Genomic DNA, 57671 nt, shown 5'->3' on the forward strand with positions numbered 1-57671 from the left:
TCTTTTACCAATTTAGTTAATTCAATCCCTGTAATTTCAGGCATAGAAATATCCGAGATAATTAGATCTATATCTTTCTCTGAATTAATTTCTAAATATTTAAGAATCTCATTTCCGTTTTTAACTCCAAATACAACATTAAATTCTTCCTCAGTTTCAAGCATACCTTGTAAGCCTTCTCTGAACATAGAATGATCATCTACAATTATTAAGTTAAATTTTCTCATGAGACGTATAGGGGTTATTTAACAAAAATCGACTTTAAAAGTATTACATTTTTTTCAAGAACAGGTTTTTAATCTTTTTTTAAATAAAAAAACCAGCAATAAATTGCTGGTTTTTACTAACTACTTAATTAGGGTAATTTATTCAAATTAAATTAGGGATTATTAAAATGGTGGAAAACCACCCCCGCGTAGTTTTTGAAAACTCTTCACGTTGCAAATGTATAATGTGATATGAAAAAAGGCGAAAAAACAAGGTGACAAAAAGTGACAACCACCTATAAACTTTGGATAAAGTGCTCTAATTCTTGATTTTTTGGAACTTTCATCTTTTTTCTAATTCTATAACGTAACGATTTAATAGAATCGATACTTGAGTTTCGTATTGATGCAATTTCTTTAATTGATAGATTTAATCTTAAAAAAGTACATACTTCCCTTTCCGTTTTTGTTAACTCAGGAAACTTATTAATTATAATTTGATCGAAACCTTGGTTTACTTGATCAATTTTATCTTGTAATGATGAAAATTTATTCTCTGTACTAATTTGATTTTGCAATTTTAAAATTAGACTATTTGCATAATTCTTAACTTCATCTGAATCTGACTGATCTTTATCTTCTTTAATTTGTTTAGATAAATATTTTATAAACTCTAATCGCATAGTATTATCTGCAATTAATCCTTTTAATTCAGATTCAGAAACTTTTATTTTTTGCGATAAAATCTCTTTCTTTAACTTCTCTTTTTCTAATTTATCCTTTATTCGTTTTGTTCTTAACTTGTAATCTCTCCACAATAAAAAACCAATAATCATTACAAAGAATAAAATTAGAATTGTTGTTACAACATAAGATCGTAACTCTAACTGTTTTTTATTAGTAACAATTTCTAAATCCTTTTTCTTTACTTCGAACTCTCTCTTTAACTCCAGCTCTTTAATTTCTCTTTGCTTTCGTATATTAAATATTGAATCTGAATACTTTTTAAAAGCTACATGATATTCATAAGCTTCTTCGTATCGTTTTAATCGATACAAGTTTTTACTTTTTATATCTGAAATCTTCGATAACCTGTATTTAAATCTTTCCTCTTTAGCAATAGCCTCAGAAGAATCTAAATAGGTTAACGATTCATTATACTTTTTCAGCCTGTAATAAGAGTAGCCTATATTAAAAAACGTGATTCCCAAGTTTCTTTTGCTGTGGTTCTTTTTAATATAATCGATGTTCTTTAAATGCACATCTAAAGATTTATCGTATCTATTTTGGTATGCGTAAAGAATAGCCATATCGTTATTGATATTACTTATTCTTCGTTCATTTTTAGTCTTTTTGAAAATTGTTAATGCTTTATCGTAGTAATAAAAAGAAGAATCTAATTCTTTTATTCTTCTGAAAGAACCAGCCAAACTGATATAACATCTACCCACTAAAGTAGAATCATTCATTTTTAATGCTAAAACAACAGATTTCCTGTAATTTTCAATTGCTCTTTTATTTTCTACTAAATACTTGTAAACTCTTCCTTCTCTTAGATATATGTCTGCTACGCTTAATGTATCTTTTAATTCATAAAACAACTTTTTAGAATCCATGAAAAACAAAAGACTCTCTGTATAATCACCTTCTCTGTATGCTACATTTCCAAGACACCTTAGTAATATTGCCTTATTGGTTATGTCGTTTTCTTCTATTAAAGTATTTGCTTCTTGGAAATATTTCTTAGATTTTTTTAAGTCTTTTTCTAAAAAGTGTTCTCCTTTTTTAAGTAGAAACTTAACTTTTGCTTCATTACTAGTTATAGTATCTAATTCTTTTTGAATAGTTATATAAATAGAATCGTTTTTCTGTGCTGTAGCAACTGCACAAAAGGAAAGAATGGATAATATTAAAAGACGTATAATCATCTAACTAATTTTCATAAAAAAACCAGCAATAGAATTGCTGGTGCATACTACTAATTTGGGCAATTTAAATCAAATTAAATTAGGGATTATTAAAATAGGGAAATTACCCTGTAGTTTTTAAAAACTATTTATGCTACAAATGTATAATTCGAAGTGAAAAAACAAAAAAAACGATGGTAACAAAAAGTGACAAAGTTGTTAAAGGCTTTGTATAAAATGCTCTAACTCTTGATTTTTAGGTACTTCCATTTTCTTCCTAATTCTATATCGTAATGCTTTTATTGAGTCTATACTAGCATTTCTTATAGAAGCAATCTCTTTTATTGAAAGATTTAGGCGTAAAAACGAACATACTTCACGCTCTGTTTTGGTAAGATTAGGAAATCTTTCTATGATGACTTGATCAAAACCTTGATTAACTTCATTAATCTTGTCTTGTAGAGAAGTCAATTTATTTTCTGTGCTAATTTGATTTTGTAGTTTTAACAACAAGCTATTCGCATAAGATTTTACAATATCAGAACTCGTTTGATCTTTATCGTCTTTAATTTGTTTTGATAACTGTTTTATGAATTCTAATCGCATCGTGTTATCTGCAATTAGTCCTTTTAATTCAGATTCTGAAACTTTAATCTTTTGGGCTAAAACCTCCTTTTTTAACTTCTCTTTTTCGAATTTATCTTTAATTCTTTTAGCCCTGGCTTTGTAATCCCTCCATAATAAGAATCCAATAATGAATGTAAAAAAAAGTATTAATACCGTTAATAAAACATAAAGTCGAAGTTTTAGTTCTTTTCTTTTTGCAGCTGTTTCTAATTCTTTCTTTTGAATTTCAAATTCGTTTTTAAGCTCTAGTTCTTTAATTTCTCTTCTTTTCTTTACCGTATAAACTGAATCTGAATACTTTTTATATAAAACGTGGTTTTCGTAAGCCTTTTTAAAATCTTTTTTCTTCTTATAGATATAACTTTTCCTTCTGTAAGCTCCAACAAGCTTCTGCTTGAATTTTTCTTGTTTTGCTAGAGCAATAGAAGAGTCAGTATATTTTAAAGCTTTATTATAATCTTTAAGCATTACATGTTCTGTAGCTATTATAGAATATGCAATAACCATATTAGATTTTTCGTTTCTCTTTTTTAAAAACTCTAATGTTTTAAGATGAATTTTTAAAGCTTTCTCGTACTGCTTTTGTCTTCCATAAAGAATAGCAATATTACTATTAACTTCATTAAGCTTTTCTTCATCATTTTTCTTAGTAAAAATAGCAAGCGCCTGGTTATAGGAATAGAAAGCGGAATCGATCTTTTTAAGTGCTCTGTAAGATCCTCCAAGCATATTAAATGATCTTCCGATAATCATACTATCACTATAAATTGAAGCTAAACGTATAGATTCGTTAAGTGTATTTACTGAAGCTCTATAATCTCCAACAGCTTTGTATACAATACCTATATAAATAAGTGCATCTGCTACTTTTAGTGTATCTGAAAGATCTAAATACAAAGTTTTAGCATCCATAGCATACTTCATACTTTTATCATAATCACCTCTGTTTCTATAAATGATTCCAACTTTCTTAAAAATATGTGCTTTATTTTGGATATCATTTTTATTTAAAATCTCTTCAGCATATTTATAATATTGTAATGCCCTATCATTGTCAGATTCAAGTAAATTATCTGCTTTTTGAATAATAGATTGAACTTTAGAATTATAATCTACTATTGTATCGATCTGTTTTTTGATTATAAACAGCGTACTATCTGAAGCTTGAGCATTAGATATAAAAGAAGTGAAAAGAAGTAAAAGTAGAATTCCCCTAAAAATCATCTATTAAATATATAAAAAAAACCAGCAAAATTGCTGGCTTTTATTTTTATCGTTGAATTTTTGTTATCCTCCGAAGTCATCAAAACGGATGTTCTCGTCATCAAGACCAAAATCTTCACCCATTTTTTGTACTGCTTTGTTCATTAATGGTGGTCCACAGAAATATAATTCTAAATCTTCAGGACTATCATGTTTAGATAAATATTGGTCTATTACAACTTGGTGAATAAAACCAACAAATCCGTCTCCTGATTCATCATTAATATCTGTTTTAACCTTCCAGTTATCTTGTTCTAATGGCTCTGATAACGCTAAATAGAACTTAAAGTTTGGAAAATCTTTTTCTAATGCTCTAAAGTAGTGAATGTAGAATAATTCAGCTTTAGAACGACCTCCGTACCAATACGTTACTTTTCTACCAGTTTTTAATGTTCTAAATAAGTGATAAATATGTGAACGCATAGGCGCCATTCCAGCTCCACCACCTACATATAACATTTCAGCGTCTGATTCGTTAATGAAGAATTCTCCATAAGGTCCTGAAATTGTTACTTTATCACCTGGCTTTTGGTTAAAGATATAAGAAGATGCTACTCCTGGATTTACATCCATCCATGCATTTTTAGCTCTATCCCATGGCGGAGTTGCAATACGTACATTTAACATGATTTCTCTTCCTTCTGCTGGGTAAGAAGCCATAGAATAAGCTCTTTCTACAATTTCATCATTCTTCATTACTAATGGCCATAATCCAAACTTATCCCAATCTGCTTTAAACTTATCTGGTTCACCTGGATGATCATCTGGGTGAGCAGTAATATCCATACCTTCATACTTCACTTCACATTGAGGTATTTCTATCTGAATATATCCACCAGCTTTGTAGTCCATTTCTTCAGGAATTTCAACTACAAATTCTTTAATAAAAGTTGCTACGTTATAATTTCTTACAACAACTGCTTCCCATTTCTTAATTCCAAAAATTTCTTCTGGAATAGAGATATCCATATCTTGTTTTACTTTAACCTGACAAGCTAAACGGATACCGTGTTGTAATTCTTTTCTTGTAAAGTGAGGTGTTTCTGTTGGTAAAGCTTCACCTCCACCAGAGTTTACGTGACACTCACACTGAACACAAGAACCACCTCCACCACATGCTGATGGTAAGAAAATCTTTTGATTACCTAATGTAGATAATAACGTTCCACCTGATGGTACTTCGATAGTTTTTTCACCATTGATCGTAATTTTAACTGGACCAGACGGTGCTAACTTTTGCTTTACAAATAATAACAGTGCTACCAATAACAAAGTAACTGCTAAAAAAGCGACTACGGTTATTGCAACTGTTCCTCCTGTACTTACTTCTAAAAACATCATTACTTTGTAATTTCTTTAGTGTTATTTGCTAATTTTTCAGCTTTCTTATCTACATCCTCTTTAACCTCTACCTTCACTTCTGCTTTAGTAGTAGCTCCTTCTTTCTTAGGTGCATCGTCTCCACCAGTTAACATCCCACCAAAACTCATGAATCCGATAGCCATTAAACCAGTGATTATAAATGTAATTCCTAATCCTCTTAATGGACCTGGAACTTGAGAATATCTAATTTTCTCACGGATAGCAGCGATTGCTAAAATAGCTAAGAACCAACCGATTCCTGAACCAATTCCGTAAACAAATGATAATCCTAAAGTTGGAATCTCACGAGACTGCATAAATAAAGAACCTCCTAAAATCGCACAGTTTACCGCTATTAATGGTAAGAAAATACCTAAAGAGTTATATAATGCTGGTGCAAATTTCTCAACAATAATCTCTACTAATTGTACCATAGTTGCAATCGTAGCGATAAACATAATAAATGATAAGAAACTTAAATCGTAACCTGCATATTCTTCACCTAACCAAGATAAAGCTCCTGGCTGTAATAAGTATTGATCTAATAACCAGTTTACAGGAACTGTTACAGCTAATACGAAAATAACTGCCGCTCCCATACCTACAGAAGTAGATACTTTCTTAGATATTGCTAAGTATGAACACATTCCTAAGAACGTAGCAAATACCATGTTATCTATAAATATCGACTTAAAAAATAATTCTATGTACTCTAACATAATTTTTTCTTTTAATATGAGTTAGACTAATCTTCGATTAATGCTTTATTTCTACTACGTTGCACCCAAATAATGATTCCAACTACGATTAAAGCCATTGGCGATAATAACATAAAACCGTTATTCTCGTAACCGATAGCATATAAACCAGTTTTTTCAATTGGATCACCTAAAACTTTGAATCCTAATAAAGTTCCAGAACCTAATAATTCTCTGAAGAATCCTACAGTAACTAAGATTACTGCATATCCTAAAGCATTACCAATACCATCTAAGAATGATCTCCATGGTCCGTTTCCTAAAGCAAAAGCTTCAAAACGCCCCATAATAATACAGTTTGTTATAATTAATCCAACAAATACTGATAGCGTTTTACTTAATTCATAAGCAAAAGCCTTTAGTACTTGATCTACAATAATTACTAATGCAGCAACTACGATTAACTGTACAATAATTCTAATTTTTGATGGTATAATATTTCTCATTAATGAGATTACCACGTTACCTACTCCTAATACAAATAATACAGAAATAGACATTACTATTGAAGCTTGTAATTCTGCTGTAATTGCTAAAGCAGAACAAATACCTAATACCTGAATTGTAATCGGGTTATTATCCGCTAACGGATCAGTGATTAGTTTTGCGTCTTTCTTTGATAAAAGTCCCATAATTATTTTAATGTTTTAAAGTAAGGTACGTACAATTTCAACTCAGATTTGATCATTGCAGCAACACCGTCTCCAGTAATTGTAGCTCCCGCTATTGCGTCTACCTCATTATCTGTTTTATCTTCGTTCTTTGGATCGTTATTTGATTTAGAAACTGCAATTCCTTTGAATTGTCCGTTACTCATTAAATCTTCACCTGTGAAGTCATCCATAAAATAACGTTGCTTGATATTAGCTCCTAAACCTGGTGTTTCACCTTTGTGATCAAAAAATACACCTTGGACAACCATATTTTTGTCCATTGCGATATAACCCCAAATTGCATCCCAAAGTCCTTTACCTCTAATTGGAGCGATGTAAAATGTTTTACCATCTTTCTCTCCAACAAATAATGGTAATTTTCTTGCTTTACCATCTTTAGCTAAAGTTTGTTGCTTCTTGATATCAATTAAGTATGCCTTATCATCTTCAGCCGGAACGTTATTCTCAATAACTAGCTGTTTTTTGATGTATTTTCCAAACTCTCCTTCTACTTTATCTTTTGATACAAATGCAAAACTACTACCTTCGTTTTCATTTATACCCATTGCGTATAAGATGTTTTGTTGCTTCTCAATTTTTTGATTTGCTGAAATCATTGGACGCAACGATGACGCTGTAAAAGCTAACAACGCACCTACTACTAACACCATTCCGATGGCGAATAGTACTGTATATGAATTACTATCTGTCTTGTTACTCATAATTAAGCAGTTTTAACTTTAGCACGTTTTAATCTCTTCTTTACATTACCTTGTACTACGTAATGATCAATTGTTGGAGCAAATACGTTCATTAATAAAATCGCTAAGAATACTCCTTCTGGGTAAGCTGGATTAAATACACGAATCATAATCGAAATAAATCCAATTAAGAAACCATAAATCCACTTTCCTTTATTTGTTTGTGAAGCCGTTACTGGATCTGTTGCCATATATACAGCACCAAATGCTAAACCTCCGATCATTAAATGATCATACCAAGAAGCACTCATTAGTCCGTAAAACTTACTTGTATCCGGAATAATTCCATTACTTGCAATTGCATTAAAAATTAATCCCATTACTGCTGCTCCTACAAATGTAGAAACGATAATTCTCCAGCTACCAATCTTGGTAAAGATTAAAAATGCAGCTCCTAATAAGATTAAGAATGTAGAAGTTTCACCAACAGAACCAGGAATAAATCCGAAGAATTTTTCGAACATTGAATATGCTACTTCTTGGTTTTGTGCATAACTACCTAAAATAGTTTCTCCAGAAATAGCATCAGCAGAACCTGCTCTATTTACAGCATCGTGAACCCATACTTTATCTCCAGACATCCAAGTTGGATAAGCGAAGAATAAGAAAGCACGAATAGTTAACGCTGGATTTAAGATGTTCATTCCAGTTCCTCCAAATACTTCTTTACCAATAACAACACCAAAAGCAACTGCTACAGCAAGCATCCATAATGGTAAATCTACTGGTACAATTAACGGAACTAACATTCCTGTTACTAAGTATCCTTCTTCAATTTCGTGTCCTTTAATAATACAGAAAACGAATTCAATTGCTAAACCTACTACATAAGATACAATTACAAGTGGTAATACCTTAATTGCTCCAACCCATAAGTTTGATAAGTTCCAAAAGCTACCACTAAAAAAACCTGTAATTTTTTCTACCTCACCAGTAGCTAGGTGATGTTGGTAACCTGCATTAAACATACCGAATAATAAACATGGAATTAAAGCCATGATTACAGTATTCATTGTACGTTTTAAATCATCAGCTGCCTTAATATGAGTTCCTCCATGAGTAGTCTCATTTGGCAAGTATAAAAAAGTATGAAATCCGTTAAATAGCGGAGCTATTTTCTTTCCTTTATACTTTTCTTTTAAATTATGTAAATTTTGTTTTAAGCTCATAATCTTATCCTAATTCTTTCATCATCAAGTCTAATCCTTCACGAATAATCTTTTGATGTGGTTGTTTTGATACACAAATAAATTCTGTTAAAGCAAAATCTTCTGGTGCAACTTCATAAGCTCCTAAACCTTCCATTTCATCAAGGTCTTTATACATACAAGCTTTTAATAATTGCATCGGATAAATATCTAATGGGAAAACCTCTTCAAAAGCACCAGTAACTACGAATGCTCTGTGTTCTCCGTTAGTATTTGTATTTAAATCATACTTTTTATTTGGGCTTAACCAAGAAAAAGTTAATGCTCTTGAAGTAGATATTTTGTTAAATACTGGTTTATTCCAACCGAAGAACTCATAGTCATCTCCTTCAGGAATAGCAGTAACTTGGTTATCATAAAAACCTAAAAACCCATCTTCACTAACTTGTAAACCAGATAAAACGTTACCACTAATAACTCTAGTATTATCGTTATTTAAGTTTCCTTTTACTACATCAGAAATTTGGGCTCCAGCAACCACAGAAACATACTGAGGTTCGTTTATTTTAGAACCTGTTAATGCAACTTTTCTTGTAATATTTAATTTACCTGTTAAAAGTAATTCACCAATTACAACTAAATCTTGTGGAGTAACTACCCATACAACTTCACCTTTGTTAATTGGATTAACTTGTGCAATTTGAGTACTTACATTTCCTACTGGGTGTGGTCCTTTTACATTGTGTAATTCTACTCCTTTAGCAGACGCTAGAGGTGATTTAGCAGAACCAACAGAAACGTGAACTTTACCTTCAGTTAATTTTGTTAATGCAGTTAAAGCAGCGTTTAATTCTGCTTCTTTACCTTCTAAAACATAATCGTAATCTGCAGCTAAAGGCGCACTGTTATACCCTGATACAAAGATTGCTTTTGGTGCTTGATTTGGATTAGCAACAACATCGTACGGACGCTGTTTGATAAAAGGCCAGCATCCAGAAGCAAATAGGTGATTTTTAATCTCTTCACCAGACATTGCATCTACATCTACCTTACCAAAGTCTTTATGATCTTGCGTTCCGTTAGTTGTAATTTTTATCTCTAAAACTTTTCTACGAGCTCCACGAACAATCTCCGTTACTTTACCACTTACAGGACTTGGAAATAAAATACGCTCGTCACTTTTATCGTAAAAAAGTGCCTCACCTGCCTTTACTTCAGCTCCTTCTTTTGCTAAAATTTTAGGGATAACGCCGTGAAAATCATCTGGCTTTACAGCAAAAACACTACCTAATGGAAGTTCGGTAGTTACCTGCTTTGCTTCGCCAACGAGCTTTATATCAAGCCCTTTTTTTATACGGATGTCTTTTGACATAGTAACTAATGTATTTGATTTTCTTAAAAAACACGCAAATTTAATTATTTTAAAATCGACCAAGTAGTGAATCATCACTATATCTTACAATCACAGTCTTATTTATATCTGTTCTAAATAAAATATTGCGCTTTGGCTTACAATTTGATATTTTTGCATACATGAAGAACTTCTATTTATTTTTTCTTTTAACCATTACGTTCCAACTACAAACAATTGGACAAAACATCAAAACAATTCAATTTAGACCTTTGGGAAATAAAAACCCTGCTCCAATTGCTCGATTAGGCTCTGTTTTTGAACTATCTTTTGATGATTTAGAAGCCGATAATAAAGACTATCAGTATAAAATTGAACATATGACTTACGATTGGCAACCCAGTAATTTGCAGTCCAATCAATATATAAATGGTTTTGAGCAGAACTACATCATAGATGTAACCAACTCTTTTAACACACTTCAGAATTACACACATTACCGTATTAAAATTCCAAATCAGAATACAAGAATCACACAAAGCGGAAACTATTTACTTTCTGTTTTAAATGATGATGATGAAGTTGTATTTACCAGACGTTTTATTCTTTATGAAGATATTACGACTGTTGGGGTTAATGTAATTAGAAGTCGAAATATAGAAACTGTAGACACACAACAAACTGTACAGTTTATTGTGAATCATGAAAACTTATTTATTAATAATCCCAGCCAGGAAATAAAAGTTCAATTATTACAAAATAACATTTGGGACACTGCTGTAACAGATATTTCTCCACTATTTATCAGAAGCAATCAATTGATTTACAATCATACCTTAAAAACAAATTTTTGGGGAGGTAATGAATACTTTAACTTTGACAATAAATACATCCGTAGTACAAACGTAAATATTGCTAAAACTGCTCGCCTAGATCGTTTTCATAATTATCTCTACACAAATTCTGAAAGAAACAATAAACCTTACACCTATTACCCAGATATTAATGGTCAATTTACTATCAGAACTTTAGATGCAGAAGACGAAGCTTCAGAAGCTGATTACGCTGTAATGCATTTTTCTCTTGAAGCGTACGAACCTTATAACAGTAAAGACGTCTACGTTTATGGTGCTTTTAATGACTTTCAGTTAGAAGAGGAAAATAAAATGACCTACAATAATGAAGACGGTGTTTATGAAACAACTATTTTATTAAAACAAGGTTTTTATAACTACACGTATGTTACTGTAGATGAAAACTCAAAAATTGATACTACAGAAATAAATGGGTCTTTCTTTCAAACTGAAAATGTTTATAACGCTATTATATATTACAGACCATTTGGAGCATTATTCGACAGAGTTGTTGGAGTCGGATTAGGATACTTCGATCAAAACAGGTAATTTGCGCGAAATTGTTATTCTAAATAAAAAGCGTTATATTTAATATATGTTTCAACAGATTACGAAGGGAATTAAAATATCAGTTAAAACAACTTTCAATGGCACTATTTACAGAGGCTATATGCAGCACTACGCCTTTAGTTATTTTGTTACGATAAAAAATAATTCTCAAGAAACAGTACAATTATTAGAGCGTTTTTGGACTATTTTAGATGCTTTAAATGAAACTGAATATGTTGAAGGAGAAGGCGTCGTAGGTCAAACTCCAATCATAAAACCTAATGAAGAATATAATTACAGATCTAATTGTTTTCTACTTTCTTCTATTGGTGCAATGACTGGAAAATATAAAATGAGAAACACTGAAACTCGTGAAGAGTTTTTAGTTAACATACCAACTTTTCAACTAACAACTACACCTACGCTTAATTAAATGGCGAAAAATAATCTACCAGCCGTAACCAAAGATACCAACTGTTTAAATTGTGGATTTCAATTTAGAGGAGATGAAATATTTTGTCCGAATTGCGGACAAAAAAACAAAGGAAAACGAATTACATTTAAAAGCTTTGTAAGAGAAGTTTTTGCTGGATTTTTCTCTTGGGATGCAAAATTTTGGAAAACACTTCTTCCTCTACTTTTTAAACCAGGAAAAGTTTCTAAAGATTATATCAACGGAAAAAGATCTACATACAGTAACCCTTTTCGTTTTTATTTAACAACTTCTGTTTTATTCTTTCTACTTATCGGATTAAACAACACGATTAAAGAATATCGCGTTTTATCGTCAACAGAAACCAAAGAAGAAAGTATTTTTGAACAAACTTCTGATTCTATAAAAAAGCAAATTTCTTTAAAAGATAATAGCGGTTTATTTAACGTTGGAGTTAACAACCTTGAAGATAGTATAAAAAAAGGTATAGAAGATGGTGCGAAAGCAAGTAAAAATCAAAAATTAGATTCTCTTAAAGATCCAAGTGATTTTGATAGCCTGATAAAGTTTAACATAAGAAACCCTGATATCTCTACAGATAAGGCCTTAGACAGTTTAGGAATTGAAAAAAACTTTACAAACAGACTAAAATATTCGAAAGCAAAAACTTTTGCTTCAATAGTTTCCGGAACTGGTGTTAAAAGCTTTTTAAATAACATTGTTTCTAAAATATCCGTAGCTCTTTTTATTTTGCTACCAATTTTTGCCCTGTTCTTTAAGTTTATTTACATCAGAAGAAAATACACTTATGTGGAACATTTGATATTCATATTTCACACACAAACAGTTTTCTTTTTAATATTCTCTTTTTACGTAATATTTGAGATAATATGGCATAATAAAATAGAAGCAAATGGATCTACTATAATGACTGTATTACTGTTATTTTTCATGGTATATTTATTTATTGCCATGAAACGTTTTTACAAGCAAGGATTCTTTAAAACTACTGTAAAATACATCTTAGCTAACATTTCATTCTTTATGCTTTCTACATTGGGAATATCTGTACTTACTGTGATTATTTTTATTTTAAACTAACGATAAGTATTGATCAATAGCGTTTACTTTTAACATCTCATGATCGAGATGCGGTAAAAATTTGTACTATAAAGTTTTGTGATGGCTCTTTTAATTGAATCGTAAATTCAAATTTATTATTTGAATCTAAAGTAGATGCTACACTTTTTACTAGAGCAACATATTTGTTATCGAAAGCATAAGCACCTTCACTTTCTTTCAAATAACGTTCAACATTAAAAGAAAAAAACAATTTCTTTCCTTCTTGTAAATTATTCGACCTCCTTACATTCGTATAAAACGATAATTCTCCATTTTCTTCATAAGCCGTTAACACTTTAAAAAAAGGAATAATTGTTAACACCTCTTCTTCATTTACCTTTTTCACCACTTCTTTTTCTTTCAAATAATGCACCAAAGAATCAGTAGTCATATTTAACGTAAAATCAGGTAGTGTAGTTTTTTCTATTGTTGTTTTTGCTACTTTATTAAAATCGTCATCATATTCATAAGTAACAATAGTATCAGTTCTTTTCTCAAAAGAAGCTAAGTTGAATGTAAAAGCACCATTCCATTTATTCAACACGGAATCAACTGACAAAGTTGTTAGTTTTTTAAACTTTTCTTTTTGAATTCTAGTTATTTTATCTACTAAGAGTTTGGTGTTTATTTTAGCTGAAACATTTACTAAACCTAGAGTTTCCGGCAACTCAGACGTATGAGGTAAAAACAAATCAAATTGATCATTCAAAGAACCTGTAATATTTAAATTCCCTTGTTCTATGTTTATCGCTAAATAATCTTTTTTACTACTTACTAAAGTAACATCGTTTTTCTTCTTTTTAATCTCTTGAATTAACTCATTTTCTTCCTTTAAATAACGAGTATTTATAAACACCTCCTTAACTAATTCAGGAATCTTTACATTATTAAATTTATAAGCTAAAATTATTTCATCCTCATATATAGCAAAGAAATGAGATTTCTTTTCATACACATTAATATTATCAAAACTTGTTGAAACATATGCGTTCTGCTTAAAAAAAGCAGCTAATTTCTCCTTGTCTTCAATTGAAAAAGAACTGCTAACAAGTGCTCCTTTAAAATTTTGATCGTTTGTATAAAAAAATGCTTGTGGTGGTATCGAAATTGTCTTGTAAAAATCAACTTTCTTAGTTTTCTTCTTACTTGGTTTCTGAACTTTTACAGTATCTACCTTTTTTACTACCGGTTTAACTGATCGTTTCTTTTTAGGACGAAAATATAACGATGGGTGTTTTATATATTCTTTTACAACATCATATTCGACACTACGAATATTAACACACACAATAGTTTCTGCAGATGCTGGAATTTTATTAGCATAAACTAATTGTGGGGTATATCTAAAATACCCCACAACTAATATAATGGTAATCAAAAATAATATGAAATAACTTATTTTTTTAATCATACAATGTGTTTAAGTAGCTTACATAGCATTTATAAACTTGAACAACAATTTCAGAGTATTTTCCTCTGTAGTACTTGTATTAATTCTAAGTTGAGTTGAGATTTTATCTCCTTTCATTTTAGATACGTTTAAATACCCATCTTTAAGATTTTCATATCCAAAGTCGAAAGTTTTTTGCATTCTTCTACCTAACATACCTTCAGGCACTTTTCCCATCACTCCATGAATATTAACGTAAGTTAAAAAGCTACTTTTTTTAATTAATTTATTAAACTTAGAAGTTCCATAATCCATTCTTGAAGAAAGAATTCCAAGCGCTCTAGTCTTAGAAGTTGTAAAGCTCATTACATTATCTTTAACTACTATATGTAACTTAAATGGTAACTCAGATTTTTTATCTTTAAACTCATAAAGACCTTTGTTACTTGTTAACAAACCATGTTTAACTCCTAGATCTAGAATTTTTGACAATAATTTTTCTTTTTTAGAACCTATCATTATTGTAAAATCTGGAACCATTTCATCTTTGTAAGATTCTACTTCTTTACGATTATAATCTTCATCATATTCATACTTAACAAACTTTACCTTTTGTTTTGAAAAATCATTTAAAACAAACAAACCATTTCCAGTAATTAATTCTCCTATCGCTTCTTCGTCTAATACTAAAGAAAATAAATCCGTAATTAAACTTATCTCTTCTTTCATATTAGGAAGAAAATCTCCATACAAGTCATTTATCAAAGTTGGGTATTGTAATAAGACTTCTTCTGTATTCATTGAAAAACTAGCAAAACCTAACATTTTATTATGATCAAAATTCTTTAAAATGTTAGAACTCATTTTTCTGTTATACATCTTTTTGAATGACTTTTTCACTCCAGAGCTTACAGTCATATCAACAGTAAGATTTATGTTGTCTTTTTCAAAGAACAAGTTCCCTGCAACCTCTTCAATACCGTACATGTTTTTATTGTTCGCTATTGTTAAACCAGAAGTTAAAGCAGAAAAACCACTTCCCATTGTTTCATTTATAGCTCCTAAAAACTTAGACATTAAACTTCCATAATCACGAACCCACATTGTTAATACAGAATTCTTTTTCTTAGCTTTTTGAAAGCTTCTATTAGACGCTAATGTTGCATCACTTTTTCCTTCTAATAAATTAAAAGCATAATCTTTTAACCCCTCTACACTACCTTTATTATCCTGATTTTTTCCAGAATTTTTCTTAAGCGTGAATAAGAAAAAACGCTCATTCCAAATGATTATATTCTCTCTTTCTTCTAGATAAGAAAATCCGTTGTTAGTTTTTAGTTTCTTTAGGTTTCTTTTACCTAAATGAGACTCGAACTTTTCTTTATCATTAAGCTCAAAAAGCCCATTAAAAAATATAGTGTTGTTATTTTCCTTTAAGAAAAAATATGCATTAGCCTTAATGTTAATTCCAGCCTTTTCTAACGATGGAATTTTATCTTCTCTTCTTCTGTTTAAGTTTTTCAATATACTCTTTCCCATTAAACTACTATCAAGTTCATTTACTGATAATAATTCAAATAAATTTCCTGTATTTGCCGAAACGACAACATCTGCATTTTTAGGAATTCTAGTTTCTAAAGTTTGAGCTTTTAAAGAAATAACTGCAACTAAAAGCAATACTAGTGTTGTAATTCTCTTCATTCTAATTCTATGTGATTTTTAATTGATTTATTGTTAGTGATTATATCCTGAATGCTAGCCCTTAACATAAGTGCTTTTTTTGTTTTAGATATTCTGCAATGTTTATTCTGAAATGTTTTTACAGGTGATTTAAAACGATAAATACTCGTGTAACTCGCATCTTTTAGGATAGCTTTATCTTTTTCTTTTGCTTTTTTAATTTCTTTTGAAAAATCGAAATGATGACTTCTTGTAAACGTCTTTTTATTCTTATTGTATGTAAAATGCTTGTGTTTTTTAATAGACATAGCATCTTTCTTTGAACTAAAGCTCGCAATTACTGTATTTAGCACATCGACATTATCAAAATCGAATGATACTGTTACGATAAACTCTTTAAAGTTCAAATTACTTTGCACATTACTTACTCCTTTCAGCTTTTTAACTTTAACTAGCGCTTTGTTAACTTGTTGTCTGATTTTTTCTTTTGAAGGAACCTTATACCCATTTATGCTATCTAAAAGCATGATAGAAGCTAACTTTGTTTTGCTTTTACTAAGGTTTAGTGTTAAAACAACATTCCCCGAACCATCTTCATTAAAAGATACTTCTTCAACAAACTCAAAACAACTAACCAATAAAAAAGAAGAGAGCAATAATGCAATTATTTTAATTTTTCTTTTCATATTCTTTTGTAATTACAAGGGTGCAAAAGTAGCAATATCAACTTACAAGTAACAATTTTTATCAATTTGTTACAGTTTTTGTCTTTTTTATTTTAGAAAAGAGCTTTTTTTTATCATTTCTAACTTTTGAATCTTGATAAATCCCAAAAAACAAGCAATTTTTATCAACCTCTCTTGTAGAAAAAAACTTGCCACTAAAAACAAAAATAAGAGCAAAGGCAATTTTCAACCCGCTCTTAATATCTAATTTCGAAGCAAAAATTAATTTTATTTTCAAAACTATATACCCCTGATTAGGAGAAAACTCATAACTACCTAAACTTTTTCTTCAGATTTTTCCGTCACAAGATCATGATAATCCATTGTTACACTTTCTTCCTTTTTAACAACTGAAGTAACACTAACTGTTTCAACGAAAAAACGTTTCATTTTTGGAGAAACTTCAGGATCTTTTGAGTCATCTAAATGAAAAGCTAAAATACTTTCTTGTGTAAATCTTTCTCTTTCGTTCAACCAATCAGAAAACCAATCTCTTCTTAATTGTTTCATTTCTTCAGTATACAATGTTGAACTTGACCAAATATGTGGTTCTTGAGATAATTTTTTAAAGGCTTTTTCTTCACCATTCCAAACCAATTCGTAAGCTGTTAACAAATTATTCCAGTCAACTAAAACAATTGTAAATGGCTCTATATCGGTTAAATCTAAATCCTCAACATATTTTACCGCATCGTCAGAAGTTAACAATTGTTTTACAATAATACCCCTACTGTGTCTGTACTTTGCTTTTTTCGTATGATTTTCGAAGCCTCCGTTAAGTAAACAAACCAATCGATTTTTATCACTTAAACCAATCCAGGTTCCGCCAGCTAAACTATCCTTAGGGTAAAATAACTCAACTCCTCCCTCTATATATTTCTTCGGCTCAATGGTTTTTCTTTTTGGATCTTCATCTCTATTAGAGGTTAACATAAAATCATTATTCCCTAATGGCAAGTAAGTAACTGTACACATTTATTCTCCCTTTAAATAATCTTTATTTATTATTTGTAGTAGCATTCTAAAAACTATCATTACAAAAAGATCTAAAAATTGTAACTTTGTTACACCAAAATTATCATATATAAATTCAATACACAAACAACCATGGGAAAAGGATTTTTCAATGTACCTATAGCTGTGAATGAACCTGTGAAAGCTTATGCTCCTGGTTCTCCAGAAAGAGAAAGCGCTTCTGCTCAATATAAAACGTACTTTAACGGTTCTGTTGATGTACCAATGTATATTGGAAGTGAAGAAATCAGAACAGGAAACACTAAAAACATGACTCCTCCACATGATCACCAACACGTAGTTGGTCAATATCACGTAGGAGATAAAACTCATGCGCAAAAAGCTATCGATACTGCTTTAGAAGCTCGTACAGAATGGGCTCAAATGCCATGGGAACAAAGAGCTGCAATCTTTTTACGCGCTGCTGAATTAATCGCTGGACCATACCGTGCAAAGATTAATGCTGCAACAATGATTGCACAATCTAAAACTATTCACCAAGCAGAAATTGACGCTGCATGTGAGTTAATAGATTTCTTACGTTTTAACGTAGAATACATGTCTGATATTTACAACGAGCAACCAAATTCTGATGATGGAATCTGGAACCGTGTAGAATATAGACCTTTGGAAGGATTTGTTTATGCTATTACTCCATTTAACTTTACTGCAATCGCTGCTAACTTACCAGCTTCTGCAGCAATGATGGGAAATACTGTAGTATGGAAACCTTCTGATAGCCAAATATTTTCTGCAAAAGTAATTGTAGACGTATTTAAAGAAGCTGGAGTACCTGACGGAGTTATCAACGTTATTTATGGTGATCCAGTAGAAATTACTAATGTTGTGTTATCATCTCCAGATTTTGCTGGTTTACACTTCACAGGATCTACTTTTGTTTTCAAAGAATTATGGAAGAAAATTGGAGAAAACATTCACACATACAAAACTTACCCAAGAATTGTAGGAGAAACTGGTGGTAAAGATTTTATCGTTGCTCACCCTTCTGCAAACCCAAAGCAAGTTGCAACTGGAATTTCTCGTGGTGCTTTTGAATTCCAAGGACAAAAATGTTCTGCTGCTTCGAGAGTATATTTACCTAAATCTATGGCTAATGAAGTTTTAGATTACGTTAAAGAAGATATCGCTTCTTTTAAAATGGGATCTCCAGAAGATATGAGCAACTTTATTACTGCTGTAATTCACGAAGGTTCTTTTGATAAGTTAGCAAAATATATCGATCAAGCTAAAGCTGATGATGATGCAGAAATTTTTACTGGTGGTAACTACGATAAATCTAAAGGGTACTTTATCGAACCAACAGTAATTTTAGCTAAAGATCCAAAGTATACAACTATGGCTACTGAATTATTCGGACCAGTAGTTACTATTTATATTTACGAAGATGCAGATTGGGCGCAAACTTTAGAGTTAGTAGACGGAACTTCTGAATACGCTTTAACTGGAGCAATCTTCTCTACAGATAGATATGCAATTGCTGAAGCTACAAAAGCTTTAGAAAACTGTGCTGGTAATTTCTATATTAACGACAAACCAACTGGAGCCGTTGTAGGACAACAACCATTTGGAGGAGCTAGAGCATCTGGAACAAATGATAAAGCAGGATCTGCTCAAAACCTATTACGTTGGGTTTCTCCTAGATTAATCAAAGAAACTTTTGTTTCTCCAACAGATTATAGATATCCGTTTTTAGGTTAATTCTAGATAACAATATTTTTTTTAGAAGGTCAGAAATATTTCTGACCTTTTTTCGTTTATAACAAAAATGTCATTATTTTTACGGTAATGATTTTAATGTTAAAACATTAAAAATCAATCAAATCCCCAAATTATGAATCATCTTAATGCATATACACAACCGTTAGGTTTGCGTAAGGCTAAGCATTTTTTGCGTAGAACTTCTTTTAATTACAGTAAAGAAACTTTAGAAGAATTTGCTACACTTACACCAGAAGAAGCCTTCGATAGATTAATACTTACTCAAAATAATCTTTGGACTGAACCTTACGATCCGAGACCTGAAGGCGCTCCTGATGGAAATTGGATATCTTCAACCGAACATCCTAATAGTTTTGACGGTCAATTTAGAAAAAGAAGAATTGTTACTTCTTGGTGGTGGTATAATGGAATGAATCAAAATTCCTTATTACAAAAAATGACATTTTTCCTACACACATCTTTTACTGTTTCAAAAGATGATGGTTCTGGATCGTCAACACACTTTTTTGATCACATGCAACTTTTAGAAAAGTATGCTTTAGGAAATTTAAAAACATTATCGAAGAAAATAACCTTCGATAATTCGATGCTAGATTATCTTGATAATACTCAGAATAACTCTAACAATCCTAATGAAAATTATGCCAGAGAGTTCTTAGAGCTTTTTACCATTTTAAAAGCAGAACAGATTGGTAATGGTGATTATACAAATTATACAGAGTTAGATGTTCAACAGGCTGCGAAAGTTTTTTCTGGAATAAAAACACAAACAGATAGAACTATAATCGATCCTGAAACAAGTTTACCTATCGGTAGAATTGCTGTAAACAGACACGATGAAGAGAACAAAACATTTAGCCATGCTTTTGATAATGCTGTAATTATTGGTAGAGACACTGAAATTGGTATTGTTGATGAACTTAGCGATTTTGTTGAAATGGTATTTGAAAAAGATGCCACAGCAATTTCTTTTACTCGTAAATTATACAGATATTTTGTAAAAAGTGAATGGAGTGATGAAACAGAAGAAAATGTTATCAAACCATTAGCTGCTGAATTAAAATTAGGAGATTATGAAGTCTTACCTATTTTAAGGAAATTATTAACCTCTAATCATTTCTTTGATCTTGATGATGGAAATGATAGTGATAATATTATTGGAAGTATCGTTAAAAGTCCGCTACAATTAATTAATGAAATTGTTTCATTCTTTAAAATGCGAATTCCTGATCCTGCAACCGAAATTGAAGATTTTTATGACTTTTTCAATTTCGTTCATAGTATATTTTTGTCTGCTGGTGGAATGCAACTTTGGGCGCCAGATTCTGTAGCTGGTTATCCTGCGCATTATCAAAGTCCGGATTTTGATAGACATTGGTTTTCTTCAAACACAGTATTGGCTCGATATAATTTAATTGAGAGTCTTTTAACTGGAAGAAATAAAATTCGATTTAACAACGATATTAAAGTTGAAATAAACATTGTTGATTTCATAAGCAACAATATTACAGAACCTTTACTCGCTAAAGAATTAATTACAGAACTTGCAAACTTCTTGTATCCTGAAGCTATAAGTGACGAAAGAGTAGCATATTTTGCCGAAAACTTACTTGAAGGTTTCCCAGATTATTACTGGACAGATGCTTGGTTAGCATATGGAAGAACTGGTGACGACACAGTCGTTAAATCCAGATTACATGCCTTGATGATACAAATGATCAATGCTCCTGAGTTTCAATTAATGTAATACAACATCCCCAAAACTTAATCATGAAAAGAAGAAATTTCATAAAATTAGCAACAGCAAGCTCTGCTTTAGGTTTAATGCCTATGGAGTTAAGTGCTTTATTAAAAAATATTGATTTACCTTTCGATTGCGGCGATATATCCAACCGAAAACTTGTTCTTGTAAATTTAGTAGGTGGTAACGATGGTTTAAACACAACTATTCCGATAAATGTTTACGACCAATACGCAAACTTACGACCAACAATTAAAGTTCCTAATTCTGGAGCTAACGGATTCATTAGATTAGATACAACTTTAGCAGACGATCAACAATTAGGATTACACCCAGCTTTAACTGGTTTTAAATCTTTATACGATGAAGGAAATCTAAGAATATTACAGTCTGTAGGATATCCTTCTTTAAACAAAAGTCATTTTGCTTCTAAAGATATTTACTCTACCGGAAATGATGGAAATAGTTGGACTAACGGAAAAGATTCTGGATGGGTAGGTAGATTTATGGAGAAGTTTTATCCAGATCAAGTAGAAGCATCTTATCCACTAGGTGTTCAAATGGGTTCTTCAAAAACCGAGCTTGGTTTTCACGGAGCTGAAGAGCATGGATTATCTATAAATATCACAGGACAAGATCCTGCGGGTTACTTTACTGAAATTAGTACTTTAGGTGGTGATCCTCCTACTATGATTCCTAATTCAGATTTCGGAACAGAATTGAATTATATTATTGATGTAAATAAAACCTCAAATAAATACTCGAAAGCAATATCTGATGCTTTTGAAAACGGAAAAAATGTTGCAACATATGAAGACAACAACCTTTCTGACCAATTAAAAACTGTTGCTCGTTTAATTAGCGGTGGACTACAGTCTAAAGTTTACTTAGTTAGTATCGGTGGATTTGACACACACAACAGTCAAATTGAAACTAACGGAGATATTAAAGGTAAACATCATGAATTATTAACTGAAGTTTCTACTGCGATTGAATCTTTTGTTAAAGATGTGAACGAACAATCTTTAGGTGACGATATCGTTGGACTAACATATTCTGAATTTGGTAGAAAAGCCAAAGAAAACGGAAACTTAGGTACAGATCATGGAGAAATTGCTCCAATGTTTATTTTTGGAAAACCAGTAAACGGAGGAGTTTCTGGTGTTAATGTTGATTTATCTGAAGCAACTAGCGATAACAACTACCAAGTAGAAACTGTACAGTTTGACTACAGACAAACACTTGCTACATTATTACAAGATTATTTAGGAGCTGCAGACAGTGTTATCGATAATACATTTTTCAACTACAGTAATAATTTAAGTTTTGTTGAACAAAAGATTCCTGACATGATTAAAGCTTCGCATTCTATTGCAACAGGATGTATAGCTCCACCTCCACCACCAGAACCAGACGGATCAAGTAAAAGTTGGTTTGTATTTCCAAATCCATTTACAGACAAACTGAACTTAAACACACTATATGAATTACCTGGATTACAGTATAGATTATACAATTACAGAGGAAAGTTAATTATGCAAGGACAAAAACAAAGCATAAATAATGCTGTTGTTATCGATGTTCCTTCTCTTGCTTCTGGGATCTATTTCTTACAAGTTGAAAGTGGTGGAAATACAGAAAACCACAAACTTTTCAGAATGTAAAAACAACTTATTTATAATAACTTAAAGAGCCAATTAATATAAAATTTATTTTAATTGGCTTTTTTTATACATTTAATTTTTAACTCGTTACCCAAACAAAACAGTCTAAAAGCAACTGAATTGCGTTATTTTTTATTAATTTCCCTTTCATTAACTTTTTTTTAACTAACCAAAACTTTTAAACATACTCTTATATTAAGTTATTTACATAACAATCTATATTTTTTTCAACCAAACGAATTTCTAATGAGAAAGCATCTAAAACTATTTGTTGCTGTATTAGCACTAACTTCGCTGATGGCAACCGCACAAGAAACCAGACTTTTAAGACAACCCACAATTTCAAAAAACCAAATTACTTTTGCGTACGGTGGAGATATCTGGACTACAAATCTAAACACTAATCAAACTGTAAGATTAACTTCAACCCAGGCCGTTGAAAGTAATCCACATATTTCTCCAGATGGTAAATGGGTGGCTTTTACTTCTAATCGATTTGGAAGAAATGATGTTTTTATCGTTGCTATCTCTGGAGGAGAAGCTAAAAGATTAACTTGGCATTCTTCTGGCTCTAGTGCTCGTGGCTGGACTAACGATGGAAAACAAGTGCTTTTCGCTTCGTCAAGAAATACAGCACCTAGACCTTATAATAAATTATATACAATTTCTGTTAAAGGCGGACCCGCTACGAAAGTTGCAGATCAATGGGCTTTTTCAGGTTCTTATTCACCTGACGGAAAAAAGATGACTATCGATCGAATGTCTCGTTGGGATACAGAATGGAGAGATTATAGAGGAGGACAAAACACACCTCTTGTTATATTAGATCTTAAAACACAAGAAGAAATTTTAATTCCAAACAACAAAACAACAGACAAACAACCTATTTGGATTAAAGACAAAATCTATTTTCTTTCTGATAGAACACATACGGCAAATATTTGGTCTTACGACACAAAAACTAAAGCCGTTAAGAAACTTACCAATTTTAATGGTACAGCCGTAAAGTCTTTAAGTGGTGATGACAATAAATTAATCTTCGAACAAAACGGACAACTTCACACTTTAGACCTTAACACAAATAAAGAAACTCGAATTAAAATTCAAATTAAAGGAGATTTCCCTTGGACAGCTACTAAATGGGAAAACGTAAATTCTAGAGTAGATTTTGCTAGTATTTCTCCTAATGGTAAAAGGGTTTTAATGAGCGCTAGAGGTGATATTTTTACTGCACCGGTAGAGTTTGGAGATTCAAGAAACATTTCTCAATCTTCTGGAGCTGCAGATAGAGCTCCAATTTGGTCTCCTAAAGGAAATGAAATCGCTTGGTTTACTGATAAAGAAAGAAAAAAATACAGTTTATACATTACAAATCAAGATGGAACTGAGATTAAAAAAAATATTTCAATAGGTGTTTCAAAAATGGCTTGGAATCCCGTTTGGTCTCCTGACGGAAAATATATCGCTTTCACAGACGATGACACTAGAATTCGAGTTGTAAACCTTGAAACAGAAAAAGTACAAACAATTGATAATGCCGGAACAAATCTTGAAAGAGGAAGGTTAGGTGTTACTTGGTCTCCGGATTCTAACTGGCTAGCTTATGCAAAAGCTGGAGACAACTCTTTGCGACAAATAAAAATTTGGTCTGTAAAAACTGGAAAAACAACAGCAATCACTAATAATTTTGCCGATTCTTTCTCTCCTGCATGGGATTTAGACCATAAACATCTTTATTTTCTTGCAAGTACAGATTTAGCTTTAAGATCTGGTTGGGCAAACACAAGTTCTATGACTGCAAGACCAAATTATGCAGCTTACATTGTTAACTTAAACAAAAAAGATGATTCTCCTTTTAAAGCTAAAAGTGACGAAGAAACTGTAAAAGAAGAGAGCAAAAAAGATAAAACTCCTAAAAAGAAAGGAAATAAAAAGCCTAAAAAATCTAAAAAGGAAATTACTATAGATTTTGATGGTATTGCTAGAAGAATCTTACCATTACCAATGCCTAGTGGTTCTTATTTTTCGATTGATGCAGGACCAAGTGGATTTGCTTTTGTTTCTGATAGAAGTGCTGTTCATAAGTTTGATTTAAAGAAACTAAAATCAAAAGAGTTCGGAAAAAGAATTCGTATTCGAGCTATTTCTCCAAATGGAAAACATATGCTTCTTTCTTCAGGAAGAACTTGGAAAGTGATAAAAACTACTGCTCCAAATGCCAAAGCTGCTAAAACTGTAAAAATTGACTTTAACATGAAGTTAGACAGACTTAGCGAATGGAACCAAATGTTTGAAGAAGCTTGGCGATATGAACGTGATTATTTCTATGATCCAAACTTACATGGTAGAAGTTGGGGATTAGTTTACAAGAGATATCAACCTTTAGTAAAACACATCAGACATCGTTCAGATTTAAATTATATTTTGGATCAAGTTAATGGAGAATTATCTGTTGGACATAGTTTTGTTCGTGGTGGAGATTTCCCAAAAACAGATCGTTCTTCTGGTGGTTTATTAGGAGCTGATTTCAATATCAAAAATAATAGATGGCAAATTGAAAGAATTTATACTTCTGAAAGTTGGAACCCAGGATTAAACGGACCTTTAGATCAACCTGGCATGAATATTAAAGAAGGTTATTATTTAGTTGGAATCAACAATAATGAAATCACTTCAAAAGATAACATTTATCAATTTTTAGACGGAACAGCAAATAAGCAAACTGTAATTCATATTAACTCTACACCTACGTTTAAAGGTTCCTGGAAAGAAATTGTAAAACCTATTAGAAATGAAAATTCTTTAAGACAAAGAACTTGGGTTGAAGACAATCGTCGTTTAGTTGATAAATTATCTGGCGGAAAACTTGCTTACATCTGGGTACCAAACACTAGTGGAGCTGGTTTTGTTTCTTTTAACAGGTATTTCTTTGCTCAACAAGATAAAGAAGGAGCTGTTATCGATGAGCGTTTTAATGGTGGTGGTTTATTAGATGACTATATGGTAGATCTAATGACCAGAAAACCAAGAGCTGCACTTACAAACGAAGTCCCTAATGGAAAACCGATGCGTTTACCAGCTGGGATTTTAGGCCCTAAAGTTTTATTAATAAACGAACTTGCAGGTTCTGGTGGAGATTATTTCCCTTGGGTATTTAGACAACAAAAAGCTGGATTATTGATTGGCGCTACAACATGGGGAGGTTTAGTAAAATCATCTACACATTATCGCTTAATTGATGGTGGTTCACTTACAGCTCCTGATAATGCTGTTTTCGATCCTGTGAAAAACGAATGGATTGCAGAAAACACAGGTGTGGAACCAGATATTTTTGTTCGTCAAGATGCTTTATCGCTTTCTCAAGGTAAAGATCCGCAATTAGAGCGTGCCGTAAAAGAAGCGCTAAAACAATTAAAAGGAAATTTAAAAATTACAGTACCTAAATTTCCAACACCTACAAAATCGAACTAATAAATAGATTTTAAATAAAAAGACCAGAGATTATATCTTCTGGTCTTTTTATTTATCCTTTGAATTTTATTGGTAAATGCACTACTTTTTTGGTTTCGAAGAAATCTTCTTCAAAAAAATCTGGCAAATCGTAAATTGTAGCTTTCGGGAACTTCGCTAACTCTTCAGTTAAATCTCCTCCTTTTAAATACAAAATTCCGTTTTTTAATTCGTGGTTTTGTTTCTTTTGAACTTTATTCTTTACCCATCTATGAAAAGTTTCCATTTGAGCAACTGCTCTACTTACTATAAAGTCATAAATTTCATCAACCTCTTCTACTCTTCCGTGTGTCGTTTTTACATTTTCTAATCCTAAACCTTCTACAACTTCATTTACAACTTTAATCTTTTTTCCGATAGAATCTACTAAATGAAATTTCGTTTCAGGAAATAAAATAGCTAAAGGTACACCAGGGAAACCTCCTCCTGTTCCTACATCCATTACACTAGTTCCTGGCTGAAATTCCATCACTTTTGCTATACCTAAAGAATGTAGTACATGACGTAGATACAGTTCATCAATATCTTTTCTAGAAACAACATTAATTTTTAGGTTCCAATCTTCATATAATTCCTGTAAAAGTGTAAATTGGCGTAACTGATTTTCAGTTAAATCAGGAAAGTATTTTAAAATGATATCCATGCTATTATATTTGCGAGACAAAAGTAATAACAATTGTTGTATATAGTTAAGATTTTTACAAATCAATAATTATCGTTAAAAACTTTCGTTATCAGAAAAACATGAACGAAAAACACTTATTTTTACCCCATTAAATTACGACATGAATTCGATTAAATTTTCAAGAATAGATAAAGCAAAGTTCTTTCGAACTTTAAATAAAAGAGTTAACGACTACTTTAAAGAAAATGACATAAAAAGAACAGGGAACTGGAAATTGTATATAAAAGCAATTATCATGTTTACACTTTTCTTAGCTCCGTTTGCAATAATCCTTACAGTAGATATGCCTAACTGGCTTAGATTTTTATTAACTATCGTTATAGGAATTGGTATGGCTGGTGTTGGTATGAATGTTATGCACGATAGTAATCATGAATCTTTCTCAAGTAAAAAATGGGTGAATAACCTAATGGGAAGTAGTATGTATATTTTAGCTGGAAATGTGTATAACTGGAAAGTACAACATAACGTTCTACACCATACATATACGAATATTCAAGATCATGATGAAGATATGGATGCTGGTAGAATTATTCGTTTTTCTAAGCACACACAATGGAGACCTTTCCATAGATTTCAGAAGTATTATTCTCCAGTATTATATGGTTTATTAACTATAAACTGGGCAATTACTACAGATTTCAAGCAAATGCACAGTTACTTGAAAAGAAAATTATCTTATGGGAAATTCCCTAATCCAAAAGTGGAGTGGACTAAATTAATTGTTACTAAAATTATTTATTATGTAATGTGGTTAGTTCTTCCATTATTAGTTTTAGACATTGCATGGTGGAAAGTTTTAATTGGTTTCTTTGTGATGCATTATACAGCAGGAATCATTTTAAGTTTTGTTTTCCAATTAGCACACATTGTACCTTCTACAGATACTCCTTTACCAGATAAAAATGGTAACATGAAAAATACTTGGGCAATTCATCAGTTATATACTACAGCAAATTTCGCTCCTAAAAACTGGTTTATTAACTTCTACACAGGTGGTTTAAATCATCAAGTAGAACACCATATTTTCCCTCATATTTCGCATATACATTACAGTAAAATAGCGAAAATAGTAAAAGAGACTGCTAAGGAATTTAATTTACCTTATCACGAATATAAAACAACACGAAAGGCAATTTTAGAACACTTAAGACATATTGCCGAACTAGGAAAAAAACCGCAACTAGCATAATCAACTAAAACAATGTCAGAAGCATTATCGAACAGAATTAACAGTTTACCTGTATCGCAAACATTAGCCATGGCTGCTAAAGCCAGAGAATTAAAAGGTCAAGGAAAAGATATTATCAGCTTAAGTTTAGGAGAGCCTGATTTTAACACACCTGACTTTATTAAAGAAGCTGCAATTGAAGCAGTAAATGAGAATTATAATTCATACACTCCAGTAGATGGATATGGTGAATTAAAAGAAGCTATTTGCAAAAAATTCAAGCGCGATAATGATTTAGATTATGCTCCAAATCAAATCGTAGTTTCTACAGGGGCAAAACAATCTATTGCTAACGTAATGCAAGTATTGTTAAATCCTGGAGATGAAGTTTTATTACCTTGTCCGTACTGGGTAAGTTACTCTGCAATTGCAACATTATGTGAAGCCGTTTCTGTTGAGATTCCTTCAACTATTGAAACAAACTTTAAAATTACTCCAGAGCAATTAGAAGCTGCAATTACACCAAAAACGAAATTAATTTTATTCAACTCACCAAACAATCCAAGTGGCACAATCTATACTAAGGAAGAGTATTTAGCTTTGGCTAAAGTATTAGAAAAGTATCCAGAGATTTTCGTGATGTCTGATGAAATTTACGAACATATTAACTACGGAACAAAACCTTTCAGTTTTGCTGCAATTGAAAGTATGTACGACAGAACAATTACTGTAAACGGATTAGCAAAAGCTTTTGCTATGACAGGTTGGAGAATTGGTTACATCGGAGCACCTGCTTGGATCGCTAAAGCTTGTACGAAAATGCAAGGTCAGATTACTTCTGGAACGAATTGTATTGCACAAAGAGCTGCGATTACTGCTGTTTCTGCTGATCCTAGCGCTGTTCAATACATGGTAGATGAATTTAAATCGAGAAGAGATATTGTTCTTGGTTTATTAGAAAAAATCGAAGGTTTTAAATTAAACGTTCCTGAAGGAGCTTTCTATATCTTCCCAGATATTTCTGCTTTCTTCGGAAAAACAATACAAGGTAAAGAGATTAACAATGCTTCAGATTTCTCTATGTTATTATTAGAAGAAGCAAATGTAGCTACAGTAACTGGTGATGCTTTTGGTGCACCAAACTGTATTCGTATGTCTTATGCTGCTTCAGAATTACAATTACGTGAAGCTGTTAAGCGTATTAAAGAAGTATTGAGCTAGTTTTAATTATAAAAAAACTTAATAACAATAAAAAAGAAACCTGATTTATCATTTATCAGGTTTTTTTGTTTTTAAAAAGCTATAAAAAGAATGAATAAACTGACATGTAAGTTAAAAAATGTAGACAATTTAGATATTCAAAGTTTACAACGAAGAATCGAAAACGGACATCGTTTTATTATTTATCAATACAGCATATCTTTAATTGTTGGTAATATTTTTACTGCATCACCTGCATATTTACTTAAAAAAGAAGATCAAAAAAAGCACACACTTAAATACAACTTATTATCCTTTATTTTTGGTTGGTGGTCTTTAGATGGAGTTACAAATACTTTAAAAAGTTTAAAAACGAACTCCAAAGGTGGTCTTGATGTGACTGAAGACATAATGCTTAATCTAGACAACATCTCTTTAAAAGCCAGAAAAGTAAAAATAGAAGAATTATACACAATATTTAAACAGCCTTCGAAAGCTATTTTAAAAGATTTTACCAAATCGATTAACAATGTTATTGGCTTAAATACTGATCAAAATATTTTTTTAGGACAATATTTAAATACTGAAGGTTCTAGTTACTTTATTACATTCGAAAATATTTCAGAAACTTCTCAAGAAGATTTAATGAAAGAACTCAGAAAAATATTTTACGATCATGTTCATATTGATATTTCAGAAATTAATGATCAAGATGAAGTAACTAATAAACTTATTGAACAAGGAATAAAATTGTAAATCTTAATTTACCTACGAAATTCCGAAATAAATTCAATAGTATTAAAAAGGCAACGATAAATTTCGTTGCTTTTTCTTTTTAATCTTTCTTAAGTACAATACTTTCTTATCATAATCGATAAGAGCTTTTCCTTTCTCTAAAACATCTGCGCCAATTATTCCATGTACTTCTTTAGCATTATGCATCGTTAATGCAGCATTTACATGTTTTAAATCAAAAAGAACTAAATCACAATTTTTCAATTTCCAATTTCCTATTCTTAATCTATTATCAACAGATTTATAAGTTTCCATATCAGTTGCTCCAGCGCCAGCTGCTTTAACTTCGCTAACTTCAGAAACCAATTTGAATTGATCAACTAAATTTAATCCAACACAAGAATTTGAAGCTCCAGTATCTAAAATAAAAACACCTTTTACACCGTTGATTTCAGCTTTCAATTCAAGGTGATTTGTTTTCATTTTTTTCAACTTTATTCGAACGTATTTCTTTTTACGTAATACTTTTTTCAAACTTGCCATTTCTTGTACTTTTGTCGCTGCAAAGATACAGTTAAAATCACATGATTACAGATACACATACTCACTTATATTCAGAGCAATTTAATGACGATAGAGATGAAATGATGACTAGAGCAAAAGATGCTGGTGTTTCTCGTTTTTTTATTCCTGCTATTGATAGTTCACACACGGAAAACATGTTTGAATTGGAAAAGAATTATCCAAATGATGTTTTTTTAATGATGGGACTTCATCCAACTTCTGTAAAGGAAAACTATAAAGAGGAATTAGCTCACGTAAGAGAATGGATTGACAAACGTGATTTTTATGGTATTGGAGAAATAGGAATTGACTTGTATTGGGACAAAACCTTTTTAACTCAACAGCAAGAAGCTTTTAAAACTCAAATACAATGGGCAAAAGAAAAACAACTTCCCATTGTAATTCACTGTAGAGAAGCTTTTGATGAAATTTTTGAAATTTTAGAAGAAGAAAAAGGAGATGATCTACATGGAATTTTCCATTGTTTTACGGGAACTTTTGAGCAAGCACAACAAGCAATTTCATACAACATGAAATTAGGAATTGGTGGTGTAGCAACTTTTAAAAATGGAAAAATTGACAAGTTCTTAAATGAAATAGATATTGAACATATTGTTTTAGAAACCGATTCACCTTACTTAGCTCCTACTCCGTATAGAGGAAAGAGAAATGAAAGCAGTTATATCACTCAAGTTGTAGGTAAATTGGTGGATATTTACGGGAAATCGTATCAAGAAATTTCTGAAATCACTACAGAAAACTCAAAACAGGTTTTCAAAATATAGTATGAAGGAAATTGACAAAATTGCGTGGATAGAAACTAAGAATGGTAAAATTCTTAGTACTCGATCTAAAGGAAAAGAAAAGTTTTATATACCTGGAGGAAAAAGAGAAGATAACGAATCTGACGAAGAAACGCTTATTCGTGAAATAAAAGAAGAATTAAGCGTTGTAATAATAAAAGACACCATAGAATATCTTGGAGCTTTTAAAGCGCAATCAGACGGTGCTAAAGAAGGAGTTTTAGTTAAAATGACTTGCTATAAAGCAAAATTTGAAGGAACTTTACTAGCAGATAATGAAATTGAAGAAATACAATGGTTAGATTCTTCTCATACCGACATTATCTCTGAAGTTGACAAAAAAATATTTTCTTTCTTAAAAGAGAAAGGAGAGATTAAATAACTAAAAAGTGAACATAGAAACAGCATATTATTCCTCTCCTATTGGAACTCTAGAAATAACTGGAGATGAAAAATCAATTCACTCTATTTATTTTATAGAAGAAGAATATTCTGCTACGAAAAACATTTCGTCAAAAGAAATTAAAAACTGTGTTCTACAACTAGAGGAATATTTCTCTGGAAATCGTAAAGAATTTGAATTGACCTTAGCTCCTAAAGGAACCAAATTTCAAGGAAAAGTTTGGAACGAACTTTTAAAAGTACCTTTTGGAAAAACAAGAAGTTACTTAGAGCAGTCTAAAAAACTTGGAGATATTAAAGCAATACGCGCTGTAGCTTCCGCAAATGGAAAAAATCCAATTTCTGTGATTATTCCATGTCACAGAATTATTGGTTCTGACGGATCATTAACTGGATATGCTGGTGGAGTTTGGCGTAAAAAATGGCTACTTGAACACGAAAGTGGAACGAAACAACAAAGTTTGTTTTAATAGAGTTCTGAACTAATTCAAATTTCTTTTTTCAATAAAAAAACGCTTCATCAAATTACCACACTCTTCTTCTAAAACTCCAGATACTACTTTAGTTTTCGGATGTAGTTTAGTCCCTAAAACCGTGAAACCTGATTTAGGCTCACTTGCTCCGTAAACAATTTTTCCTATTTGAGTCCAGTAACTAGCACCCGCACACATTTGACAAGGCTCAACAGTTACATACAAAATACAATCTCTTAGATATTTCCCTCCAAGGAAATCAGAAGCAGATGTGAACGCTTGCATTTCGGCATGTGCGGTTACATCATTCAAACGCTCAGTTAAATTATGAGCTCTAGCTATAATTTGGTTTTTAAATACGATAACAGCCCCAACTGGCACTTCTCCTTTATCATAAGCTTGCTCTGCTTCTTGCAGTGCTTTCCTCATAAAATAAGTATCATCAAATACATTCATCCTAACTTCTTCTTTCTTTTCATCGTATACACTTCTGCTATAGTCGGATTCTCGGGTTTTGATACTACTTTTTCAAAAACATCACCTGTTTTTACAAATCCGGTTTGCAATACTTTAAAATACACACCACTCATTGTTGTATTCCAAAATTCTTTTACTACAGACATGTCATTAAAACGAACACCTAACTTCATACAAGGTTGTCTTGGCTTAGTTACCTCTAAAAGTGTTTCTCCAACTTTATATGTATCGCCTACATGAATTTCTGATTCTTCTAGATCGCTTAACGTAAGATTTTCACCAAACATTCCTAATTCCCAATCTAAATCTGGATACATTTTTTTAAAATAATCGTAATGTTTTTCTGAAAAAGCATAAACAGCTTGATCTATACCTCCATGCTTTTCTCGATTGCAAATTGCATCTCCTTTAACATCTTCAACATCTAAAAAAATAGGTTCTTTAACTGGATATTTAAAAATTCCTGTAGTTACTTTTTTACCTTTCCAATCTATTTCTTTACGCTGTCCAATGTTTGTAGCCAGAATCTTCATATAAGTGCTTTTTTACAAAGTTAGCTAAATAAAATAGTTATTTTTACCAAAATTTTAGGTTTGATTTCAATCGATATTTCAGCACATAAAAAAGTATATTTCGCCTCTGACCAACATTTAGGAGCTCCAACTCAAGAGAAGAGTTTTCCTAGAGAAAAGAAATTTTTAAGATGGTTAAATGAAATTGAAAAAGATGCGGAAGCTATTTTTCTTCTTGGTGATTTATTTGATTTTTGGTTTGAATACAAAACTGTTGTTCCTAAAGGGTTTGTTAGAGTATTAGGAAAATTAGCACAGCTAAGTGACGACGGAATTCCTATTTATTTCTTTGTTGGAAATCATGATTTATGGATGAAAGACTATTTTGAAACAGAATTAAACATTCCTGTTTACTTTAAACCACAAGAATTTAAAATCAACAATAAGCTTTTTTTAATAGGACATGGAGATGGATTAGGTCCGCACGACCTTGGTTATAAGAGAATGAAAAAAGTATTCACTTTCCCGCTTTTTAAATGGTTATTTAGATGGTTACATCCCGATTTAGGTGTTCGATTAGGACAATATATGTCTGTAAAAAATAAAATGATTTCTGGTGATGAAGATTTTAAATTTCTTGGAGAAGAAAAAGAATGGCTGGTTCAATATTGTAAACGAAAATTAGAAACAAAACACTACGATTATTTTGTTTTCGGTCATCGTCATCTTCCTTTAGACATTAAATTAAGCGATACAAGTAAATATTTCAATCTAGGTGATTGGGTGCAATATTTCACCTACGGAACTTATGTTGACACTACATTTACACTTGACAAATACGAATAAAAAAACTCATCTTTTCAGATGAGTTTTTAATTTTTATAACTGTATGTTTTTAACCAGCATTTTCAGTAAATGGAGTTGGAAAAGCATCTAATGCGTTATCTCCAGTTCTATCTAATGGTAAGAAATTTGTATCATTTAAAAGTCCGAATCTTCTTAAATCAATCCAACGGTGACCTTCACCAATTAAAGAATATCTTCTTTGGTTTAACACTTCTAGTTCTAACTCAGCATCTGTAGTTCCACCAGAATAATTAGCTAATCCAGCTGCATTTCTAATTACATTTAATGCATTTACAGCGTTAGCATTATTAGTTCCAATGTTAGCTTCAGCATAGATTAAAATTAATTCTTCATTTCTTATTAAATACACAGGATCAACATTACTTCTGTATAAAGCCATTTGATGTGTTGCCGTTAAATCATCAAACAACCTTGGTGTTGGTAACATAAACGATTTATTAGTAACTCTTGTATCTCCAGCCTCAGCATCAGCAATCCAAGAATTATGAATCATATATTCTTGTCCAGATTGACCTAAAACATAGAACTGAGCATTAACTACATCATTTCCTGTTAAACCAAAAATATGCGCTACTCCAAGATTAAATCCACCAGCAATATCAAAGAAAGAATTGTTTAGTAATGATAAAACATCTGCTTTATTATTTTGATACAATGCTACTCTTGCTGCAATAGCTCTATTGAACGTTGCAAAAGTTGCAGGCGCATTAAATCCATCAAAACCAGAACTTATTGGAAAATCAAAAGTTGTAGGAGAATTTGATAAATCTGTATTTGCATCATCTAATAAATTTCTAATTGCTGTTAAAGCTTCTTGATATCCTAAGAAAGGTCCTAAGTTATCTGGATCAGCAACATCAACTCTAATCCCGTTACTAAACTGACGATTTGCAACCATTAATAAAGCATAGGCTTTTAATGTATTTGCATACCCATAATACGATTGCTTTACAGAATCAGTAAAACCAGCTTCAGAATTTTCAACAGCAGTAATTAAAATATTTGCAGCTTTTACAACTCTATACCAAGCAGTGTAAGCTCTTGTTGTTAAAAATCCATTATTATCTAACGGTCCTTTTAATAACTCTCCAGTATATCTAGGATCTGTACCTGTTAAATCGTAATATTCTCTACCAATGTAACTAACGGTCTGGTAATGAAACTCTAAATCGTTTCTCATAACCGCTTCTAAACCTACTGCCAAAGATTGAACATCTGCCTGAGAAGCTCCGTCAGCAAAACTTTCTAAAGTAGGTGCATTTTCATTCGGTAATTCATCTAACTCACAACCAACAAAGAAAGTAGCCGTGATTAATAAAACTATAATTGATAATTTATTTTTAAGCATAGTATTTTCTTTAGAAGTTAACATTTAAGTGGAAGTTGATAAACTTAGAAGCAGGATATGGAGTTACTTCTACGTTATTAGCTAAAACATTATTTCCGAAGTTAGATACTTCTGGATCGTAACTATTATAATCGAAAATATTGATTAAGTTTCTACCAGAAACCCCAACCTTAACTCTTTCGAATCCTTTGAATACATTATCATCAAAAGTATAGTATAAACCTACCTCACGTAATCTAATATATCCTGCATCTTCGATTACTGGCGCTGGATTTACAAAGGCTAAACTAGATCTATACTCTCCATTTGTTTGTACTCCTAATGGGTCTAAACCAGTATCATCATAATCCCAAGTAGTTCCAGCTAAATCATATAATAAAGTAGTAAGGTTAATTCCGTCTCCACCTTTTTTCCAGTGCCATAAGAATGTTAAATCAAAGTTCTTATAACTAATTTGATTTTGCCAAGACATTTGAAAATCTGGCTCTGCATTACCGTATACTGCAAAACCATCTCCTTCTGGATCAATTTGCGCTATTTGATCAGGCGTTAAACCGGTACTATCATAAGTACCTACAATTTGTGTTGCACTAAATCCTTCTTGGATATAAAACTGACCTAAAGAAGCAGCAAAACCTCCAGTCGTAAACGCTGGCACGTCTAATCTTGTGATTTCTGATTTATTCTTCCACCATTTTAAATTAGTACTCCAAGAAAAGTTTTCCTCTTCTATAACATTAGCATTTAATCCAAGCTCGATACCATTGTTCGTTAAAGCTCCTGCATTTTTAGCTTCTCTAGTTTGTCCACTAGAAGTAGGAATTTGATCTCTAATAATTAAATCATCAATTTCTTTGTTATAAAAAGTAGCCTCTAAAACGAATCTATTATTTAAGAATCCTAAATCGATACCGTATTCTAATTCTTTCTGACGCTCTGGCTTAATATTTGGATTTCCTCTAAATGTTCCTGGAGACAATCCTGAGTTTCCTCCAATAAATTCTGGAGTAGTTAAAGCAAACTGATCATTAAAATTAGGGAATCTCCCCGCCTCACCATATGCAATTCTTGGCTTAACAGTTGTAAAGATATCTGACTCAAATAAACCTAATTTATGCACATTTACAGCTAAACTTGCTTTTGGATAATAGAATAATTCATTAGAATCTCCATTATTAGTAGATCTATCTCCTCTAATACCAAGTGTTGCGATAATTTTATCGTCGTAGTTAATTTCTTCTTGTACGAAGAATCCTGTATCTCTTTGTAATCTTATATCTTGACTTACAGAAGTATTTTCTGCTAATCCTAAGTTTGTTAATGAACCATTAAACCCTGTTCCAACAGTAATTACAGTATTACGATCGAAGTCTTGTAAGAATGTACCAGCTTGAGTAGTAAATCCTAATCCGTTTTCTAAATCTAAATTATATACTAAGAATGCAGAAAGGTTATAGTTTGTATTTACTGTAGTACCAGAAATAGCAGCTCCTCTTAAAGTACTAGGATCTCTAAAATAAGACAATCCTCTTGGGAAAATGTTTGTAGTACGTAACGTATATTGATCAAATCCTAACTCGAAAGTTAACTTTAATCTGTGCATTTCAGAATCTAAAATTTGAAGATTAGACTTTGCACTACCAATAAAACGATTAACATTTTCTCTATTTGTAGTATTTGCTACAGTTTCTAAAACATTAGAACCTGCTGCTCCTGCAGGGAATATTCCGTTTACAGGTGATAAATCTTCCCAAGGAAAAGTAAATGCTAATGCATAACCTACTGTTCTGTTTGCGTTACCATTGTTGAAGAAACCTCTATCTGCTTGAGAATTTATATAATTCGTAGTTACATAAACATCTAACCAATCAGTTAATTTCTGACCTAAATTTAATCTGAATGATGTTTTCTCATACCCTGTATTCTCTACTAAACCAGGTTCATCTTTATGCGTAACTCCAAAGAAATAATCAGATTTTTCGTTTCCCCCAGATGTTGTAAATCTAGAAGTTGTAGAAACTCTAGTGTGGTCGAATAATTCAGCTTCGTAATCTCTTAATGTAGCGTTAGCTGGTCCACCAGCTGCTGTAATTTCAGATTGATCCCAATCTCTTAATCCTAATAATCGAGTTGGACTTCTTAATCCTACTGTTTGAGAAAAAGAAACTCTTGGCTTTCCTGATTTACCTCTCTTTGTTGTAATGATAACCACACCCCCAGCTGCTCTCGAACCATATAATGCTGCGGCAGAAGCTCCTTTTAAAATCTCTACATTCTCGATATCTTCAGGATCAATATCTGCAATCCTGTTTGATGAATCATCTTGATTTGTTGATGTGTTTCCTCCTCCTGCTGCTTCACTAACAATGTTATTACCAGAAGAAATAGAAGAGTTATCTACATAAACTCCATCTACAATAAATAAAGGTTGTTGATTTCCAAAAACAGAAGTAACACCTCTTAATCTCATTGAGATACCTCCACCAGGAGCTCCTGAGTTTGCTTTAATTTCTGCTCCTGTAAATTTTCCTGATAAAGCACTATCAAATCCTGATTGCGTTGTTACCTGCGCTAACTGAGCTGCCGACACACTTGCAACGGTGTTTGCTAAATTTGCTCTTTTTGTTGTTGTTGCTAAACCAGAAATTACAACTTCATCTAATACATCTGCATCTTCTTTTAATGTTACATTAATAAATTGCGATGCTGAAGTTACTTTGATTTCTTGGCTAGCGAACCCTAAAGAAGAGACTACTACTGTAGCTGGAAGTTTTTTTAAAGTTAAACTAAATTCTCCATCCCCGTTTGTTGAAGTACCGTTTGTTGTCCCCTTCTCAATGACATCTGCAAAAGGAACGCTCTCCCCAGACGCTTCAATTACTTTTCCTTTTACTGTTTGTGCTGTAATACTAATACTCACAAACGTTAATAAAAAGAAAAAAAGTTTTTTTCCTAATGTTTTTTTCCTCATAGATAAGAAATGTTTTTAATTAATATTTGGTTAAAGCGTCAATTTAATGAATTAAAATATTAATAAGTGTTAAAATTGTACAAATCCACTAAAACAACGTTAAAATATTTAGTAAAACCTTCAAATACCTTTAACCTCGTTTTAACAAGAAAAAAAATGTTAATATTGTAGCTTTGTTCACTTAAAATCATAACTAATAATTTCTTATCATATGGATGTAGATGTTAGAGCTATTAACGAAAAAATAGAAAGAGAGAGTGCTTTTGTAGATCTTTTAACCAATGAAATGAATAAAGTCATTGTAGGACAAAAGACAATGATAGAAAGACTTTTAATTGGTTTACTAGGTAACGGGCATATATTATTAGAAGGTGTTCCAGGTTTAGCAAAAACTTTAGCTATTAATACTTTATCTAAAGCTGTTCAAGGTAGTTTTAGCAGAGTTCAGTTCACACCTGATTTACTTCCTGCCGATGTTGTTGGTACTATGATTTATAATGTGAAGGATAATGACTTCTCAATTAAAAAAGGACCAATCTTTGCAAACTTTGTTTTAGCAGACGAGATCAACAGGGCACCTGCAAAAGTACAATCGGCTTTATTAGAAGCAATGCAGGAAAGACAAATTACTATTGGAGACGAAACATTTAAGTTAGACGAGCCTTTCTTAGTAATGGCAACTCAAAACCCTGTAGAACAAGAAGGAACATATCCTTTACCTGAAGCACAGGTTGACCGTTTTATGCTAAAAACAGTTATCGATTATCCTAAATTACAAGATGAACAATTAATTATGAGACAAAGCTTAAATAATAGCTTTGGAAAAGTTAATCCGGTGATTTCTCTAGAACAAATTCTTAAAGCTAGAGAAGCTGTAAATGAAGTTTACATGGATGAAAAGATAGAGAAATATATCTTAGATATTATTTTCGCTACTCGTTATCCAGAAAATTACAACTTAGAAAAATTAAAGCCTTTAATAAGCTTTGGTTCTTCTCCTCGTGGTAGTATTGCTTTAGCTAAAGCAGCTAAATGTTATGCTTTTATCAAGAGAAGAGGATATGTAATTCCTGAAGATGTTCGTGCAATGACGAAAGATGTTTTACGACACAGAATAGGAATCACATACGAAGCAGAGGCAGAAAATATGACTTCTCTTGATATTATTAATGCAATTATCAATGAAGTTCAGGTTCCATAACCAAATCAACAACTAACAACTAGCCATTCAACAAAAACCTAATTAATCCCTTAAATTTTTTGCTAAGAATGACTTTCAAATTAACAACGTACAAAACATTAACAGGAAAAAAAGAAATTTTAGAAACTGGTAAACAGAAAAACACACAAGCAATAGTATACAAAGACGACAAACCATCGTTTTGGGTAGATTGTTTTGATTTAAAAACAGAATCAAACGTGCAGATGAACTACCTAGTACTATGCCAAAAAAGAAGTATGAAGGAGGTAATAAAGGAGATTGGAAAGAAAAACAATGTTAATATCTCTATTCAAGAAGCGCCTTTATTTGCAGTAAAATCAATATCTGTTGATACTGATATACAATTACCACCTTTACCATTAGACTGGTTAAATTAATATGAATACCAAAGAGTTATTAAAAAAAGTTCGTAAGATCGAGATCAAGACAAAACGCTTGTCTAATCATATTTTTGGAGGAGAATACCACTCTACTTTTAAAGGGCGTGGTATGACCTTCTCTGAAGTTCGACAATACCAATACGGAGACGATATTAGAGCAATTGATTGGAACGTAACCGCACGTTACAACGAGCCTTATGTAAAAGTTTTCGAGGAGGAACGCGAACTTACAATGATGCTCATGGTTGATGTTTCAGGATCTGAATCATTCGGGACTTCTGTTCAATTTAAAAGAGATACCGTTACAGAAATTGCTGCAACACTCGCCTTCTCTGCTATTCAAAATAATGATAAAGTAGGCTTGATTTTATTCTCAGATCAAATTGAATTATTTATACCACCTAAAAAAGGAAAAAGTCATGTTTTACGTATCATACGTGAACTCATAGAGTTTTCTCCAAAAAGTTCGAAAACCAACATAGAAGAAGCGCTTAAATTCTTATCAAGTGTAATGAAGAAAAAAGCGATTGTTTTTATGCTTTCTGATTTTATTGATGAAAACTACATGAAAACGTTAAAAATCGTTGGTAATAAACATGACCTCACCGGAATTCGTATTTACGACAAATTCGATGAAGAAATTCCTAATTTAGGAATGGTTCCAATGTTGGATAATGAGACTAAAGAAGTTCGATTAATTAACACGAGTTCTAAATCGTTACGAAACAAATACAAAGCTAATGCACTACGCTTAAAAGATGAATTTCAAAATTCATTTAAGAAAAGTGGATTAGGTACTATTAATATTAGAGTCGACGAAAACTACGTCAAGAAGTTATTAAGCTATTTTAAAAACAAAGCATAATTTGAAGAATTTATTACTATACTTAGTATTATTACTTTCTATTCAAGGATTTTCACAGAACAATGCTGTTAAAGCAGAAGTGGACACCATGAATATTCGTATAGGAGAACAATTCCAATACAAATTGTCTATCGATGGAACTGATAATGTTATCATACCTAAACTACAATTAAACGGATTAGAAGTTATTGATAGTTTAAAGTTAGATACAATCCAAAACAAACTTGTTCAGAAATATATTCTAACTGGTTTTGATAGCGGTGCTTTCTACATACCAAGACAGCAAATATTCATTAGAAATCAAGCTCATTTTACTGATAGTTTATTAATTAACGTAGCTACTGTAGCTATAGATACTACGAAAGTAAAAATGTTTGCGATCAAAGGAATTAAAAGTGAACCTTATCGCTTCGATGATTACAAACATATTTTATTTTGGGTTGTTGCTATTCTACTTTTAGTTGGATCTATCTTATACTTTGCTCTTAAAAGAACTAATGATGATGAAGTTCAAACTTCAGAACAACTTTTATCACCTTATCAAGAAGCTTTAAAAGGTTTAAAAGTACTTGATGGAAAACTTTTATGGCAGAACAATAAAATCAAAGAACATTATAGCGAGTTAACTCATATCATCAGGAATTTTATCGAGAGAGAACTTCACGTTCCTGCTCTGGAGACCACTTCCGAAGGCTTAATAGAAAGCTTAGCTGACTTTAATGATTCTAATGCTATTATAGCAGAAAAAGAAACAATTGACAAGTTAAATGATTTATTAAGACAAGCTGATTTAGTAAAGTTTGCTAAATCAAAACCTTTAGCTCATGAAATTGAAGCCGATAGAAATATTGCGAAATATATTATCGACAATTTAAAACCTAACGTAACAGAATCAGAAACTACAGAAGTTGACTTAGAACCTGTTATTATTGTTGAAAAACCAATTGTGAAGAAACCATCGTTGTTAGTTAAAATAATTACAATCATAGTAATTGTTTTATTCATCGCTACAATTATTTATTCGGTTTCAAAAACACAACCAATATTAAATTCATTAAAACCACAAGTAACAGATGTTCGATAATTTTGAGTTCCATAGTCCAGAATTCTTGTGGTTATTAATTGCAATACCACTTTTAGCTGTTTGGTTATTTTCAAACAGAAAAAAAGAAAACACTTTACTTTCTGTACCTAACATTAAAGGTTTTGACGGAGGAACTAGTTTACTTCCAAAACTGAAACCTTTCTTACATGTGTTTAGGTTATTGGCTTTAGCGGCTCTAATTGTTGCTTTGGCCAGACCAAGAAATGTATCTGTTAGTAAGAAAACAAAAACAAATAGAGGTATCGATATTGTTATGGCAATTGATGTCTCTGCAAGTATGCTAGCAAAAGATTTAAAGCCAAATCGATTAGAAGCCTTAAAAAGAGTTGCTGTAGATTTTGTAAATAGAAGACCTAACGATAGAATTGGAATAGTTGTTTATGCTGGTGAGAGTTTTACTCAAACACCTATTACCAGTGATAAATCTATTGTAAAACGTACTATTTCTGAAATTAAATGGGGACAATTAGAAGGAGGAACTGCCATTGGAATGGGATTAGGTTCTGCCGTGAACCGTTTAAAGGAAAGTAAAGCTAAAAGTAAAGTTATTATTCTACTTACCGATGGTGTTAACAATGCTGGTTTTGTTGATCCTAAAACTGCAACTGAACTTGCTAAGGAAATCGGAATTAAAGTATACACCATTGGAATTGGAACTAACGGAATGGCTCCTTTTCCATGGGCAAAAGACCCAAGAACAGGACAATTATCTTTTAGAAACCAGAAAGTTGAAATTGATGAAAAGTTACTTCAGTTTATTGCTGATGAAACCGAAGGTGAATATTTTAGAGCTACCGATAACTCTTCATTAAAAGAAATTTACGACGAAATTGACAAGTTAGAGAAAACTAAAATAGAAGAATTCAAATACTATAACTACACTGAAAACTATAGATTTTTTGTGTTTTTAGCAGGTATATTCTTGATTTTAGAATTCATATTACGAAACACGTTATTTAAAAGCTTTATATAACATGTATAAAATAGAAGAACCAATATATTTTTACTTTTTCATTATCATTCCAATAATGATAGTCATTTTCATATTGGTTTTATGGTGGAAGAAAAGCACGCAAAAGAAGTTTGCAAATACAGAATTGCTAGCTAAACTAGCTCCAAATGCTTCTGTATTTAAGTCGATTTTAAAGCTTGTATTTCTTCTAGTAGGAATTAGCTTTTTAATCATTTCCTTGGTGAATCCAAAAATGGGTACTAAGCTTCAAACTGTAAAACGCGAAGGTGTTGACATTATATTTGCATTAGATGTTTCCAAAAGTATGTTAGCCAAAGACATCGCTCCTAATCGTTTAGAGAAATCGAAACAAATTATCTCTAAAATTATAGATAAGCTAGGAAGTGATCGTGTTGGAATCATTATTTATGCTGGAAATGCATATCCATTATTACCTATAACAACAGATCATGCTGCTGCAAAAATGTTTTTGCAAAATGCAAACCCAGATATGGTTTCTAGTCAAGGAACTGCCATTAACGAAGCTCTAGATCTTTCAAGAACTTATTATAATAATGATGAACAAACTAACAAGTTTCTTATTATAATTTCTGATGGAGAAGATCATCAAGAAGAAACCAAACAAAAAGCACAAGATATCGCTAACGAAGGTGTAAAAGTTTACACTGTTGGAGTTGGAACAGAAAATGGAGGACCAATTCCAATTGAATTAAACGGTGGTCTTGTTGGTTATAAAAAGAACAGACAAGGTGAAACTGTAATCACCCAAAGAAAACCAGACGTTTTACAAGGCATTGCTGATGTAGCGAATGGTGAATATATAGATGGAAATAAAACCGAACAGCCTGTAGAAATAATCGAAAAGGTTATAGCTAATGCACAAAAGAGTGAATTCGAATCCACTCAATTTTCAGACTATAAGGATCAATTTCAATGGTTCGTTGGAATTGGATTATTATTTTTAATAATCGATATTTTCTTCTTTGAAAGAAAAACAAAATGGATTAAAAAAGTAGATCTATTTAACGAAAAAGAATCATAATTCATATGAGAAAATCATTTGTTAATTTTTGTATTACTTTATTGGCATTCATGAGCATTTCTTCTGTATTTGCTCAACGAGACACACTAAAACTTCAACGCGAGGCAAGGTCTTTATTAAGATCTGGTAACGAACTTTATAATAAGGAGAAATTTAACGAAGCTTCTATCGCGTACCGAAAAGCGCTTGGTAAAGATGGTAAATACGATAAAGCAAGTTACAATTTTGGAAATTCTCTATACCAAGGTAAAAACTATAAAGAAGCTGTTTCTCAGTACGAATTAACTACAAAAACGTCTAAATCTAAAGCAGAAAAAGCTGAAGCTTTCCATAACATTGGTAATGCGATGATGGAACAAAAGCAATACGATCAAGCTGTACAAGCTTATAAAAATGCCTTACGTAATAATCCTAATGACGATGAAACTCGTTACAATTTAGCTGTTGCTAAGAAAAAAGCAAAAGATCAGCAAAAGCAAAATAAGAACGACAAGAATAAAAAAGATAATAAGAAGGATAAAAAAGACGATAAAAAGGATCAAAAAGACAAACAAAATAAAGATCAGAATAAAGACGACAAGGAAAAGAAAGACGACAAAAAGGATCAAAAAGATAATAAAGACGATCAGAAAGATCAAAAAAATAAGCAAGACAAAGACAAGAAGCAAAAACCTAAACCTCGTCCAGGTAAAATGACTCCTGAACAGATGAAACAGCTGCTTGAAAGCTTAAATAATGAGGAAAAGAAGACTCAAAAGAAGATGAACGTTAAAAAATCAAAAGGAAGGAAAATAAAACAGGAAAAAGACTGGTAAGAATTATGAAAAATTTAAGATCAAAATCTTAAAAATCAATTAATTTATACTGCCTAAAAATATTTATTTTTATCCGTTTTTGAATAACAAATGAAACTGAAGTTTATATCATTTATATTAGTATTCGTATCGCTATCTGTTTTTGCACAAGATGCTGAATTATCAGTAAAAGTTAGCAAAAATAAGCTTGGTGTAAATCAACGTTTACGCGTTAAGTTTGCCATTAATAAACAAGGTGCAGATAATTTTACTCCTCCAAATTTTACAAATTTCAAAGTCGTTGGTGGTCCTAGTCAATCTGTGAGCCAATCTTGGGTTAACGGAAAATCTAGCTTCACACAATCGTACACTTACATTATTCAACCATTACGAAAAGGAGAATTTAATTTACCATCTGCAAGTATTGAATTTGATGGAAAAACTTTAAAATCTGAACCCGTTAAAATTATTGTTACCAAAGCAGTAAAAACACCTAAAAACCCAAACGATCCAGATTATATTGCTGAACAGAACATTCACTTAGTTGCAGAAGTATCAAAAGGTAGACCGTATGTTGGTGAAGGAATTTATGTGGAATACAGACTGTATTTTAGTAACAACGTTGGTATTTATGATAACGCGATTACTGAATCTCCTCAATATATAGGCTTTTGGAATCAAGAGATAAAAGGTGATGGTTCTCAAATTAAAACAGCAATGTACAATGGAGAACAATATCGATATGCTGTTTTACATAGAGCTTTACTTATTCCTACGAAGTCTGGAAACTTAACTATCGATCCTATGAAAATGGATATTTTAGTTGCTGTTCCTACAGGTAGAACTGACTTTTTCGGGAACCCGATTACTCGAAGAGTAAGAAAACAATATGCCTCTGCTAAAAAAACAATACGAGCTAAAACTTTACCAGAAGAAGGAAAACCTAGTAGTTTTACTGGTGCCGTTGGAGAATATAAATACGAATTAACTGCTAATAAAAACACATTAAAAGCCAACGAATCTTCTGAATTAAAAGTTGAAATATCTGGTAAAGGAAACTTAAAATTATTTGAACTTCCTAAGATAGAAACACCTAAAGAATTAGAAGTTTATCAACCAGAAAGAAAAGAAAATGTACAAATCACTTCATCTGGATTGAAAGGATCTGTTACAGATACTTATACTGTTGTACCACAATACAAAGGAAAATATAAGATTCCAAACACAGAATTTTCTTATTTCAACCCGAAAGATGAAAAATATTATACGATTGGTACAGAAGATTTATTTGTGAATGTTACTGAAGGTAAAGAATTAGTTACTAATACGAATCCGAAAGTAAATAAACTAGATGTTCAAACAACAGGTAATAATTTCAGATATATTCAAACTTCTACTTCATTAGAGGAAGTTCAAAAAGAAAACTTTTTCAAGTCTGCTTTGTTTTACATCTTGCTTTTACTTCCATTAATTAGCATACCTCTTGCAATTTTTATTGGTAAAAAGAAAAGCGAGCGTGATTCTGACATCATTGGAAATAAACAAAGAAAAGCAGATCGATTAGCGAAGAAATATTTATCTGAAGCAAGTAAACTACTTGGACAAAAAGAAGCTTTTTATGAAGCTTTAGAGCGAGCTTTACATAATTACCTTAAAGCCAAGCTTAGAGTTGAAACTTCTGATATCAGTAGAGAAAAAATTACAGAATTATTAGAGAATAAAAATGTTGATTCTTCAACCATAACTGAATTTATTGATGTATTAAAGAGATGTGACTTTGCTCGATATACACCGATTTCAAATGTAGAAATGAATGAAGAATACAACAAAGCTAAACAAGTAATAACCTTATTAGACAAGCAATTATCATGAAAAAAATAATTTGGTTACTTACATTTATATTGATTTCGAATTTTGCTGGAGCACAAGATCTTGATGCTACGTTTAAAAAAGCAAATTCACTATATAAAAACGGAGAATATAAAAAAGCTGCTGAGCTTTACGAGGAAATCATCACCTCTAAAAAAGTTTCTTCTGAATTATATCATAATTTAGCCAATAGCTATTATAAATTAAACGAAGTTGGTCCGTCTATTTTCTATTATGAGAAAGCCCTACTAATCGATCCTTTAAATGAAGACGCTAAAAATAATCTTGTTTTTGCGAAACGTTTGGCTTTAGATAGAATAGAAGAGTTACCAAAATCTGTTTTACAGAAATTCAACAGTAATTATATTAGTAAAATCAGTTATAATAACTGGGCTAAGATTACAGTTTTCTTATCTTTTTTGGCCGCTTTCTTATTTATCTCTTATTACTTCTCTAGTAGTCCGACTAGAAAAAGATTATTCTTTACTACAAGTATTTTAAGTACGTTGTTACTAGTTATTTCTTTAGCGATCTCATACCATCAATACAATAAATCTGCAAACACTATAGAGGCAATTATTTTCTCTAGTGAAGTATCTGTAAAAAATGAACCTACAAAAAATGGCGACGAAGTATTTGTTATTCATGAAGGTGCTAAAGTTAGAGTATTAGATGAAGTGGATGACTGGCAAAAAATACGTTTAGCAGATGGAAAAATAGGTTGGTTAAAAAGCAATGACATAAAAATATTAAGTCTTTTTTAATATTTTAACAAAACTCCTACCCTAGAGTTATTTATATTTGATATTTTTATGATAATGATAAGGGTAATTTATACATACATGTTTTCATTAATTCTGCTTACATCAATTGTATTGCCTACCTATCTAGTTATCAATAATTTTAACTGTGAAGTTTCTTTAGAAATAGACATGGAAGAAGATGGTGAAGAAACTGAAATTAGTAAAGATATTGAGATTAAAATTGTGAGTGTTCTGCCTAATTTTAGAACTTACTTTCATAAAACGATTCAAAAAAACATTATTTATATTTCAATAGAATATAACTCTATATTCAGAAATTTAGAATCTCCACCCCCAGAATTTTATAGTTAAACTTCATATTTACATTTTACATAAATTTTTAAAAATTAACTATAAAAAAATACTCAGCTAACTTCTAGTTGAGATCTTAATATTATCATGTTTAAAACAATAAAAAACGACTTTCCCGCTAGTATAGTGGTATTTTTTGTTGCATTACCTTTATGTTTAGGTATTGCATTAGCAAGTGGAGCACCTTTATTTTCTGGTTTAATTGCAGGTATCATTGGTGGTATCGTTGTAGCAAGTATTAGTGGTTCTAGTATTGGTGTTAGTGGACCAGCAGCTGGTTTAGCTGCAATTGTATTAGCCGCAATCGTAACTCTTGGTGGATTAGAAAACGGTGGTTTCGAAAAATTCTTAGTAGCTGTAGTTTTAGGAGGTGTTATTCAAATACTTTTAGGAGTTGCAAGAGCTGGAATTATTGCTTATTTCTTCCCTTCTTCTGTTATTAAAGGAATGCTTACTGGTATTGGAATCATTATCATTTTGAAGCAAATTCCTTATTTCTTTGGAATGGATAAAAACCCAACTGGAGATTATTCTTTTCTTAAAGTTGAATGGCAAAATTTAATTTCTGGTTTATTAAATTCTATTAATGCATTAATTAGTGGAAACATTAGTATCGGTGCAACACTTATTGGTATTATCGCATTAGGAATTTTATTATTATGGTCTAATGTATTATCTAAAAAAGGAAAAATTTTCCAACTGGTACAAGGTCCATTAGTAGCTGTAGTTGTTGGAATCATATTCTACGTTGTAACTCAAGGAGGTTCTTTAGAATTATTACAAAAGCAATTAGTTTCTGTTCCAGTACCTGATAGTTTCGATAGTTTTAAAGGGCAATTTAGTTTTCCTAACTTTTCTGCTATTGGAGATAAAGATGTGTGGGTAATAGCATTTACAATTGCTATTGTTGCGAGTTTAGAAACATTATTATGTGTTGAAGCTACTGATAAATTAGACCCTGATAAAAATGTAACTCCAACAAACCGTGAGTTAATCGCACAAGGAACAGGAAATATTATTTCTGGTTTAATCGGTGGATTACCAATTACTCAAGTAATCGTAAGAAGTTCTGCAAATATTCAATCTGGCGGAAAGAGCAAAATGTCTGCTATTATTCACGGATTTTTATTATTAATTTCTGTGATTTTAATTCCTACACTTTTAAATAAAATTCCTTTATCTGTATTAGCTGCTGTATTATTCGTGGTTGGTTTCAAATTAGCTAAGCCATCAACATTTAAAACAATGTTTAAATTAGGTTGGAAACAATGGTTACCATTTATGACTACAGTTTTACCAATGGCTATTACTGGTGATTTATTACTTGGTATCGGATTAGGTTTAGCAGTAGGTATCTTTGTTATTTTATTCAAAAGTTTCCAAAACTCTCACTTTTTACACAAAGAAGGTGAAAATGTAAATGATGGAAAAATTAAAATGACATTAGCCGAAGAAGTTACTTTCTTTAATAAAGGAGCAATTTTAAAAGAGTTAGATAGTTTACCTGAAAATTCATCTTTAGAATTAGACGTTACAAAAACAAGATATTTAGATAATGATATTATTGAAATTTTAGAAGATTTTGCATACAAGGCTAAAGAGCGTAATATCGATATCAAATTAATTTCTGAAAGAGGTGTTATAGAAAACCCTCCAAGTTATATTGAGTTTTTTAGATTAAACCCTAAAAGTTAGTTTTTAATACAACACTAAAATTATTAGTGTATATTATGCCTAACTAAAGAATTCAATTTAACAGAAAATGAAAAATCTATTCTCTAACATTAAAGGAGATCTTTTTGGAGGTATAACAGCTGGTATTGTAGCCTTACCATTAGCACTAGCATTTGGTGTTTCATCTGGTTTAGGACCTACAGCAGGTTTATATGGAGCTATAATTATTGCGTTTTTCGCATCTTTATTTGGAGGTACAGATACACAAATATCTGGTCCAACTGCACCTATGACTGCTGTAAGTATGGTAGTTATTGCAGCAATTATTGCTGCTAATGACGGAGATGTAAATCAGGCATTACCTACAATACTAACTGTATTTCTTTTAGCTGGTATTCTTCAAATTGGTCTTGGATTACTTGGCTTCGGAAAATACATTCGTTATATTCCTTATCCTGTAGTATCTGGTTTTATGACTGCAATTGGAGTCATAATTTTATTTACTCAGATTTTACCATCTATAGGTTATTATGCAAAGGAAGACACTAGTTTTGTAGAACAGTTTAAACCTAAAGCTCAAGAAATCATCTTACAAAATATTTTAAAAGATGAAGCTGGAGAAGGAATTCTTGTATTAGAAGATTTCAAAGAAACGATTAAACGTTCTAATGAAATTACACAAGAAGCAATTTTAAAAGAAGCTAAAACTTTAGCAGGAAAAGAATCATCTGGTGTTTTAGGTGCTTTAAAGGTATTACCTAGAGCAGTTAAAAACATTAATCTTTTAGAATTACTGTTAGCCTTAGGAACTATAATTATTATTTACGGATTTAAAAGAATTACTACAGCTATTCCAAGTACACTTGTTGCACTGGTGGTGATGACAGTAATCGCTTTAATCTTTAAATTACCATACAGGCCTATAGAGGAAATTCCTGGTGGATTGCCTGTTCCGAACCTAGAAATATTTTCTGGTTTTAGTTTAGGTAGTATAAAGCCCTACATTTTTACAGCTTTCACACTTGCTTTGTTAGGTGCAATAGATTCTTTATTAACTTCTGTAGTCGCTGATAATATGACCAAAACTAAACATAAACCGAATAAAGAGTTAGTTGGTCAAGGTATAGGTAACAGTATTGCAGCTATTTTTGGAGGAATTCCAGGAGCTGGTGCAACAATTAGAACTGTAGTAAACATCAAATCTGGAGGTAAAACTAAACTTTCAGGAATGATTGCTGGAGTGATGTTATTAATCATATTATTAGGATTAGGACCTATAGCTTCTAAAATACCAGCAGCAGTTCTTGCTGGAGTTTTAATAACTGTAGGAATTGGAGTGATGGATTACAAAGGACTTCGTGCAATTCCTAATTTACCTAAAGATGTAAAATTAGGACCAATTAAACTGAGTTCAGAATTTATTATAATGCTTACCGTATTACTACTTTCTACGTTCTGGGATTTAGTTTACGCTGTAGGTATAGGGTTAGTGATTGCATCGTTAATTTTTATGAAAAAAATTGGTGATGTAACCGCTAAAAGTTCAGATGTAACAGCTTTACAGGAAGAAGCATGGGAAGATGAAGCTGATTTTCCTGATGATTTATCTGACAAAGTATTTATTAAACATATCGACGGTCCTCTATTTTTTGGTTCTACAAGTAACTTCCAACAATTGGCAAAACAAATCCCCGATGATGCTTCATTAGCCATTATTAGAATGGATAGAATGCCATATGTAGATCAGTCTGGATTATTTGCATTAGAAGATATTCTTATTGATTTAGAGAAAAATGGAATTCATGTACTTTTTGTAGGAGTTCTTGAACAACCAAAATACATGATGGAAAAAATCGGATTAATTCCTGATTTAGTGTCTACAGAACATACATTCAAAACCTTTTCTGATTGTTTAGATTGGGTTAAAGAAAATATTTAAAACATAAACCATTATTAAAAAGAATTAAAATGAGAAATACCGCTTTAACTAAAGAGTTACAAGGTAACTTTACTCCTAAATCAGTTTTACAAGATTTATTAGATGGTAACGAACGTTACATTGCTAATAATCTTACAGCATCTGATGTTACTTCTCTTGTAGAACAAACTACCGGCGGACAATTCCCAAAAGCTGTAGTTTTATCTTGTATCGATTCTAGAGTTCCAGTAGAATTAGTTTTCGATCAAACTATCGGAGATATTTTCGTTGCTCGTGTAGCAGGAAACTTCGAAAATGTAGATATTTTAGGAAGCATGGAATATTCTTGTGCTGTTGCTGGAAGTAAATTAGTTTTCGTTTTAGGACACGAAAGTTGTGGAGCAGTAAAAGCTGCTTGTGACGGTGTTGAACTTGGTAACATTACAAGTATGTTAGCTAATATTACACCTGCTGCAAAAATGGCTTCTGAACAAGTAGATGGTGTTGCTGATTCTTCAAACCCTGCATTTGTTGCTAAAACTGTAGAAAACAATGTAAAACTAACTATTGAAAGAATTAGAGAACGTAGTAAAATTTTACAAGAAATGGAAGACAATGGCGAAATCGCTATTGTTGGTGGAGTATATTCATTACACACAGGAAAAGTTACAATGTTGTAGAAAAATGACATTCTTTTCAAAAAAAATGACAAGAGCGTTTAATTAAAATTAAGCGCTCTTTTTTATTTAAATAATTTAAAAAACTGAACTTCAAAAACATACACAATAAATTATCTCAAACCCTTATAAATATTAACACTCAGCTAACTTTTTTAAGATTTCTTTCACAGATAATAGATTCGTATTAAGATTAACTTTGATTTTTTTAAAATTAACCTCACATGAATCTAAAATTACTCAGAGGCAGTGTTTTATCACTGCTTGTGTTTGGTATTTGCGGTACTTTAAATTCGCAAAATCTTAAACCAACGGCAAACTACAAGGCCGTAAAGAAAGATCAGGTTTACAAAAACCAAAAAATGTTTGACAGTAAAACTGGAGCTACAGACTCAAGAACTGTACCTCAACGTCAAGCAGATAATGCTATCGAAAGAGCTAAATTTGAGTTTGAACGCTTAAGAAATCCTTCAACAGGTGAAATCCCTAAAGGAATTAGAAAAGCTGAGCTTAAATTTTCTAAAAGTATTAGCACAGACAATTATTTTAGTAGAGCTTACTCTAGATCTGCTAACAATGGAAATTTTTCTAACTGGATAAATAGAGGACCTTATAACGTAGGTGGTAGAACAAGAGCATTAGCTATCGACAGAAATAACGAGAATGTTATTTTAGCTGGTGGTGTATCTGGTGGCTTATGGAGATCTGAAAACAATGGTGAAACTTGGAGAAAAGTAACACGTTCTTTCCAAAGTCCGAGTATTACGACTATTGTACAAGATCCAAGACCTAACAAAGGATACATCTGGTATTTTGCCTCTGGTGAAAGGCAAGGAAATTCTGCTGGAACAAGTGGTGGTTTTTACCAAGGAAGCGGAGTTTACAAATCTCAAGATCAAGGTAGAACTTGGGAATTATTAAGAGCAACTAGAAACGAAAATGTTGGAACATTTGAATCTAGTTTCGATTTAATCAACTCAATTGCTGTAAATCCAACAAATGGAGATTTATATGTTGCTACTTTTAATGGATTATTCAGATCTAAAGACGGTGGAAATTCTTTTAGCGAAGTTTTAGCTGGAGGTTTTGATAATACTGTTGAAGTTAGTATTACTCCTTCAGGAAGAATCTATGCAACTATAGATTCAGGAGGAGTTCCTAATGCAGGTTTCTTTACGTCTACTGATGGAGACAACTGGACTAACATTACTCCAGAAGGTTTCTTAACTAGATATGGTAGAACTGTAATGGGAATAGATCCTTCTAATGAAAATAGTGTTTATTTCTTTACACAAGATCCAACAGATAATGCAGCTTTATACAGATATAATAGAGTTGAAAATGCTTGGGAAAATTTATCTGCTAATTTACCTTCAGAATCAATTGGAGGACGTGTTGGAAATTTAAATTTACAAGGTGGTTACAATATGTTAGTTAAAGTTCATCCTGCAGACAATAATATTGTTTTTGTTGGAGGAACAAACTTATACAGATCAACAACTGCTTTTAATACTTTAGCAGCGCAAGAAAGCTGGGTAGCAGGATACTCTCCTATCAATAATGTTAGTTTATACACAAATCAACATCCAGATCAACACGCTTTAGTTTTTTATCCTTCTAACCCTAACAGAGCTTTATCTGGAAATGATGGTGGTGTATTTATTGCTGAAAACATTACTGAAACAAATCCTGGTATTGAGCCTGTAAGATGGGAATCTTTAAACAACGGATATATTACAACTCAACCTTACCATGTTTCTTTTGATCCTGAAGCAAATTCAGACGATTTACTTGCTGGTTTTCAAGATAACGGTACTTGGTATACAAATTCTACTGATCCTAATGCTATTTGGGAAGAAGATTTCGGTGGAGATGGTAGTTATAGTGCTATTGCAGATGGAGGAAGAACTCGTTACGTTTCTTCTCAAAACGGAAATCTTTTCAGATTTAACTTTGATGAAAATGGAGATTTCTTATCATTTACAAGAGTTAGACCAGCAGGAGCAACAGGGTTTTCTTTTATAAATCCTTTCATTCTAGACCCTAACAATGATAACATTATGTATATGCCAATTGGAAATAGTGTTTGGAGAAATAGAAATTTAGATGAAATTCCATTATTTTCTAATGGTGATGCTAGTGTTAACTGGACAAACATTTCTACTTCTAGAACACCGGCTGGTACTAGAGTTACTGCTGTAGATGTTTCTAAATTCCCAGTGGGGAATAAATTATATTATGGTACAAATTCTGGAGCTATCTACAGAATGGATAACGCTATTCTTGATGATCAACCAGCTGTAGATATTTCTTCTGGTAAAGGATTACCAACTGGTTTTGTTAATGATATTAATGTAGATCCTTCAAACTCAGATAGAGTTATTGTAACATTCTCTAATTACGGTATTCCTAGTGTTTTCTTTACTGAAGATGCTGGAGAAACTTGGACAAACATTAGTGGTAACTTAGAAGAAAGACCTGACGGATCTGGAAACGGACCTTCAGTAAGAAGTACTGCTTTCTTAGGAAGTAAGGAAAATCAATACTCTAGAAATCAAAAAATCTTTGCTGCTACAAGTACAGGTTTATATTATACTGATTATTTAAACGGACGTAATACTGTTTGGAGAAAAGAAAATAACGCTATCGGAACTGCTGTTACTGATGAAGTAGTAACTAGAAAAGATGGATTTATCGCTGTTGCTTCTCATGGTAATGGATTATTTAGCGCACGTTTCCCTATTACTGCTAACCCTTTACCTGAAGCTACATTAACGAATGAATTTTTAATTGACAATGTTAATTTACCAGCAAATAGTCCTGATACAGAAATTGATATTACAGGATTATTTGTTCAGTCTGCAGGATTACCTATAGCTATTGAATTATCAAATACTAATCCAGAGTTAGTTACTGCTACTTTAGATGGAAATACCTTAACCTTATCGTATACTCCTGAAGCTACAGGTGTAGCTTCTATTGGATTTGTTGCTACTTCTAACGGAGAACAAGCTGCAACTGCATTTGATGTTACAATTTCTGAACCTAGAATTTACGAGCAAGTTGGAACAGAAGTTTCTCAAATTCCTTCTCAAAATGTATTTGATTTCGGAGGAATTCTTCAGGCAGCTGATGACTTTACTGTTCCTGCAGGAAATACTTGGGTTATTGAAAGAATTTTAGCCTTTGGTAACGGTAGCGGATCTCCTCAATATACTAGTGTAGATGTAGTCATTTATGCAGATAATGCTGGAACTCCTGGTGAAGAAGTTTTCAATAGTGGAGCGATTACACCAATTTCTAATATAGATGATCCTAATTTAAATATTGCACTTCCTGAAGCTCTTACTTTAGAAAGTGGAAACTACTGGATTTCAATATATGTTAACTTAGCTTTCTTACCTGGTGGAAATCAATGGTTCTGGGCTTCTCAAGACAATAGTGTAGGACAAGTAACGCAGTTTAGAGATACTGCAAATTTACTTGGTACTGGTGCTGTTGATTGGACTCCTACAAATATTGCATTAGGTAGAGCTCCTATCGATCAAACTTTCCAAATTTTTGGAGACATCATAAATACAGGTGGTGAAGAAGAAAATACACAAGAAGCTTCTTTAGTTTCAATTGAGGGACAATTAAATTCATTAGCTTGGCCAAATCCATCTACTGGAATTTTTAACTTCAACTTACAAACAATTTCTTCAGAAAAAGAATTATCTATTCAAGTAATCGATCTTTCAGGAAAAATTGTTCATCAGAACTCTAAAGTATCTACAAAGACTAATTACTCTTGGGATGCTTCAAATGTTTCAGCTGGTATTTACTTAATCAATATTGAAGGTCAAAAAACCACAAAACGTTTCAAAATCGTAAAAAAATAAAAATAATTATTTTAGACAGAGGCTTCACAGTCTCTGTCTTTTTTTTAAAACTACTTGTATGCTACGTAATCTTTTTCAATTTACATTCGTACTCTTTTTAATTCTATGCAGTTCTTGTAAATCATTAAATGCACAAGAAAAAGAAACTCTGAAAACCAAAAAACGAAAGATTTCTAAACCTAAATTTGGAGATGTAGTTAAAGATGAAAAACAATTCATTCAACCAAATACTTTTTATATTGAAGCAAAGGTTCTTAGCGCAGTAAAACAACAAACGAATTGTAATGGAAAAGAAGTTAATGCTATAACTTGTAAAACATTTAAAATCGTTAGTCAAGGAAATAGTGTAGTTCATCTTCCTAACGACAAGCAAACTATTTATTTTAACATCCCTAAAAACCCTAAACTACAATCTCTTAAAATAATGAAGGGAAAAATAGTACAACTTCACATAAAAGAAAAACTTTGTAAAAAAGGTAATGAAAGTAATTATGAAGTTTTAAGCTTTACAGTTAAATAGTAGTTTCTGCTTCACTTTCTTTTTCATCTTCATTATCATTATCCCCTTTTATTATAGATGGAAAGATCATAGGAGCAATTTTCTTAACCGGATTGAATAGAATCGATTCTTCTAAACTTTCTTTTTTTACAAACGGTATTGTATCATTCATTTTTCCGAAGAAAATAAAAATCACACTTAAAATCAATCCGATCTTAAGCGCACCAAATGCACCTCCTAATAACTTATTTAAAATACCCAACGAGGCAAAGTCTGCAATTTTAGTTAATATTCTACCTAACAAAGCAATAACGATAATAATAACAACAAAAGTTCCAGCAAAGGCAACCAATGTTATATATTTTTCATCCCAATCTAAACTCTCTTTTAGCCAATCTCCTAAAAAGTAAGAGAAATGAATAGCACCATACACACCAGCAACCAAAGCCACTAAAGAAGCAACTTCAACAAACAAACCTTTCATTAGTCCTCTTACAAAACCAAAAAGTAATAATGCTGCTATAATGATATCTAAGGTGTTCATAAAACTAGAATTTTAACAAATATAAGTATCTCGTTTGTATCTTTGCATTACATTATAAAATACAATGGAGAAGGTTACAAATTTGAAAGAAAAGTGGGATTTTATAGTTGAGAAACTTACAAATCAGTTTGCAGAAGGAGATGAATTAACTCTAGATGCAATTATATATTTAATTGGTGTTCAAGAACTAGGTCAGGGACAAAGACAATTTAAAAAAGATGAAAAAATAAATTTAATGCACATTGCAATATGCAAACTTTTAGAACCTTATGGTTATTATGAGTTTGACTACTTTGACAATGATGGATGGCCTCATTATAAAACACTTACTGAATTACCAAATTTAAAACCTGGTGAACAAACAGTGTTAATGAAAGAAGCTATAATTAGTTATTTTGATTCTATCAGTTTTTTTAAGTAACACTAAGCTTACGAATCATTTTTGAT

General features: G+C 31.6%; 51 protein-coding genes (2 of these 51 only partly in view). 30 read left to right on the forward strand and 21 right to left on the reverse strand.

Annotated features, from left to right (window positions below; all coding sequences use genetic code 11):
- From Q1A15_RS01535 to Q1A15_RS01575, 9 genes are all read right to left on the reverse strand, one after another.
- Window positions 1-227: the beginning of a response regulator transcription factor gene (locus Q1A15_RS01535; protein WP_299617672.1), read on the reverse strand. The gene continues 415 nt to the left of window position 1, outside the view; the window shows 227 of its 642 coding nt (coding positions 1-227); the start codon lies at window positions 225-227; its stop codon lies off the left edge, out of view.
- A 275-nt stretch (window positions 228-502) separates the two neighbouring features.
- Entirely contained in the window at window positions 503-2134 is a 1632-nt protein-coding gene (locus tag Q1A15_RS01540; protein WP_299617674.1) for a tetratricopeptide repeat protein, read from the reverse strand.
- A gap of 198 nt (window positions 2135-2332) precedes the next feature.
- Complete coding sequence (locus Q1A15_RS01545; RefSeq protein ID WP_299617676.1) at window positions 2333-3964, reverse strand: tetratricopeptide repeat protein; 1632 nt, start codon at window positions 3962-3964, stop codon at window positions 2333-2335.
- 63 nt (window positions 3965-4027) lie between these two features.
- Window positions 4028-5341 carry an NADH:ubiquinone reductase (Na(+)-transporting) subunit F gene (gene nqrF / locus Q1A15_RS01550; RefSeq protein ID WP_299619763.1) on the reverse strand — a complete coding sequence of 438 codons (1314 nt, stop codon included), beginning with the start codon at window positions 5339-5341 and terminating at the stop codon, window positions 4028-4030.
- Between the two features lie 2 nt (window positions 5342-5343).
- Window positions 5344-6084, reverse strand: a complete 741-nt coding sequence (nqrE, locus tag Q1A15_RS01555; RefSeq protein ID WP_299617678.1) for an NADH:ubiquinone reductase (Na(+)-transporting) subunit E — start codon at window positions 6082-6084, stop codon at window positions 5344-5346.
- Window positions 6085-6110: 26 nt separating this feature from the next.
- Entirely contained in the window at window positions 6111-6755 is a 645-nt protein-coding gene (locus tag Q1A15_RS01560; RefSeq protein ID WP_299617680.1) for an NADH:ubiquinone reductase (Na(+)-transporting) subunit D, read from the reverse strand.
- A gap of 2 nt (window positions 6756-6757) precedes the next feature.
- A complete protein-coding gene (locus Q1A15_RS01565) occupies window positions 6758-7498 on the reverse strand; it encodes a Na(+)-translocating NADH-quinone reductase subunit C (protein WP_299617682.1) in 741 nt (246 codons plus the stop codon).
- A 2-nt stretch (window positions 7499-7500) separates the two neighbouring features.
- Entirely contained in the window at window positions 7501-8706 is a 1206-nt protein-coding gene (locus Q1A15_RS01570) for an NADH:ubiquinone reductase (Na(+)-transporting) subunit B (RefSeq protein ID WP_299617684.1), read from the reverse strand.
- Window positions 8707-8710: 4 nt separating this feature from the next.
- On the reverse strand, window positions 8711-10057 hold the full coding sequence (locus Q1A15_RS01575) for a Na(+)-translocating NADH-quinone reductase subunit A (RefSeq protein WP_299617686.1): 1347 nt from the start codon (window positions 10055-10057) through the stop codon (window positions 8711-8713).
- Window positions 10058-10218: 161 nt separating this feature from the next.
- Between Q1A15_RS01575 and Q1A15_RS01580 the strand changes: the two genes are divergently transcribed.
- Genes Q1A15_RS01580 through Q1A15_RS01590 form a run of 3 tightly spaced genes read left to right on the forward strand, consistent with a single transcriptional unit; the run spans window position 10219 to window position 12973 of the window.
- The gene (locus Q1A15_RS01580) at window positions 10219-11439 is read left to right on the forward strand and encodes a type IX secretion system plug protein domain-containing protein (protein WP_299617688.1); all 1221 of its coding nucleotides are present in this window, start codon (window positions 10219-10221) and stop codon (window positions 11437-11439) included.
- A gap of 46 nt (window positions 11440-11485) precedes the next feature.
- Complete coding sequence (gene apaG, locus Q1A15_RS01585) at window positions 11486-11872, forward strand: Co2+/Mg2+ efflux protein ApaG (protein ID WP_299617690.1); 387 nt, start codon at window positions 11486-11488, stop codon at window positions 11870-11872.
- Complete coding sequence (locus Q1A15_RS01590) at window positions 11873-12973, forward strand: DUF3667 domain-containing protein (RefSeq protein ID WP_299617692.1); 1101 nt, start codon at window positions 11873-11875, stop codon at window positions 12971-12973.
- A 37-nt stretch (window positions 12974-13010) separates the two neighbouring features.
- Here Q1A15_RS01590 and Q1A15_RS01595 read toward each other — a convergent pair whose 3' ends face one another.
- The 4 genes from Q1A15_RS01595 to Q1A15_RS01610 form a co-directional block, all read right to left on the reverse strand.
- Window positions 13011-14405 carry a hypothetical protein gene (locus tag Q1A15_RS01595; RefSeq protein WP_299617694.1) on the reverse strand — a complete coding sequence of 465 codons (1395 nt, stop codon included), beginning with the start codon at window positions 14403-14405 and terminating at the stop codon, window positions 13011-13013.
- Window positions 14406-14423: 18 nt separating this feature from the next.
- Window positions 14424-16085: a hypothetical protein gene (locus tag Q1A15_RS01600; protein ID WP_299617696.1), complete on the reverse strand. Its 1662-nt coding sequence runs from the start codon at window positions 16083-16085 to the stop codon at window positions 14424-14426.
- On the reverse strand, window positions 16082-16750 hold the full coding sequence (locus Q1A15_RS01605; protein ID WP_299617698.1) for a hypothetical protein: 669 nt from the start codon (window positions 16748-16750) through the stop codon (window positions 16082-16084). Before Q1A15_RS01605 ends, Q1A15_RS01600 begins: the two co-directional genes overlap by 4 nt.
- 315 nt (window positions 16751-17065) lie before the next feature.
- Complete coding sequence (locus Q1A15_RS01610) at window positions 17066-17764, reverse strand: NRDE family protein (RefSeq protein ID WP_299617700.1); 699 nt, start codon at window positions 17762-17764, stop codon at window positions 17066-17068.
- Between the two features lie 132 nt (window positions 17765-17896).
- Here Q1A15_RS01610 and pruA point away from each other — a divergent pair, with 132 nt between their 5' ends.
- The 4 genes from pruA to Q1A15_RS01630 all read left to right on the forward strand — a co-directional run bounded on the left by pruA (window position 17897) and on the right by Q1A15_RS01630 (window position 26419).
- The gene (pruA, locus tag Q1A15_RS01615; RefSeq protein ID WP_299617702.1) at window positions 17897-19522 is read left to right on the forward strand and encodes an L-glutamate gamma-semialdehyde dehydrogenase; all 1626 of its coding nucleotides are present in this window, start codon (window positions 17897-17899) and stop codon (window positions 19520-19522) included.
- Between the two features lie 133 nt (window positions 19523-19655).
- Window positions 19656-21290, forward strand: coding sequence for a DUF1800 family protein (locus Q1A15_RS01620; protein WP_299617704.1), 1635 nt, complete (start codon window positions 19656-19658; stop codon window positions 21288-21290).
- A gap of 23 nt (window positions 21291-21313) precedes the next feature.
- A complete protein-coding gene (locus tag Q1A15_RS01625) occupies window positions 21314-22948 on the forward strand; it encodes a DUF1501 domain-containing protein (RefSeq protein ID WP_299617706.1) in 1635 nt (544 codons plus the stop codon).
- 246 nt (window positions 22949-23194) lie between these two features.
- The gene (locus Q1A15_RS01630) at window positions 23195-26419 is read left to right on the forward strand and encodes a S41 family peptidase (protein WP_299617708.1); all 3225 of its coding nucleotides are present in this window, start codon (window positions 23195-23197) and stop codon (window positions 26417-26419) included.
- 52 nt (window positions 26420-26471) lie between these two features.
- On the opposite strand, the gene rsmG is transcribed toward Q1A15_RS01630, so the two are convergent.
- The gene (rsmG, locus tag Q1A15_RS01635; protein ID WP_299617710.1) at window positions 26472-27101 is read right to left on the reverse strand and encodes a 16S rRNA (guanine(527)-N(7))-methyltransferase RsmG; all 630 of its coding nucleotides are present in this window, start codon (window positions 27099-27101) and stop codon (window positions 26472-26474) included.
- A gap of 142 nt (window positions 27102-27243) precedes the next feature.
- Between rsmG and Q1A15_RS01640 the strand changes: the two genes are divergently transcribed.
- The 3 genes from Q1A15_RS01640 to Q1A15_RS01650 all read left to right on the forward strand — a co-directional run bounded on the left by Q1A15_RS01640 (window position 27244) and on the right by Q1A15_RS01650 (window position 30270).
- Entirely contained in the window at window positions 27244-28335 is a 1092-nt protein-coding gene (locus Q1A15_RS01640; protein WP_299617712.1) for an acyl-CoA desaturase, read from the forward strand.
- 12 nt (window positions 28336-28347) lie between these two features.
- A complete protein-coding gene (locus Q1A15_RS01645; protein WP_299617714.1) occupies window positions 28348-29535 on the forward strand; it encodes a pyridoxal phosphate-dependent aminotransferase in 1188 nt (395 codons plus the stop codon).
- Between the two features lie 90 nt (window positions 29536-29625).
- Entirely contained in the window at window positions 29626-30270 is a 645-nt protein-coding gene (locus tag Q1A15_RS01650) for a hypothetical protein (RefSeq protein WP_299617716.1), read from the forward strand.
- Between the two features lie 42 nt (window positions 30271-30312).
- On the opposite strand, the gene Q1A15_RS01655 is transcribed toward Q1A15_RS01650, so the two are convergent.
- On the reverse strand, window positions 30313-30792 hold the full coding sequence (locus Q1A15_RS01655) for a retropepsin-like aspartic protease (protein WP_299617718.1): 480 nt from the start codon (window positions 30790-30792) through the stop codon (window positions 30313-30315).
- A 41-nt stretch (window positions 30793-30833) separates the two neighbouring features.
- Here Q1A15_RS01655 and Q1A15_RS01660 point away from each other — a divergent pair, with 41 nt between their 5' ends.
- Genes Q1A15_RS01660 through Q1A15_RS01670 form a run of 3 tightly spaced genes read left to right on the forward strand, consistent with a single transcriptional unit; the run spans window position 30834 to window position 32488 of the window.
- Complete coding sequence (locus tag Q1A15_RS01660; RefSeq protein ID WP_299617720.1) at window positions 30834-31598, forward strand: TatD family hydrolase; 765 nt, start codon at window positions 30834-30836, stop codon at window positions 31596-31598.
- A gap of 1 nt (window position 31599) precedes the next feature.
- On the forward strand, window positions 31600-31998 hold the full coding sequence (locus tag Q1A15_RS01665; RefSeq protein ID WP_299617722.1) for an NUDIX domain-containing protein: 399 nt from the start codon (window positions 31600-31602) through the stop codon (window positions 31996-31998).
- Between the two features lie 13 nt (window positions 31999-32011).
- Window positions 32012-32488 (forward strand): methylated-DNA--[protein]-cysteine S-methyltransferase, encoded by a 477-nt coding sequence (locus tag Q1A15_RS01670; protein WP_299619766.1) that lies wholly within the window; start codon window positions 32012-32014, stop codon window positions 32486-32488.
- A gap of 12 nt (window positions 32489-32500) precedes the next feature.
- Here Q1A15_RS01670 and Q1A15_RS01675 read toward each other — a convergent pair whose 3' ends face one another.
- Window positions 32501-32947, reverse strand: a complete 447-nt coding sequence (locus Q1A15_RS01675; RefSeq protein ID WP_299617724.1) for a nucleoside deaminase — start codon at window positions 32945-32947, stop codon at window positions 32501-32503.
- Window positions 32944-33501 carry an MOSC domain-containing protein gene (locus tag Q1A15_RS01680; protein WP_299617726.1) on the reverse strand — a complete coding sequence of 186 codons (558 nt, stop codon included), beginning with the start codon at window positions 33499-33501 and terminating at the stop codon, window positions 32944-32946. Before Q1A15_RS01680 ends, Q1A15_RS01675 begins: the two co-directional genes overlap by 4 nt.
- 60 nt (window positions 33502-33561) lie before the next feature.
- On the opposite strand from Q1A15_RS01680, the gene Q1A15_RS01685 reads away from it, so the two are divergent.
- The gene (locus tag Q1A15_RS01685) at window positions 33562-34326 is read left to right on the forward strand and encodes a UDP-2,3-diacylglucosamine diphosphatase (protein WP_299617728.1); all 765 of its coding nucleotides are present in this window, start codon (window positions 33562-33564) and stop codon (window positions 34324-34326) included.
- A gap of 49 nt (window positions 34327-34375) precedes the next feature.
- Here the strand turns inward: Q1A15_RS01685 and Q1A15_RS01690 are convergent, their stop codons facing one another.
- Entirely contained in the window at window positions 34376-35695 is a 1320-nt protein-coding gene (locus tag Q1A15_RS01690; RefSeq protein WP_299617730.1) for a RagB/SusD family nutrient uptake outer membrane protein, read from the reverse strand.
- Between the two features lie 10 nt (window positions 35696-35705).
- Window positions 35706-38666, reverse strand: a complete 2961-nt coding sequence (locus Q1A15_RS01695) for a SusC/RagA family TonB-linked outer membrane protein (protein ID WP_299617732.1) — start codon at window positions 38664-38666, stop codon at window positions 35706-35708.
- A gap of 211 nt (window positions 38667-38877) precedes the next feature.
- Here Q1A15_RS01695 and Q1A15_RS01700 point away from each other — a divergent pair, with 211 nt between their 5' ends.
- From Q1A15_RS01700 to Q1A15_RS01770, 15 genes are all read left to right on the forward strand, one after another.
- Window positions 38878-39867: a MoxR family ATPase gene (locus tag Q1A15_RS01700; RefSeq protein WP_299617734.1), complete on the forward strand. Its 990-nt coding sequence runs from the start codon at window positions 38878-38880 to the stop codon at window positions 39865-39867.
- A 68-nt stretch (window positions 39868-39935) separates the two neighbouring features.
- Window positions 39936-40265, forward strand: a complete 330-nt coding sequence (locus tag Q1A15_RS01705; RefSeq protein ID WP_299617736.1) for a hypothetical protein — start codon at window positions 39936-39938, stop codon at window positions 40263-40265.
- A 1-nt stretch (window position 40266) separates the two neighbouring features.
- Window positions 40267-41133 carry a DUF58 domain-containing protein gene (locus Q1A15_RS01710; RefSeq protein WP_299617738.1) on the forward strand — a complete coding sequence of 289 codons (867 nt, stop codon included), beginning with the start codon at window positions 40267-40269 and terminating at the stop codon, window positions 41131-41133.
- A 1-nt stretch (window position 41134) separates the two neighbouring features.
- The gene (locus Q1A15_RS01715) at window positions 41135-42217 is read left to right on the forward strand and encodes a hypothetical protein (RefSeq protein WP_299617741.1); all 1083 of its coding nucleotides are present in this window, start codon (window positions 41135-41137) and stop codon (window positions 42215-42217) included.
- A complete protein-coding gene (locus Q1A15_RS01720) occupies window positions 42207-43211 on the forward strand; it encodes a VWA domain-containing protein (protein ID WP_299617744.1) in 1005 nt (334 codons plus the stop codon). Before Q1A15_RS01715 ends, Q1A15_RS01720 begins: the two co-directional genes overlap by 11 nt.
- Before the next feature lies 1 nt (window position 43212).
- Window positions 43213-44253 carry a VWA domain-containing protein gene (locus Q1A15_RS01725; RefSeq protein WP_299617746.1) on the forward strand — a complete coding sequence of 347 codons (1041 nt, stop codon included), beginning with the start codon at window positions 43213-43215 and terminating at the stop codon, window positions 44251-44253.
- 5 nt (window positions 44254-44258) lie between these two features.
- Window positions 44259-45068 carry a tetratricopeptide repeat protein gene (locus Q1A15_RS01730; protein WP_299617749.1) on the forward strand — a complete coding sequence of 270 codons (810 nt, stop codon included), beginning with the start codon at window positions 44259-44261 and terminating at the stop codon, window positions 45066-45068.
- A gap of 90 nt (window positions 45069-45158) precedes the next feature.
- Window positions 45159-46919 carry a BatD family protein gene (locus Q1A15_RS01735; protein ID WP_299617752.1) on the forward strand — a complete coding sequence of 587 codons (1761 nt, stop codon included), beginning with the start codon at window positions 45159-45161 and terminating at the stop codon, window positions 46917-46919.
- The gene (locus tag Q1A15_RS01740) at window positions 46916-47680 is read left to right on the forward strand and encodes a tetratricopeptide repeat protein (RefSeq protein ID WP_299617755.1); all 765 of its coding nucleotides are present in this window, start codon (window positions 46916-46918) and stop codon (window positions 47678-47680) included. The genes Q1A15_RS01735 and Q1A15_RS01740 overlap by 4 nt, the downstream gene beginning before the upstream one ends.
- Before the next feature lie 111 nt (window positions 47681-47791).
- Window positions 47792-48031, forward strand: coding sequence for a hypothetical protein (locus tag Q1A15_RS01745; protein WP_299617758.1), 240 nt, complete (start codon window positions 47792-47794; stop codon window positions 48029-48031).
- Between the two features lie 87 nt (window positions 48032-48118).
- Window positions 48119-49726, forward strand: coding sequence for a SulP family inorganic anion transporter (locus tag Q1A15_RS01750; RefSeq protein WP_299617761.1), 1608 nt, complete (start codon window positions 48119-48121; stop codon window positions 49724-49726).
- Between the two features lie 67 nt (window positions 49727-49793).
- The gene (locus Q1A15_RS01755) at window positions 49794-51644 is read left to right on the forward strand and encodes a SulP family inorganic anion transporter (RefSeq protein ID WP_299617764.1); all 1851 of its coding nucleotides are present in this window, start codon (window positions 49794-49796) and stop codon (window positions 51642-51644) included.
- A gap of 29 nt (window positions 51645-51673) precedes the next feature.
- Window positions 51674-52303: a carbonic anhydrase family protein gene (locus Q1A15_RS01760; protein WP_299617768.1), complete on the forward strand. Its 630-nt coding sequence runs from the start codon at window positions 51674-51676 to the stop codon at window positions 52301-52303.
- Between the two features lie 221 nt (window positions 52304-52524).
- Window positions 52525-56181, forward strand: coding sequence for a T9SS type A sorting domain-containing protein (locus Q1A15_RS01765; protein WP_299617771.1), 3657 nt, complete (start codon window positions 52525-52527; stop codon window positions 56179-56181).
- Between the two features lie 58 nt (window positions 56182-56239).
- Window positions 56240-56701, forward strand: a complete 462-nt coding sequence (locus tag Q1A15_RS01770) for a hypothetical protein (RefSeq protein ID WP_299617774.1) — start codon at window positions 56240-56242, stop codon at window positions 56699-56701.
- Here Q1A15_RS01770 and Q1A15_RS01775 read toward each other — a convergent pair.
- On the reverse strand, window positions 56694-57224 hold the full coding sequence (locus Q1A15_RS01775; RefSeq protein WP_299617778.1) for a CvpA family protein: 531 nt from the start codon (window positions 57222-57224) through the stop codon (window positions 56694-56696). The genes Q1A15_RS01770 and Q1A15_RS01775 overlap by 8 nt on opposite strands.
- A 64-nt stretch (window positions 57225-57288) precedes the next feature.
- Between Q1A15_RS01775 and Q1A15_RS01780 the strand changes: the two genes are divergently transcribed.
- A complete protein-coding gene (locus tag Q1A15_RS01780) occupies window positions 57289-57645 on the forward strand; it encodes a hypothetical protein (RefSeq protein ID WP_299617781.1) in 357 nt (118 codons plus the stop codon).
- Here the strand turns inward: Q1A15_RS01780 and Q1A15_RS01785 are convergent.
- Window positions 57638-57671: the final stretch of an SDR family oxidoreductase gene (locus Q1A15_RS01785; protein ID WP_299617784.1), read on the reverse strand. 761 nt of this gene lie beyond the right edge of the window; 34 of the gene's 795 nt are visible here — the last part of the coding sequence; its start codon lies off the right edge, out of view; it ends in the stop codon at window positions 57638-57640. The genes Q1A15_RS01780 and Q1A15_RS01785 overlap by 8 nt on opposite strands.

Origin of the sequence: uncultured Tenacibaculum sp., from assembly GCF_947495995.1 — a bacterium.
Taxonomy (GTDB): domain Bacteria; phylum Bacteroidota; class Bacteroidia; order Flavobacteriales; family Flavobacteriaceae; genus Polaribacter.

Coding starts and splice junctions, on each gene's coding strand:
- Q1A15_RS01750 (WP_299617761.1), top strand. CDS start 48,119: ATGTTTAAAACAATAAAAAACGACTTTCCCGCTAGTATAGTGGTATTT.
- Q1A15_RS01650 (WP_299617716.1), top strand. CDS start 29,626: ATGAATAAACTGACATGTAAGTTAAAAAATGTAGACAATTTAGATATT.
- Q1A15_RS01740 (WP_299617755.1), top strand. CDS start 46,916: ATGAAAAAAATAATTTGGTTACTTACATTTATATTGATTTCGAATTTT.
- Q1A15_RS01725 (WP_299617746.1), top strand. CDS start 43,213: ATGTATAAAATAGAAGAACCAATATATTTTTACTTTTTCATTATCATT.
- Q1A15_RS01735 (WP_299617752.1), top strand. CDS start 45,159: ATGAAACTGAAGTTTATATCATTTATATTAGTATTCGTATCGCTATCT.
- nqrF (WP_299619763.1), bottom strand. CDS start 5,341: ATGTTTTTAGAAGTAAGTACAGGAGGAACAGTTGCAATAACCGTAGTC.
- Q1A15_RS01620 (WP_299617704.1), top strand. CDS start 19,656: ATGAATCATCTTAATGCATATACACAACCGTTAGGTTTGCGTAAGGCT.
- Q1A15_RS01690 (WP_299617730.1), bottom strand. CDS start 35,695: ATGCTTAAAAATAAATTATCAATTATAGTTTTATTAATCACGGCTACT.
- Q1A15_RS01695 (WP_299617732.1), bottom strand. CDS start 38,666: ATGAGGAAAAAAACATTAGGAAAAAAACTTTTTTTCTTTTTATTAACG.
- Q1A15_RS01660 (WP_299617720.1), top strand. CDS start 30,834: ATGATTACAGATACACATACTCACTTATATTCAGAGCAATTTAATGAC.
- Q1A15_RS01580 (WP_299617688.1), top strand. CDS start 10,219: ATGAAGAACTTCTATTTATTTTTTCTTTTAACCATTACGTTCCAACTA.
- Q1A15_RS01570 (WP_299617684.1), bottom strand. CDS start 8,706: ATGAGCTTAAAACAAAATTTACATAATTTAAAAGAAAAGTATAAAGGA.
- rsmG (WP_299617710.1), bottom strand. CDS start 27,101: ATGGATATCATTTTAAAATACTTTCCTGATTTAACTGAAAATCAGTTA.
- Q1A15_RS01565 (WP_299617682.1), bottom strand. CDS start 7,498: ATGAGTAACAAGACAGATAGTAATTCATATACAGTACTATTCGCCATC.
- Q1A15_RS01760 (WP_299617768.1), top strand. CDS start 51,674: ATGAGAAATACCGCTTTAACTAAAGAGTTACAAGGTAACTTTACTCCT.
- Q1A15_RS01770 (WP_299617774.1), top strand. CDS start 56,240: ATGCTACGTAATCTTTTTCAATTTACATTCGTACTCTTTTTAATTCTA.
- Q1A15_RS01720 (WP_299617744.1), top strand. CDS start 42,207: ATGTTCGATAATTTTGAGTTCCATAGTCCAGAATTCTTGTGGTTATTA.
- pruA (WP_299617702.1), top strand. CDS start 17,897: ATGGGAAAAGGATTTTTCAATGTACCTATAGCTGTGAATGAACCTGTG.
- Q1A15_RS01780 (WP_299617781.1), top strand. CDS start 57,289: ATGGAGAAGGTTACAAATTTGAAAGAAAAGTGGGATTTTATAGTTGAG.
- Q1A15_RS01640 (WP_299617712.1), top strand. CDS start 27,244: ATGAATTCGATTAAATTTTCAAGAATAGATAAAGCAAAGTTCTTTCGA.
- Q1A15_RS01655 (WP_299617718.1), bottom strand. CDS start 30,792: ATGGCAAGTTTGAAAAAAGTATTACGTAAAAAGAAATACGTTCGAATA.
- Q1A15_RS01560 (WP_299617680.1), bottom strand. CDS start 6,755: ATGGGACTTTTATCAAAGAAAGACGCAAAACTAATCACTGATCCGTTA.
- Q1A15_RS01755 (WP_299617764.1), top strand. CDS start 49,794: ATGAAAAATCTATTCTCTAACATTAAAGGAGATCTTTTTGGAGGTATA.
- Q1A15_RS01540 (WP_299617674.1), bottom strand. CDS start 2,134: ATGATTATACGTCTTTTAATATTATCCATTCTTTCCTTTTGTGCAGTT.
- nqrE (WP_299617678.1), bottom strand. CDS start 6,084: ATGTTAGAGTACATAGAATTATTTTTTAAGTCGATATTTATAGATAAC.
- Q1A15_RS01600 (WP_299617696.1), bottom strand. CDS start 16,085: ATGAAGAGAATTACAACACTAGTATTGCTTTTAGTTGCAGTTATTTCT.
- Q1A15_RS01575 (WP_299617686.1), bottom strand. CDS start 10,057: ATGTCAAAAGACATCCGTATAAAAAAAGGGCTTGATATAAAGCTCGTT.
- Q1A15_RS01630 (WP_299617708.1), top strand. CDS start 23,195: ATGAGAAAGCATCTAAAACTATTTGTTGCTGTATTAGCACTAACTTCG.
- Q1A15_RS01545 (WP_299617676.1), bottom strand. CDS start 3,964: ATGATTTTTAGGGGAATTCTACTTTTACTTCTTTTCACTTCTTTTATA.
- Q1A15_RS01680 (WP_299617726.1), bottom strand. CDS start 33,501: ATGAAGATTCTGGCTACAAACATTGGACAGCGTAAAGAAATAGATTGG.
- Q1A15_RS01700 (WP_299617734.1), top strand. CDS start 38,878: ATGGATGTAGATGTTAGAGCTATTAACGAAAAAATAGAAAGAGAGAGT.
- Q1A15_RS01765 (WP_299617771.1), top strand. CDS start 52,525: ATGAATCTAAAATTACTCAGAGGCAGTGTTTTATCACTGCTTGTGTTT.
- Q1A15_RS01625 (WP_299617706.1), top strand. CDS start 21,314: ATGAAAAGAAGAAATTTCATAAAATTAGCAACAGCAAGCTCTGCTTTA.
- Q1A15_RS01645 (WP_299617714.1), top strand. CDS start 28,348: ATGTCAGAAGCATTATCGAACAGAATTAACAGTTTACCTGTATCGCAA.
- Q1A15_RS01775 (WP_299617778.1), bottom strand. CDS start 57,224: ATGAACACCTTAGATATCATTATAGCAGCATTATTACTTTTTGGTTTT.
- Q1A15_RS01705 (WP_299617736.1), top strand. CDS start 39,936: ATGACTTTCAAATTAACAACGTACAAAACATTAACAGGAAAAAAAGAA.
- Q1A15_RS01730 (WP_299617749.1), top strand. CDS start 44,259: ATGAGAAAATCATTTGTTAATTTTTGTATTACTTTATTGGCATTCATG.
- Q1A15_RS01610 (WP_299617700.1), bottom strand. CDS start 17,764: ATGTGTACAGTTACTTACTTGCCATTAGGGAATAATGATTTTATGTTA.
- Q1A15_RS01710 (WP_299617738.1), top strand. CDS start 40,267: ATGAATACCAAAGAGTTATTAAAAAAAGTTCGTAAGATCGAGATCAAG.
- Q1A15_RS01665 (WP_299617722.1), top strand. CDS start 31,600: ATGAAGGAAATTGACAAAATTGCGTGGATAGAAACTAAGAATGGTAAA.
- Q1A15_RS01605 (WP_299617698.1), bottom strand. CDS start 16,750: ATGAAAAGAAAAATTAAAATAATTGCATTATTGCTCTCTTCTTTTTTA.
- Q1A15_RS01590 (WP_299617692.1), top strand. CDS start 11,873: ATGGCGAAAAATAATCTACCAGCCGTAACCAAAGATACCAACTGTTTA.
- Q1A15_RS01595 (WP_299617694.1), bottom strand. CDS start 14,405: ATGATTAAAAAAATAAGTTATTTCATATTATTTTTGATTACCATTATA.
- apaG (WP_299617690.1), top strand. CDS start 11,486: ATGTTTCAACAGATTACGAAGGGAATTAAAATATCAGTTAAAACAACT.
- Q1A15_RS01675 (WP_299617724.1), bottom strand. CDS start 32,947: ATGAATGTATTTGATGATACTTATTTTATGAGGAAAGCACTGCAAGAA.